This is a genomic window from Kitasatospora sp. NPDC056783, assembly GCF_042789895.1.
Taxonomy (GTDB): domain Bacteria; phylum Actinomycetota; class Actinomycetes; order Streptomycetales; family Streptomycetaceae; genus Kitasatospora.
The window spans coordinates 1-42926 of the sequence record NZ_JBHUAF010000024.1 but is presented as its reverse complement, the minus strand read 5'-3'; the positions used below and the strand labels follow the sequence as shown (position 1 = coordinate 42926).

General features: G+C 73.0%; 37 protein-coding genes, 1 tRNA gene and 1 riboswitch. Of the genes, 20 read left to right on the top strand and 18 right to left on the bottom strand.

From position 1 onward, the window contains the following. Together ACFRMQ_RS06510 and ACFRMQ_RS06505 are read left to right on the top strand one after the other, a co-directional pair. A partial coding sequence (locus tag ACFRMQ_RS06510; protein ID WP_380727595.1) for a precorrin-8X methylmutase occupies positions 1-262 on the top strand: 262 nt, incomplete at its 5' end. Beyond that, positions 259-1776, top strand: a complete 1518-nt coding sequence (locus ACFRMQ_RS06505) for a precorrin-2 C(20)-methyltransferase (protein WP_380727593.1) — start codon at positions 259-261, stop codon at positions 1774-1776. The genes ACFRMQ_RS06510 and ACFRMQ_RS06505, both read left to right, overlap by 4 nt. Before the next feature lie 136 nt (positions 1777-1912). Here ACFRMQ_RS06505 and ACFRMQ_RS06500 read toward each other — a convergent pair whose 3' ends face one another. Then, a complete protein-coding gene (locus tag ACFRMQ_RS06500; protein WP_380727591.1) occupies positions 1913-3652 on the bottom strand; it encodes a TIGR03767 family metallophosphoesterase in 1740 nt (579 codons plus the stop codon). Positions 3653-4036: 384 nt separating this feature from the next. On the opposite strand from ACFRMQ_RS06500, the gene ACFRMQ_RS06495 reads away from it, so the two are divergent. Further along, positions 4037-5266 (top strand): cobalt-precorrin-5B (C(1))-methyltransferase, encoded by a 1230-nt coding sequence (locus ACFRMQ_RS06495; protein ID WP_380727589.1) that lies wholly within the window; start codon positions 4037-4039, stop codon positions 5264-5266. A 146-nt stretch (positions 5267-5412) separates the two neighbouring features. Further along, entirely contained in the window at positions 5413-6942 is a 1530-nt protein-coding gene (locus ACFRMQ_RS06490; RefSeq protein WP_380727587.1) for a UDP-N-acetylglucosamine 1-carboxyvinyltransferase, read from the top strand. A gap of 78 nt (positions 6943-7020) precedes the next feature. On the opposite strand, the gene ACFRMQ_RS06485 is transcribed toward ACFRMQ_RS06490, so the two are convergent. The 6 genes from ACFRMQ_RS06485 to ACFRMQ_RS06460 all read right to left on the bottom strand — a co-directional run bounded on the left by ACFRMQ_RS06485 (position 7021) and on the right by ACFRMQ_RS06460 (position 11592). Further along, positions 7021-7527 (bottom strand): protein phosphatase, encoded by a 507-nt coding sequence (locus ACFRMQ_RS06485; protein WP_380727586.1) that lies wholly within the window; start codon positions 7525-7527, stop codon positions 7021-7023. A gap of 47 nt (positions 7528-7574) precedes the next feature. Then, on the bottom strand, positions 7575-8078 hold the full coding sequence (locus ACFRMQ_RS06480) for a DinB family protein (RefSeq protein ID WP_380727583.1): 504 nt from the start codon (positions 8076-8078) through the stop codon (positions 7575-7577). 125 nt (positions 8079-8203) lie between these two features. Continuing rightward, complete coding sequence (locus ACFRMQ_RS06475) at positions 8204-8944, bottom strand: cobalt-precorrin-6A reductase (RefSeq protein ID WP_380727581.1); 741 nt, start codon at positions 8942-8944, stop codon at positions 8204-8206. Further along, complete coding sequence (gene cobM / locus ACFRMQ_RS06470) at positions 8944-9705, bottom strand: precorrin-4 C(11)-methyltransferase (protein ID WP_380727579.1); 762 nt, start codon at positions 9703-9705, stop codon at positions 8944-8946. Before cobM ends, ACFRMQ_RS06475 begins: the two co-directional genes overlap by 1 nt. Further along, on the bottom strand, positions 9702-10952 hold the full coding sequence (gene cbiE / locus ACFRMQ_RS06465; protein ID WP_380727577.1) for a precorrin-6y C5,15-methyltransferase (decarboxylating) subunit CbiE: 1251 nt from the start codon (positions 10950-10952) through the stop codon (positions 9702-9704). Before cbiE ends, cobM begins: the two co-directional genes overlap by 4 nt. A gap of 214 nt (positions 10953-11166) precedes the next feature. Continuing rightward, entirely contained in the window at positions 11167-11592 is a 426-nt protein-coding gene (locus ACFRMQ_RS06460; RefSeq protein ID WP_380727575.1) for a gamma-glutamylcyclotransferase family protein, read from the bottom strand. A 132-nt stretch (positions 11593-11724) separates the two neighbouring features. On the opposite strand from ACFRMQ_RS06460, the gene ACFRMQ_RS06455 reads away from it, so the two are divergent. Beyond that, on the top strand, positions 11725-12777 hold the full coding sequence (locus ACFRMQ_RS06455) for an EamA family transporter (RefSeq protein ID WP_380727573.1): 1053 nt from the start codon (positions 11725-11727) through the stop codon (positions 12775-12777). A gap of 136 nt (positions 12778-12913) precedes the next feature. On the opposite strand, the gene ACFRMQ_RS06450 is transcribed toward ACFRMQ_RS06455, so the two are convergent. The 6 genes from ACFRMQ_RS06450 to ACFRMQ_RS06425 form a co-directional block, all read right to left on the bottom strand. Next, complete coding sequence (locus ACFRMQ_RS06450; RefSeq protein ID WP_380727571.1) at positions 12914-13477, bottom strand: EF-hand domain-containing protein; 564 nt, start codon at positions 13475-13477, stop codon at positions 12914-12916. 131 nt (positions 13478-13608) lie between these two features. Further along, entirely contained in the window at positions 13609-14019 is a 411-nt protein-coding gene (locus tag ACFRMQ_RS06445; protein ID WP_380727569.1) for a cytidine deaminase family protein, read from the bottom strand. 158 nt (positions 14020-14177) lie between these two features. Further along, positions 14178-15971, bottom strand: a complete 1794-nt coding sequence (locus ACFRMQ_RS06440; RefSeq protein ID WP_380727567.1) for a dipeptide ABC transporter ATP-binding protein — start codon at positions 15969-15971, stop codon at positions 14178-14180. A gap of 13 nt (positions 15972-15984) precedes the next feature. After that, positions 15985-16977, bottom strand: coding sequence for an ABC transporter permease (locus tag ACFRMQ_RS06435; RefSeq protein WP_380727565.1), 993 nt, complete (start codon positions 16975-16977; stop codon positions 15985-15987). Between the two features lie 132 nt (positions 16978-17109). Next, complete coding sequence (locus tag ACFRMQ_RS06430) at positions 17110-18867, bottom strand: ABC transporter substrate-binding protein (protein ID WP_380727563.1); 1758 nt, start codon at positions 18865-18867, stop codon at positions 17110-17112. Between the two features lie 109 nt (positions 18868-18976). Then, entirely contained in the window at positions 18977-19990 is a 1014-nt protein-coding gene (locus tag ACFRMQ_RS06425; RefSeq protein ID WP_380727561.1) for an ABC transporter permease, read from the bottom strand. Positions 19991-20294: 304 nt separating this feature from the next. Then, positions 20295-20391: riboswitch (ZMP/ZTP riboswitch) on the top strand. A gap of 20 nt (positions 20392-20411) precedes the next feature. Between ACFRMQ_RS06425 and ACFRMQ_RS06420 the strand changes: the two genes are divergently transcribed. Further along, positions 20412-21872, top strand: a complete 1461-nt coding sequence (locus tag ACFRMQ_RS06420; protein WP_380727559.1) for a glycine hydroxymethyltransferase — start codon at positions 20412-20414, stop codon at positions 21870-21872. Positions 21873-21995: 123 nt separating this feature from the next. On the opposite strand, the gene ACFRMQ_RS06415 is transcribed toward ACFRMQ_RS06420, so the two are convergent. From ACFRMQ_RS06415 to ACFRMQ_RS06400, 4 genes are all read right to left on the bottom strand, one after another. Continuing rightward, the gene (locus ACFRMQ_RS06415) at positions 21996-23423 is read right to left on the bottom strand and encodes an aldehyde dehydrogenase family protein (RefSeq protein ID WP_380727557.1); all 1428 of its coding nucleotides are present in this window, start codon (positions 23421-23423) and stop codon (positions 21996-21998) included. 113 nt (positions 23424-23536) lie between these two features. After that, positions 23537-24085, bottom strand: coding sequence for a DUF6624 domain-containing protein (locus tag ACFRMQ_RS06410; RefSeq protein ID WP_380727555.1), 549 nt, complete (start codon positions 24083-24085; stop codon positions 23537-23539). Positions 24086-24328: 243 nt separating this feature from the next. Further along, entirely contained in the window at positions 24329-25978 is a 1650-nt protein-coding gene (locus ACFRMQ_RS06405; RefSeq protein WP_380727553.1) for an APC family permease, read from the bottom strand. A 328-nt stretch (positions 25979-26306) separates the two neighbouring features. After that, positions 26307-26391, bottom strand: a tRNA-Leu gene (locus ACFRMQ_RS06400). 433 nt (positions 26392-26824) lie between these two features. Between ACFRMQ_RS06400 and ACFRMQ_RS06395 the strand changes: the two genes are divergently transcribed. Beyond that, on the top strand, positions 26825-27343 hold the full coding sequence (locus ACFRMQ_RS06395; protein ID WP_380727551.1) for an ATP-binding protein: 519 nt from the start codon (positions 26825-26827) through the stop codon (positions 27341-27343). 108 nt (positions 27344-27451) lie between these two features. On the opposite strand, the gene idi is transcribed toward ACFRMQ_RS06395, so the two are convergent. Further along, the gene (idi, locus tag ACFRMQ_RS06390) at positions 27452-28105 is read right to left on the bottom strand and encodes an isopentenyl-diphosphate Delta-isomerase (protein WP_380727549.1); all 654 of its coding nucleotides are present in this window, start codon (positions 28103-28105) and stop codon (positions 27452-27454) included. Between the two features lie 610 nt (positions 28106-28715). Between idi and ACFRMQ_RS06385 the strand changes: the two genes are divergently transcribed. The 13 genes from ACFRMQ_RS06385 to hpnH all read left to right on the top strand — a co-directional run bounded on the left by ACFRMQ_RS06385 (position 28716) and on the right by hpnH (position 42879). Next, positions 28716-29471, top strand: a complete 756-nt coding sequence (locus ACFRMQ_RS06385) for a sugar phosphate nucleotidyltransferase (RefSeq protein WP_380727547.1) — start codon at positions 28716-28718, stop codon at positions 29469-29471. After that, positions 29459-30520: an iron-containing alcohol dehydrogenase family protein gene (locus ACFRMQ_RS06380; RefSeq protein WP_380727545.1), complete on the top strand. Its 1062-nt coding sequence runs from the start codon at positions 29459-29461 to the stop codon at positions 30518-30520. The genes ACFRMQ_RS06385 and ACFRMQ_RS06380 overlap by 13 nt, the downstream gene beginning before the upstream one ends. Positions 30521-30611: 91 nt before the next feature. Then, entirely contained in the window at positions 30612-31349 is a 738-nt protein-coding gene (locus ACFRMQ_RS06375; RefSeq protein ID WP_380727597.1) for a CDP-alcohol phosphatidyltransferase family protein, read from the top strand. Further along, positions 31346-32245, top strand: a complete 900-nt coding sequence (locus ACFRMQ_RS06370; RefSeq protein ID WP_380727543.1) for a glycosyltransferase family 2 protein — start codon at positions 31346-31348, stop codon at positions 32243-32245. Before ACFRMQ_RS06375 ends, ACFRMQ_RS06370 begins: the two co-directional genes overlap by 4 nt. Before the next feature lie 144 nt (positions 32246-32389). Further along, positions 32390-33331 (top strand): ABC transporter permease, encoded by a 942-nt coding sequence (locus ACFRMQ_RS06365; RefSeq protein WP_380727541.1) that lies wholly within the window; start codon positions 32390-32392, stop codon positions 33329-33331. Then, positions 33324-34133 (top strand): ABC transporter ATP-binding protein, encoded by an 810-nt coding sequence (locus ACFRMQ_RS06360; RefSeq protein WP_380727539.1) that lies wholly within the window; start codon positions 33324-33326, stop codon positions 34131-34133. Before ACFRMQ_RS06365 ends, ACFRMQ_RS06360 begins: the two co-directional genes overlap by 8 nt. 257 nt (positions 34134-34390) lie before the next feature. After that, the gene (gene hpnC / locus ACFRMQ_RS06355; RefSeq protein WP_380727537.1) at positions 34391-35353 is read left to right on the top strand and encodes a squalene synthase HpnC; all 963 of its coding nucleotides are present in this window, start codon (positions 34391-34393) and stop codon (positions 35351-35353) included. A 41-nt stretch (positions 35354-35394) separates the two neighbouring features. Then, positions 35395-36252 carry a presqualene diphosphate synthase HpnD gene (gene hpnD / locus ACFRMQ_RS06350; protein WP_380727535.1) on the top strand — a complete coding sequence of 286 codons (858 nt, stop codon included), beginning with the start codon at positions 35395-35397 and terminating at the stop codon, positions 36250-36252. Positions 36253-36379: 127 nt separating this feature from the next. Further along, positions 36380-37813, top strand: a complete 1434-nt coding sequence (hpnE, locus tag ACFRMQ_RS06345; RefSeq protein WP_380727533.1) for a hydroxysqualene dehydroxylase HpnE — start codon at positions 36380-36382, stop codon at positions 37811-37813. Between the two features lie 179 nt (positions 37814-37992). Next, positions 37993-39081, top strand: a complete 1089-nt coding sequence (locus ACFRMQ_RS06340; protein ID WP_380727531.1) for a polyprenyl synthetase family protein — start codon at positions 37993-37995, stop codon at positions 39079-39081. Positions 39082-39088: 7 nt separating this feature from the next. Continuing rightward, on the top strand, positions 39089-41170 hold the full coding sequence (shc, locus tag ACFRMQ_RS06335; protein ID WP_380727529.1) for a squalene--hopene cyclase: 2082 nt from the start codon (positions 39089-39091) through the stop codon (positions 41168-41170). Next, on the top strand, positions 41167-41847 hold the full coding sequence (locus ACFRMQ_RS06330) for a 1-hydroxy-2-methyl-2-butenyl 4-diphosphate reductase (RefSeq protein ID WP_380727527.1): 681 nt from the start codon (positions 41167-41169) through the stop codon (positions 41845-41847). The genes shc and ACFRMQ_RS06330 overlap by 4 nt, the downstream gene beginning before the upstream one ends. Before the next feature lie 3 nt (positions 41848-41850). Next, positions 41851-42879: an adenosyl-hopene transferase HpnH gene (gene hpnH, locus ACFRMQ_RS06325; RefSeq protein ID WP_380727525.1), complete on the top strand. Its 1029-nt coding sequence runs from the start codon at positions 41851-41853 to the stop codon at positions 42877-42879. Positions 42880-42926: the final 47 nt, after the last annotated feature.

Genomic DNA, 42926 nt, shown 5'->3' with positions numbered 1-42926 from the left:
GCTGCCCCGACTGGAGGGCGCGGTGGTCGCCGTCGGCAACGCCCCGACCTCGCTCTTCCGACTGCTGGAGATGATCGAGGCAGGCGCGCCGCGGCCGGCGGCGGTGATCGGCGTCCCGGTCGGCTTCATCGGCGCCGCGGAGTCCAAGCAGGCCCTGGCCGAGCACCCGTCCGGCCTGGAGCACCTGGTGGTGCGCGGCCGCCGCGGCGGCAGCGCGATTGCCGCCGCCGCCATCAACGCGATTGCGAGCGAAGAAGAGTGACGGTCGATCAGAAGCCCACCGGCCGGCTGTACGGTGTCGGGCTCGGCCCGGGTGACCCGTCGCTGGTGACCGTCCGGGCCGCCGAACTCATCGGCAAGGCCGACGTGGTGGCCTACCACAGTGCCCGGCACGGCCGTTCCATCGCGCGCTCGATCGCGGAGCGTTATCTGACGGATGGTCAGATCGAGGAAAAGCTGGTCTACCCGCTCACCGTCGAGACCACCGACCACCCCGGCGGCTACCGCGGGGCGTTGGACGACTTCTACGAGGAGGCCGCCGCCCGGCTGGCCGCCCACCTGGACGCCGGGCGCGACGTGGTGGTCCTCGCCGAGGGCGACCCGCTGTTCTACGGCTCCTACCAGCACATGCACAAGCGGCTCGCGCACCGCTACCCGACCGAGGTGGTACCGGGCGTGACCTCGCTCAGCGCGGCGGCCGCCCGGCTGGGCCGGCCGCTGACCGAGGCCGAGGAGACGCTCACCGTCATCCCCGGCACGCTGCCCGAGGAGGAGCTGACGGCGCGGATCGCGGCCGCCGACTCCGCCGTGATCATGAAGCTGGGGCGCACCTTTCCGACCGTCCGCCGGGCCCTGGAGCGGGCGGGACGGCTGGCGGACGCCCAGTACGTGGAGCGGGCCTTCATGGCGGGGGAGCGGGTGGCGCCGCTCGCGGAGGTCGACGACGAGACGGTGCCGTACTTCTCCGTCGCGGTGCTGCCGAGCAAGGTGGCGCCGCTGGAGCCGGAGGTCCGGTTGTCGGACGGCATGGGCAGCGTGACCGTGGTCGGCACCGGGCCGGCCGGACCGCTCTGGCTGACGGCCGAGGCGCGCGGCGCGCTGTCCGAGGCCACCGATCTGGTCGGCTACACCACCTACCTGGACCGGGTGCCGGAGCGGCCGGGACAGCAGCGGCACGGTTCGGACAACAAGGTGGAGTCGGAGCGCGCCGAGTTCGCCCTGGAGCTCGCCCGGCGCGGGCACCGAGTCGCGGTGGTCTCCTCGGGGGACCCGGGTGTGTTCGCGATGGCCACCGCGGTGCTGGAGGTCGCCTGTGAGGAGGCCTACCGGGACGTCCCGGTGCGGGTGCTCCCCGGGATGACCGCCGCCCACGCGGCCGCCTCCCGGGCCGGCGCGCCGCTCGGACACGACTACGCGACGATCTCCCTCTCGGACCGGCTCAAGCCCTGGGACGTGGTGGCGAAGCGGCTGCGCGCCGCGGCCGAGGCGGACCTGGTGCTCGCGCTGTACAACCCGGGCTCGAAGTCCCGCACCACCCAGGTCGGCCTCGCCCGGGATCTGCTGCTGGAGTACCGGGCGCCGGAGACCCCGGTGGTGATGGCGCGGGACGTCGGCGGCCCGACCGAGCGGGTGCGGATCGTCCGGCTCGGCGAGCTGGACCCGGCGCTGGTCGACATGCGGACCGTCCTGCTGATCGGCTCTTCGCAGACCCGGGCGGTCGAACGGGGCGGCGGCGTCGAGGTCGTCTGGACGCCGCGGCGCTACCCGGAGGGGTGACGGCGGGCAGGTGACGGGAAACAGATGACAGCGAACAGATGATGAAATCTGTTCGCTGTCATCTGTCATCTGTTATCCGTCAGTCGTCGTCCGCCGGCCGCCGCCGGCCGCCGCCGACCACTTCCCCGTCCGGCCGTCAGCGGGTCGGCTTGGTGATCAGCAGCTCGGTGTTGTGGTCCCCGCCCGCACCCAGCAGCGCCGTCGGGCGGCCGTTCGGGTCGTTGTACGACAGCTCGCGGTAGAGCGCCGCGAGATTGGCGTCCGAGGTGCTGCCGAAGTCCGTCCCGTACGGCGCGGAGGACTCGATCAGCGTGGTGAACAGTGACAGCGTGCCGTCCCCGTTGTCCGCGATCTCGATGACCCGCCCGTGCTGCGGGTAGTCGATGTGCGAGGCGGTGTTGATCTCCCAGAAGGCCCGCTCCGGCACCGCGTGGCCGTGCGGCGTGATCTTGTTCATGTGGGTGTGCCCGTTCACCCAGGCGACCACGTTCGGGTAGCGCTGGAGCAGCGCCACCAGCTCGTTGCCGTCGTGCCGCCCCTCGAAGATGTTGCGCGGGTCCGGCAGCAGGTTGCCCATCGTGCCGCTGGTGTGGTGGCTGAAGACGAGGACCAGCTCGTCCGTGCTCCCGCCGGTCACCTTGCGCCCGTCGGCGTCGTACCAGTGCCCGCTGTGCGCCTGCAACTGCTGCTCCAGCCAGCGCAGTTGCGCGGTGCCCAGCGAACCGTCGGCGAACCCCGCCTGGTTGGTGGTGTCCAGGCTGATGCCGACCACCTTCTCCGAGATGCGGAAGGTGTAGTAGAGCTTGCCGCTGTTCGCCATGTCCGAGGTGAAGCCGTGCCCGTACGGGCCGGCTCCGGTGACCGCCGGGTTCAGGTGGGCCTTGGCGAACTCCTTGGGGGTGAACGGCCGGCGGCGCTCGTCCGGGGTGACCTTGCGCACCAGCTCGCCGCTCGCGAGCAGCTTCGCCAGCAGCAGCACGGCGCCGGCCGGGTCCCGGCGCAGTGAGTCCATCAGCTGGGCGGCGGTCGCGTCGTCGCAGCCCTCCAGCTTGTACTGGCCGGTGTACAGGTCGTTCAGCAGGCCGAGGTCGGGCAGCGAGCCCTCGATGCTGTCGTCGTGGTTGCCGACCGTCGTGTACCAGGGCGTGCGCAGGCCCGGCGCGTCGAAGGGGCGGCCGGCGGCGGACAGGAAACCGGGTATCCGCGGGAAGCCCTTCGCCTTGTAGCCGTCGGTGTAGGCGAGTTCGGGGTTCCAGTAGGTGGCGCTGCCGGAGTTCTGCACACCCTCGTAGCGGCTCGGGTCACCGGTGTTCTGGGCCAGTCGGCCGCCGCCCATGACCTTGAGGTACCAGTCGAGTTCGGCGAGTTCGTGGTTGTCGGTGTTGTCGCCGGTGGCCATCACCATGCTGAACGGCATCCCGGTGTAGGGGCCGCCGGCGAGCGAGTTGACCCGCTCGACGAGCGCCGAGACACCACGGGCGTTCAGCGCCTCCTGCGGCCGGTACGCGCTGCCGTTGAACTTGGCCAGGTACTCGAAGCGCACCGGGGACTCGGTGTCCACCAGGTGCAGGTCACTGAACTGGACGAAGCTGGCCAGGCCGGTCCGGCGGTCGTCCCGTCCGGTGCTTCCCGCCGCCAGGTCGCCGCGTACCACCAGTGGCCAGCCCGGTCCGGCCGTCAGCCGCTTGTAGCCGCCGGTGCCGACCGGCGTGGCCACCTGCTCCAGCGTGGTGCCGGTGACCCCGATCGCCCGCGCGGCGGTCGTCGCCAGCGCCTGGTCGCGCGCTGCGGCCGAGGCGAACTGCCCGCCGCCCAGCGACAAGGCCGACCAGGCGGCGGCCACCGACGTACCCGTGAGGAACGTACGCCGACTCATCCCTGCCACAAAAACCCCCACATACTGATGGCCCGGCGGGGCAGTCGACCCTGGCCGGGCCCACGTGTGTCATGAACCCGCTGCTGGCGGACCGCCAGATTACTCACTGGTAGGCACGGTGGGCGAGGCCCGTGCGGCGAACTCTTCGGGAACGCGGGCCACCGTTCCTCCGCAGCTCGTCCACGGGCCCTCGCGGGCCCACCCCGGTCGGTCCCCGCCCGGGCGGCTGGGGGAGGATCGACGGCGGCGGCCGCGTCGGCCGCCCGAATGGAACAGATGGAACAGGACGGCACGGGTGCCGTCGGAAACGGGGCACAGGTGACCGCAGCGGGAGCCGGGGTGGGAGCCGGGGCTGGGACCGGAGCCGGAGGCCGGGCGGGCCAGTTGAAGAGCAGCGGTTTGCGGCCCGGCTGGACGACGGGCGCCTGCGCCACCGCCGCCACGAAGGCCGCCTACACCGCGCTGCTCACCGGCGAGTTCCCGGACCCGGTGGTCATCACCCTGCCCAAGGGTCAGCGGCCCGCCTTCACCCTCGCCGCCGAGGAACTGACCGTCGAGGAGCGGACCACCAAGGAGTCGGCCGTCGAGGAGCGGACCACCGAGGAGCCGGCCGTCGAGGAGCTGACCGCCAGGGAATCGACCCCCGAGGGGCCGGCCGGCGCGGAGGGCCGGATCGGGGCCGGCGGGCGCGGGCGAAGCGTCGCCATGGCGGGGGTGGTCAAGGACGCGGGCGACGACCCCGACGTCACCCACGGCGCCCTGATCCGCTCCACCGTACGACCCGGCGAGCCCGGCACCGGAGTGGTGTTCCGGGCCGGCCCCGGGGTGGGAACGGTCACCAAGGCGGGCCTGCCGCTGCCGGTCGGCGAGCCCGCGATCAACCCGATGCCCCGACAGATGATCCGGGACGCCGTCGCCGAGGTGGCCGCCGCGCACGGCGACGGCGGGGACGTGGTGGTCGAGATCTCGGTCGACCACGGCGAGGAGATCGCCCGTTCCACCTGGAACCCCCGGCTCGGCATCCTCGGCGGCCTGTCCATCCTCGGGACCACCGGGGTCGTCGTCCCCTACTCCTGTTCGGCCTGGATCGACTCCATCCGCCGCGGCGTGGACGTGGCCCGGGCGGCGGGGCGCGCCCACGTGGCCGGCTGCACCGGTTCGACCTCGGAGAAGGTCGCGGTCGCGGAGCACGGACTGCCCGAGGACGCGCTGCTGGACATGGGCGACTTCGCCGGTGCCGTGCTCAAGTACCTCAAGCGCCACCCGGTGCCCCGGCTGACCATCGCGGGCGGTTTCGCCAAGCTGTCCAAGCTCGCGGCCGGCCACCTCGACCTGCACTCGGCGCGCTCCCAGGTGGACAAGGGGTACCTGGCCGACCTGGCCCGCCGCGGCGGGGCGGACGAGGCGTTGGCCGGGGCGGTCGCGGGGGCCAACACGGCGTTGGAGGCGGTGCAGTTGTGCCGCGCGGCCGGGGTGCCGCTCGGGGACCTGGTCGCCGAGGCGGCCCGGGCCACGGCGCTCGGGGTGCTGCGGGGCTCGCCGGTCGCGGTGGACGTCATCTGCATCGATCGGGCGGGCACCGTCGTCGGCCGGGCGGAGCCACTGGGGGCGTGACGATGTCACGAGTGTCACGGACGCGTGACAACATCGCCTGGTGATGTGAAGAACTGACAGTCATACGGGGAGAGAAGCGGACAAATGGAGTACCAGGGCGACCCCTCAGTCTGCCGTCATCTCAACCATGAGATATCGTCTGGCGAGTGACAGGCGACTACCTCACCCGTATCGGCACCCTCATCCGTACCGCGCGCCAGCACCGGGGCTGGTCCCAGGCGCAGCTCGGAGAGGCCCTCGGAACCAGCCAGAGCGCGGTCAACCGCATCGAACAGGGCAAGCAGAACGTCAGCCTTGAGATGATCGCTCGCATCGGCGAAGCCCTCGACAGCGAGATCGTTTCCCTCGGATACTCCGGCCCGATGCACCTGCGCGTCGCCGGCGGCACCCGGCTCTCCGGCGCGATCGACGTCCGCAGCAGCAAGAACGCCTGTGTGGCGATCCTCTGCGCCTCCCTGCTGACCACCGGCCGCACCACGATCCGCAGCGTCGCCCGGATCGAGGAGGTCTACCGCATCCTCGAGGTGCTCACCAGCATCGGCGTCAAGAGCCGCTGGATCAACGAGGGCCGCGACCTCGAACTCACCCCGCCCGCCGAACTGGACCTCGCGGCGATGGACGTCGAGGCGGCCCGCCGCACCCGCAGCGTGCTGATGTTCCTCGGCCCGCTGATGCACCGCGCCGAGCGCTTCGCCATCCCGTACGCGGGCGGCTGCGACCTCGGCACCCGCACCGTGCAGCCGCACCTGACGGCGCTGCGCCGCTTCGGCCTGGAGGTCGCCACCACCGGCGGCGCCTACCACGCCTCGGTCGAGCCCGGTGCCCCGCTGGACCGCCCGATCGTGCTGACCGAGCGCGGGGACACCGTCACCGAGAACGCCCTGCTCGCCGCCGCGCGGCACGACGGCGTCAGCGTCATCCGCAACGCCTCGCCCAACTACATGGTCCAGGACCTCTGCTTCTTCCTGGAGGAGCTGGGCGTCAGGATCGAGGGCATCGGCACCACCACCCTCACCGTGCACGGCGTCCCGGAGATCACCCGCGACGTCGACTACACCCCGGCCGAGGACCCGGTGGAGGCGATGAGCCTGCTGGCCGCCGCCGTCGTCACCTCCTCCGAGCTGACCATTCGCCGGGTGCCGATCGAGTTCCTGGAGATCGAGCTCGCCGTGCTGGAGGGCATGGGCCTCGACTACGACCGCACCCCCGAGTACCCGGCCCACAACGGCCACACCCGGCTGGTCGACCTCACCGTGCGCCCCTCCAAGCTGACCGCGCCGATCGACACCATCCACCCGATGCCGTTCCCCGGCATCAACATCGACAACGTGCCGTTCTTCGCCGCCATCGCCGCGGCCGCGCACGGCACCACGATGATCCACGACTGGGTGTACGACAACCGCGCGATCTACCTGACCGAGCTGACCCGGCTCGGCGCCGACGTCAAGCTCCTCGATCCGCACCGCGTGCTGGTCCAGGGTCCCACCCGCTGGCGTGCCGCCGAGATGATGTGCCCGCCGGCCCTGCGCCCCGCCGTGGTCATCCTGCTCGCCATGCTCGCGGCCCAGGGCACCTCCGTCCTGCGCAACGTCTACGTCATCAACCGCGGCTACGAGGACCTCGCCGAGCGCCTGAACTCCATCGGCGCCCAGATCGAGACCTTCCGCGACATCTGACGGATCGTCACGATCGGGACGTCGAATCATGTCGTCGCGATCGTGACGTCACACCGGTCGTCGGGTCGTCGGCCGGCCTCACCCGTCGAGGCCGGCCAACAGCGCGGAGGCCCCCAGCCCGGTGTTCAGGTAGTCCACGAACACCGGGTTGTTCAGCGCCCACGGCGATCGCCGCTCCCTGATCAGCCGAACCGCCTCGCCGGGCCCGTGCCCGAGGTCGACCAGCGCGTTCGCCACCACCAGGCCCGAGCGGTTGTAGCCCGAGTGGCAGCGCACCAGCGTCGGCCGGCCCCGGCGTACGGCGGCCGCGGTGAGTTCGGCCGCCTCCTGGACGCCGAGCAGCTGACCGGGTGAGAGCGGGCCGTCGGGCACCTCCCGGACGACGTGCTCCACCCCCGGTGCCGGCCCGTGCCCCGGAAGCGTGAAGAGGCTGACCACCAGGTCGAACTCGCGCTGGACGGCCACGAGTTCCAGCTCGCCGCCGGGCGGAGTGCAGTAGTGACCGCCCATCCAGAGCCCCGGGACGATCTCGTTCCAGGGCTCGGACGGCCCGGGGGTGTCGCGTTCCTTCTGGCGGGTCCGCACGTTCTGTCGTTTCCTTCCGCGCGATGCCTGGTCCCGGTCCTGCCCGGCTACTCGCCGGTGGTGCCGTCGAGGTGCTCGCGCAGGAGGTCGGCGTGCCCGTTGTGGCGGGCGTACTCCTCGATCATGTGGGTCAGGATCCAGCGGAGTGAGAAGACCTCGTCGCCGTAGTGGCCCAGGACGTCCAACGACTCCGCGGCGGCGACGAGTTCCCTGGAGTGGTCGCACTCGCGGCGCCAGACGGCAAAGGCCTCGTCCGGGTCGGCGGTCTCGACGTCGAACTCGGCGAAGGAGCCGTCGGGGCGGCCCCAGAAGCCACGCACGTCCTCCTTGTCGAGGATGTTGCGGAACCAGCTGCGCTCCACCTCGGCGCTGTGTCGGATCAGGCCGAGCAGGGTGAGTCCGGAGGGTGCCAGCGCCGGGGTCCGGAGCTGCTCCGCCGTGAGGCCCTCGCACTTCATCGCGAGGGTGGCGCGCTGGTAGTCCAGGAAGCCCGCCAGCGTGGTGCGTTCGTCGGCGGTGCGGGGGGTCCGAGGGCGCTGATCATCGGTCATCGCGCCATCCTGCCCGAACGTCCGACGGGCCCGCCCGCGAATTTCCCGGGTGAGCGTGCGAGGGCGCGAGAGTGCGGCGGAGAGCGGCCGCCCTCGTCGCCGCCCCGCGGCAACCGCGGGGCCCGCTACCGCGGTTGCTCCAGCCAGTGCAGCGCGCCCGGGACGTCCGGGACGACCGGGACGTCCTGCGGAACCGGCGGGCGCTCCACGATGATGACGGGCAGGCGCAGTCCTCGGGCGGCGGTCAGCTTGGCGGCGGTCGCGCTGCCACCGCTGTCCTTGGTGACCAGCACGTCGATGCGGTGCTCGCGCAGCAGCGCCTCCTCGCCCTGGACCGTGAACGGGCCGCGGTCCAGCAGGATTTCGCAGGAGGGCGGCAGCGGGGGCTCGGGCGGGTCCACCGAGCGGGCGAGGACGTGGACCCCGTCGAGGTGGGCGAAGGCGGCGAGGCCCTGCCGGCCGATGGTGAGGAAGACCCGCTCCCCGCGCCGGGGCAGCAGTTCGGCCGCGGCGGCGGCGAGTGAGGGGACGGGTATCCAGCGGTCCCCGTCGACCCGGGTGAAGCCCGGGCGGCGCAGCACCAGCAGGGGGACGCCGGTGGCGGCGGCCGCGAGGGCGGCGTTGCGTGAGATGCCGGCGGCGAACGGGTGGGTGGCGTCCACCACCGCGTCCACCCGCTCGTCGCGGAGCCAGTCGGCCAGGCCCTCCGGCCCGCCGAAGCCGCCGATCCGCACCTCTCCGGCGGGCAGCCGGGGCTGGGCGACCCGACCGGCCAGCGAGCTGGTCACCCGGTGCGCGGTCGGGGCGAGTTCGGCGGCCAGGGTCCGCCCCTCGGTGGTCCCGCCGAGGATCAGGACGTGCCGCATCAGGCGCCGCAGGGCTCGTGCGGGCGCTCGCGGTCCGCCGAGTAGAGGTGGCTGTCGCGGAACTGTCCGGCGGCCAGCGTCCGGCCGACGATGATGACGGCGGTGCGGACCACGCCCGCCTCCTTGACCTGCTCGGCGATGTCGCCGACGGTGCCGCGCAGCACCAGCTCGTCGGGGCGGCTGGCCATCGCGACGACGGCGGCCGGGCAGTCGGCGCCGTAGTGCGGGAGCAGTTGCTCGACCACGTCGTCCACGTAGCCGGCGGCCAGGTGCAGCACCAGCAGGGCGCCGCTGCGGCCCAGGGTGGCGAGGTCCTCGCCCTCGGGCATCGGGGTGGCGCGCTTGGCGATCCGGGTGAGGATGACGGTCTGGCCGACGGTCGGAACGGTCAACTCCCGCTTCAGCGCGGCCGCGGCGGCGGCGAAGGCCGGCACGCCGGGGACCACCTCGTACGGCACGCCGGCCGCGTCCAGGCGGCGCATCTGCTCGGCGACGGCGGAGAAGACGGACGGGTCGCCGGAGTGCAGCCGCGCCACGTCCTGGCCGGCCTCGTGCGCGGCGACCAGTTCGGCGGTGATCTGGTCCAGGTTGAGCTGGGCGGTGTCGATCAGCCGGGCGCCGGGCGGGCACTCGTCCAGCAGTTCGCGCGGGACCAGGCTTCCCGCGTACAGGCAGACCTCGGCGCGGGCCAGGATGCGCTGGCCGCGCAGGGTGATCAGGTCGGCGGCGCCCGGGCCGGCTCCGATGAAGTGGACGGTCACGAGGCGTTCTCCTGGAGGGTGTCGTGCGGGGCGCCGGTCTTGACGGCGGACCACTGGGTGACCGGCATGGCCTGGCGCCACCCGGTGAAGCCGCCCACCGGGACGGCGTGGGCGACGGCGAGCTTGACGAGGTCGCCGCCGTGGCGCCGGTACCACTCGGTGAGCAGTGCCTCGGATTCCAGCGTCACGGTGTTGGCGACGATCCGGCCGCCCGGACGCAGCGCGTCCCAGCAACTGTCCAGCAGGCCGGGGGCGGTGAGGCCGCCGCCGATGAACACGGCGTCGGGGGTGGGGAGTCCGGCGAGCGCGGCGGGGGCGGGGCCGGTCACCACGCGGAGCCGGGGCACGCCGAGCGCGGCCGCGTTGCGGGCGATCCGCTCGGCCCGCACCTGGTCGCGCTCGATGCTGACGGCCCGGCAGTCGCGGTGGGCGCGCAGCCACTCGACGGCGATCGAGCCGGAGCCGCCGCCGACGTCCCAGAGCAGTTCGCCGGGGGAGGGGGCCAGCGTGGCGAGGGTCGCGGCGCGCACGTGGCGCTTGGTGAGCTGGCCGTCGCTCTCGTACGAGGCGTCGGGCAGGCCGGGGACGAGGGTGCCGCGCGGGCCGTCGCCGAGTTCGACGGCGATGACGTTCAGTGGGTCGCCCGGTGGGTGCGGCCAGCCGTCGGCGGGGCCGTCCAGATGGCGTTCGGCGGGGGAGCCGAGCTGTTCGAGCACCCGCAGGCGGGCGGTGCCGTAGCCGCGGGCGGTGAGCAGCTCGGCGACGGCGGCCGGGGTGGTGGCGTCGGCGGCGAGCGCCAGCAGGCGGCGGCCGGGGTGGAGGGCCGCGGAGAGGGTGTCCAGCGGACGGCCGACCAGGCTGACCACCTCGGTGGCCTCCAGCGGCCAGCCGAGCCGGGCGCAGGCGTAGGAGACGGAGGAGGGGTGCGGCAGCACGCGCAGGCGCTCGGGGCCGACGGTCCCGGCGAGGGTGCGGCCGATGCCGAAGAACATCGGGTCGCCGCTGGCCAGGACGGCGACGCGGCGGCCGGTGTGGGCGGCGAGCAGCCCGGGGACGGCGGGGCGCAGGGGGGTCGGCCAGGGGACCTGTTCGGCGGTGACCTCGCCGTGGGGGAGCAGGTCCAGTTGGCGGGGGCCGCCGATGACGACCTCGGCCGCGCGCAGCGCGGCGCGGGAGGTGTCGGCGAGGCCGGGCCAGCCGTCGGCCCCGATCCCGACGACGGTGATCGGGGGTGGCAGCTCGGGCACCGGGTGGCTCCTCGTCGTTCGATCCTGCGTACCAGTGATCCAGCGAAGCTGCTGGCCGAGGCAGCCTACCTGGCGGTATGCGGGCCGGGTGGTGCCGGATCCGGCGGGGTGACAAGTGACAGTCGACAGATTTCAGATGACAGATTTCAAATTCTGTTTTTTGTCATCCGTTCGCCGTCGCCCGCCCCACCACCGCCCCGCCGCCCCTCCTCCGTCACTTCTCCGCCCAGTCCCCCGACTCGATCAGCGCCGGCCGCTCCCGCAGCCGGGCCTCGGCGGCCGGTCCGGCGAAGTAGACCCAGGCCTCGCGCGGCTCGCCCGTCGCCGTCCGCACCGCCATCCGCCGTCGCACGTACAGTCCGGTCCCGTCCGTCCGGCAGTCCTCCAGCCGGTCCAGGGCTTCCAGCGCTCCGGCGTACGCACCCGGGCGTACGGTGGCCAGCTCGCCCGTGATCCGACGCCCGGGTGTGGCGTCCGGCAGCGCGTACGGGAAGCCGGGGCCCTCGTGCAGCGCCGCGCCCTCCAGTACCGCCGGCCGGATGTCGGCGCAGCGCCCGGCCAGGTGGGCGGCGTGGTTGCGGCCGCCACGGCGCAGCGTGCCGTACACGAAGAACGGCAGGGGCGCCTCGGACGTGGACACGGGTTCGACCTCCTCGCGGGGAAGCGTCCACGGTACGTCCTGCGATCCGATCTCCGATACGGACTGGCGCGCGAGGCCGTTCATGCGCTGTCATGTCGGATGTTCGGACAGCACCATCCCAGGGGGACACGCATGACATCGTCCGCTTCCTCACGACCGGCCGCGGCGAACACCGGGACCGACGCCCAGTCCACGCCCGCCCCGCCCCCTCCCGCCGACGCCCGCCCGGCCCCCCGCCTCGGCGGCGCGGTCTGGCTGGCCCTCCTCGTGGTCTACGTCGTCTGGGGCTCGACCTACCTGGCGATCCGGATCGCGGTGGAGACGATGCCCTCCTTCCTCTCCGCCGCCGCCCGCTTCCTCACCGCCGGCCTGCTACTCGTGGGCTACCTCCTGGTGCGCCAGGGACCGGCGGGCCTGAAGGTGACCCGGCGGCAACTGGCCTCCTCCGCCCTGGTGGGCGTGCTGCTGCTGACCGGCGGCAACGGCCTGGTGGTCCTGGGCGAGACCTTCGTCCCCTCCGGCCTGACCGCCCTGCTGGTGGCCGCGGTCCCGCTCTGGATGGTGGTGCTGACGGCCTTCGGCGGCGGCGAGCGCCCGAAGCCCGCCGAACTCGCCGGGGTGCTGCTCGGGCTGGTCGGCCTCGGTGTCCTGTCGGCCCCCGCGATCGGCGGGTCCGTCAAACCGGTCGGCGTGATCCTGATCATCGTCGCCACCCTGCTCTGGGCGGCCGGCTCCTTCGCGAGCAAGAAGATCCCGATGCCGGGCAACGTGCTCGCCGCGAGCGCCTTCCAGATGCTGACCGGCGGCCTCTGCGACCTGCTCATCGGACTGGCCCGCGGTGAGCAGCACGGGCTGGACCTCGGGGCGGTCTCCGGCCGGTCCTGGCTGGCCCTCGCCTACCTGGTGCTGTTCGGCTCACTGCTCGCCTTCACCGCGTACGCCTGGCTGCTGCGCGCCGCCCCGCTGACCCTGGTGGGCACCTACGCGTACGTGAACCCGGTGGTCGCGGTGCTGCTGGGCTGGCTGATCCTGGCCGAGCCGCTGACCGGCCCGACCCTCGCGGGCGGCGCGATCGTGGTGGTGGGCGTCTGCCTGGTGGTGAGCGTCAGCCGGCGCCCCGGGCGCCCGCCGCGCGGGGTGAGCCCGGCCCGTCCGGACGCACCGCGGTCGTCCGCCCGCGGCTGAGTGAACCCGACGGCCGTCCCCCGCAGACCGCGAGCGCGGGGACGGCCATCGGACACGCCGGTCCCACCGGACACGCTGGTCGCACCCGTCGCACCCGTCGCACCCGTCGTACCGGCCCGCGCCTCGGGCCCGCGCCTCAGAAGCTGTGCGGCGGCTTTCCCGTCCACCAGCCGCCGGGCGCGTCCGGGTCGCGGCTGGTCCAGTACTCGATGATCGCGTCGGTGAACTCGCGGGCCGAGAGCACGCCGTCGCCGTCGGTGTCGAGGTGGCGGAAGGCCTCGTCGGCGTCGTCGCGGGAGAGGCCCGCGAAGTGGCCGCGCTGGAATACGAAGAACTCGCCGGCGTCCACCGTCCCGCTGTGGTCGGCGTCGGCGACGGCGAGGAAGGCCTCGGCGAGCGCGCCGAGGACGTCGCGCGCGGCCTCCGGGTCCTCAGCGAGCGACCCCGTCGAGGCGAGGAACTGCTGGCGGGTGATCGCCTCGGTGTCGGCGGGCAGCCAGGCGAGGTGCAGGTCGTGCCAGAGCGTCAGGTACGCGCGGACGATCACGGCCTCCGGCTCCGAGCCCTCCTGGTGGCCGAGCGAGCGGGCCACCGACTGGCCCATCAGGACGTGGTCCCGTTCGGTGAGCAGGCCGTCGCCGTCGGCGTCGAGGTGATCGAAGCCGTGGTTGATCTTTGCGATGAGCAGGTCGTCCGACAATGTGTCCCCTCGGCTGGCAAGGTATGGGTCCCCTACGTCACATCGCCAGCACGCTAACGCCTTGAGCCGCGCTCGCGCAGCCGAACGAAGCGCGAACGGCGGCGTCGGCCGACCGGGTCACCCTCCCCGGCTCACTCGTCCTGGTGATCGGCCCAGACGTACGCCTCCGGCAGCAGGTCCAGCACCGGCACGGTGCGCAGCTCCTTCCCCCTCGCCACGATGATCCGCAGCTCCGGGAAGTAGTCCAGCAACGCCTGCCGGCAGCGGCCGCACGGCGGGATCACTCCGCGCTCCCGGTCGCCGACCGCCACCACGGTGGTGAGGTCGTACGCCCCCTGCCCGGCCGCCGCGCCGATCAGCACCAGCTCCGCGCAGGGCCCGCCGGTGAAGTGGTAGGCGTTCAGCGCGGTGACGATCCGCCCGTCGGCGTTGCGCCCGGCCGCCGCCACGGTGTGGTTGTCCCCCCGTGCGTACCGTCGGGCCACCTCCAGGGCCGCTTCGACGAGTTCCTCGTCCACGGCCGGACGGTCGTTGGTCGCCATGTTCACCGCACCTCTCCGATCGAACCTGTCAGGGTTCGATCATGAGCCGAGGAGCCGTGCTCGCGCCAACTCTTTACACCGCCCGACCCCATCCGCCCGCTCCGCCCCGGCGCCACACCGTCCCGCCCCGGGAACCCGCCCCGCCCTGGTCGCCCGCCTCAGTGCGCCGCCGCCAGCAGCTCCCTCGTGTACTCGGTGTGCGGCGCCTCGAACAGCCGGTCCCGGTCGGTGGACTCGACCAGCCGGCCCCGGTGCATCACCGCGACCCGGTCGCAGAAGTGCCGCACCACCGCGAGGTCGTGCGAGACGAACAGGAAGGCGACGTCGAGCCGTTCGCGCAGCTCCATCAGCAGGTTGAGCACCTGCGCCTGCACCGAGACGTCCAGCGCCGAGACCGGCTCGTCCGCGATGATCAGGCGCGGCTGCGGGGCCAGCGCCCGGGCGATGCCGATCCGCTGGCGCTGCCCGCCGGAGAACTCGTGCGGATAGCGGTCCAGGTGCCCGGCCGTCAGCCCGACCTGTTCCAGCAACTCCACCGAGCGGTCCCGCCGTTCGGCCGGGTTCGCCGGAGTGTGCAGGCGCAGCGGGGTGTCCAGGGTCTGGGCGATGGTGCGGCGCGGGTTGAGCGAGGCGTAGGGGTCCTGGAAGACCAGCTGGATCTCCCGGCTGAGCCGCTTGCGCAGCTCCCGGTCCGGCCGGGTGGCATCCTGCCCGTCGTACAAGACCCGTCCGCCGGTGGGTCGTTGAAGTCCGGCGAGGACCCGCGAGGTGGTGGACTTGCCGGATCCGGACTCGCCGACCAGTCCGAGCGTCTCGCCGGGCGCGATCCGCAGCCCGACGCCCTCGACCGCCCGGACCGGTTCGGCCCGCAGTCCGGGGAAGCGCCGTCGTCCGGGGAAGTGCACGGAGAGGTCGTCCACCTCGACCAGCCACCGCCCGGGCCGTTCGGCTGCCCGCCCGGGCCGTTCGGCATCCGGTTCGGCGGCCCGTTCGACGGTCCGGGGTCGGAAGGTCCGCGAGGGAGAGGGGTCGTCGACCGTCGGCAGGGCGGTGCCCGGTACGGAGTCCAGTCGCAGCGCCGCGCCCACCAGCGCCCGGGTGTACGGCTCGCGTGGCGCGGCCAGCAGCTCGGCGGTCGGGGCGGACTCGACCTCGACCCCGCCGCGCAGCACCAGCGTGCGGTCCGTCGTCCCGGCGACCACCCCCAGGTCATGGCTGACCAGCAGGACCGCCGTGCCGTGCTCGCGCTGCAACTCGCCGAGCAGGTCGAGGACTTGGCGCTGGACGCGGGAGTCCAGAGCGGTGGTCGGCTCGTCCGCGATGAGCACCCGGGGGTCGTTCATCAGCGCCATCGCGATCATCACCCGCTGGCGCATGCCGCCGGAGAACTGGTGCGGGTAGTCGCGGGTCCGGGCCGACGGGATGCCGACCCGGTCGAGCAGTTCGGCCGCCCGTCGGGCCGCCTCCCCGCGGCCCGCGCCAGGGTGGTGCAGCCGGTACATCTCGGAGAGTTGGGCGCCCACGCCGTGGAAGGGGCTGAGCGAGGTGAGCGCGTCCTGGAAGACCAGCGCGGCCTCACCGCCCCGCACGCCGCGCAGCAGGGACTCCTCGGCGCCGGCCAACTCCCGGCCGCCCAGCCGGATCGAGCCGGTGACGGTGGTGGTGCGCGGGTCGTGCAGGCCGAGGACGGCGAGCCCGACGGTCGACTTCCCGGAGCCCGACTCGCCGACCAGGCCCAGGACTTCACCCGGCGCGAGGTCGAAGGAGAGCTCCCGGACGGCGGTCACCGGCGCCCCGCCGCGCGGGTCGGCGAAGGTGACGGTCAGGTCGCGGACACTCAACACCGGCTCGACGGTGCTTCCGCCGACCCCGAACGCGCTCCCTCCGACCCCGGACGTGCTCTCGCCGGCCCCGGACTTGGTGCCGTCGGCACCCGGAACAGTGGACTTCATCGAATCGCTCCCCTCAGCTCAGCCGGACACGCGGGTCGAGCCAGGCCACCGCGAGGTCGGCCAGCGCGACGAACAGCACCACGAAACAGGCGGCCAGCAGCACCGCGCCGACCACGGCGGGCAGGTCCTGCCCGGCGACGGCCTCCGCGGCGAACCGCCCGACCCCGTTCAGCCCGAACACCGTTTCGGTGATCACGGCCCCGCCGAGCAGTACCCCGGCCTCCAGCCCGATCAGCTGCACCAGCGGCCCGGCGGCGCCGCGCGAGGTGTACTTGAGGTGGGCGCGCAACCGTCCCAGCCCCTTGCCGCGGGCCGTGCGGACGTACTCCTCGTTCATCGTCTCCAACAGCTGGGAGCGCGAAAGGCGTGCGAACACCGCCGAGTTGACGAATCCGAGGACGAACCAGGGGAGCAGCATCCCGCCGGCCCAGGCGGCCAGGTCCTCGGCCGGGGAGGTGTAGGAGGGCAGCGGCAGCAGCCCGGTGGAGTACACCAGCAGCCACTGGGCGACGTAGCCGAGGAAGTAGATCTGCACGCTGGCGCCGACCAGGGTGAACGCGGACAGCAGCCGGTCGGTCCGCCGCCCGTGCCGCAGCGCGGAGACGAATCCGGTGCCGAGGCCGAACACCAGCAGGACGGCGAGCGCCCCGGCGGTCAGCGAGAGGGTGACCGGCAGGTGGTCCGCCAGCGCCTCGCTGACCGGCTGGTGCAGCCGGTAGGAGTAGCCGAGGCAGGGCGCGTCGCAGTGGATGGTCGAGCCGTCCACGTCGCCGATGTCCCGCCCGGCGACGACCCCGGCCAGGTAGTCGGTGTACTGGGTGAGCAGCGGCTGGTCCAGACCCATGCTCTGGCGCACCGCCGCGACCTGTCCGCTGTCGCAGCGCGGGCCGCAGGCGGCGCGGGCCGGGTCGGCCGGCGCGGCGTAGAAGAGGGCGAAGGCGGCGGCGGAGACCGCGACCAGGACCGCGAGGGCCTGGGCGATCCGCCGCAGGACGAAGGAGAGCATGGCCGATCCGGGGTCGACGTGACGGGGAGACGGGGAAGGCGAGGGACGGCGGGGGAAGCGGGGGAAGGGGCCCGCCCGCCGGTGAGCGGCGGACGGCGGAGCGGGCCCCGGCGACTCAGGACTTCAGGCGACTCAGGACTTGAGGTACAGCCAGGCCAGCGAGACGGTCCCGTAGATCGGGTGGATGAAAGCCCCGCCGACGTTGCCGCCGCGCAGCTGGTTGATGGTCGGGTAGGCGTACGGCAGTACCGGCACGTCCTTCATCACCGTCTGCTCCAGCGCGTACAGTTCCTTGGCCTTGGCGCGCGGCTCGCCGATCTGGTTGATCCGGTCGATCTCCTTGTCGACGTCGGGGTTGCGGTAGCGCGCGGAGTTGATGTCGCTGCCGGCCCGGCCGTCGAAGGAGAACGGGATCAGGGTGGACGGGGTCGGCCAGTCGACGGAGCTGGTCTCCTCGAACAGGTCGTACTGGGCGTCGGCGCGGTGCACCTCGTCCAGGTAGGCCTTGGGGTCGATCGGCTTGGGGACGACGGTGATCCCGGCCTTGCCGAAGCCCTCCACCAGCACCTGCGCGACGCGCTGCCCGGTGGGGGTGTTCTCGTACCCGTAGGTCAGGCTGGCGGGCGCCTGCTTGGCCTTGGCGAGTTCGGCCTTGGCGGCCTCCGGGTCGCCCTCGGGCTTGGCCGGGTACAGGTCGTACTTCTGCCAGTCGATCAGCGCGGGCGAGCTGAGCGTGGTGGCCAGCTCGCCGGTCCGGGAGCCGCCCTGGACCTGTCGGGCCTGCTGGCGCGGGTACGCCAGGTGCAGCGCCTTGCGGACCTCGACGTCCGGCACCCGCTCGTTGTTGATCATCAGCTGGGTGACGAAGGCGCCCCGGCGGCCGGAGGCCACCAGTTCCCTGGCCTTGGGGTCGGTCTCGGTGGTCGGGTACAGCTCGGCGGAGAGCGGGTCGGAGGCCGTGGTGGCGTTGGCTCCGCCGTCCCGTCCGGAGAGGATCTCCTGGTTGAGGTTGAGCGCCTCCTTGCCGTACGTGAAGACGAACTTGTCCGGGTACTGGCTGCGGATCGGGTCCGTCTCGGCCTTCCAGGCCGGGTTGCGCTCCAGCACCATGCGGGTGTTCTGGACGTGCTCGGCGATCCGGTACGGTCCGGTCGCGAACGGCAGCCGGTCGTACTCCGTGCCGGTGTCCTTGTCGCGGCGCACCGGCGAGGAGGAGGACTGCGCGGCCATGTACGGGACGTCGGCCTGCGGCTGCGGGAAGTGGAAGACGACGGTGCGCTCGTCCGGCGTCTCGATCGCGTCCAGGTCGCCGGCCTGCGGGCCCGCGTACTTGGCGCGCGCGGCCTCGTAGTCGGCCTCGCCGGTGAGCCACTGCGGCCAGTACGGCGGGCCGACCTCGTAGCCCTTGCCGAAGGTGCGCTCGATGCCGTACTTGATGTCCCGGGAGGTGATCGGCTGCCCGTCCTCCCAGGCGACGCCCTGCTTGAGCCGGTACGTCCAGGTGCGCCCGCCGTCGGCCGGGGTGCCGGTGTCGGTGGCCAGGTCGCCGACCAGCTTGGCCTTGCCGTCCACGACCTGGTACTGGGTCAGCTGGCGGCCCCAGAGCAGCGAGGCGTTGTACGCGGCGCCCGCGTAGACCTTCTGCGGGTCGAGGTGGCGGAACTCGACGCTGTTGTACACGTTCACCGTGCCGCCCGCCCGGGCGCCCGGGACGGCCGGGGCCGGGCCGGCGCTCTCCTGCTCGGTGCCGAGCACGGCCGTCAGCGGGGAGGTCTCCTTGGCGGCGGCGCCGGCGCCCCCGGAGCCGGCGGTGGAGCCCGCACCGGCCGAGCAGGAGGTCGCCAGCAGGGCGGTGGCGATGACGGCGAGGGACGGTCTGGTCCAGCGCATGGCGAATCTCTCCTTGTCCCGGCGGACCGTTACGGCGGATCGCGCCGGGACGGGTTCGGGGTGATGGATGTCGGGGTGACGGATGGGGATGGGAGGCGGGGATGAGGATTCAGCGGGCGGTGCCGGCGCGCGGGTCCAGCGCGTCCCGGACTGCGTCGCCGAGCAGGTTGAAGGCGACGACGAACAGCAGCAGAGCCACCCCGGGGAACACCATGTAGGTGGGGTCGGCCTGGAAGACCTCGGAACCGCGCGAGATCATCCGCCCCCAGTCGGGGACGGGCTCGGTGATGCCGACGCCGAGGAAGGACAGCGCGGCCTCGGAGGCGACGAAGGTCGGCACCGCCATGGTGGCGTGCACCAGCAGCTGCGAGCGCACGTTCGGCAGGAGTTCGTGGACGACGACATGGAACCGGCTCGCGCCCTGGGCCCGCGCGGACTGCACGAAATCCCTTTCCCGGAGCGAGCGGACAGTGGCCCGCAGGGAAAGCGCCAGCGGAATCCAGCCGAACGCGGAGAAAACCAGGATCAGCACCAGGAACTGCATCCATTCCGGTTCCGCGGTGCCCGGATCGACCAGCCGGGACTGGATCACCGGGCTGAGCGCGAGCAGCAGGAGCAGGGTCGGAAAGGCCAGCAGTACATTGGCGAGGAATCCGAACAGCCGGTCCGTGATCCCGCCGAGGTAGCCGACCGCGACGCCGGCCAGCACGCCCAGGGTGGTGGTCACCGCGGCGGCCGCGAACGCGATCAGCAGCGAGGTGCGGATGCCGTACAGCAGTTGGGTGAACACGTCCCGGCCGAGGCCGGGCTCCAGGCCGAACCAGAAGTCGCCGGAGATCCCGCCGTTCGGCAGCATCGGCAGGCCGTTGTCGCTGAGCAGGCCCGGGATGTTCTGACCGTAGTGGTCGACCGGGTTCTTCCCGTACAGGGCGGCGACCAGCGGGGCGCCGAGGGCGAGCAGCAGGAACAGCAGCACCACGGTCAGGGCGGTGGCGCCGACCCGGTCGCGCAGGACGCGGCGGAGCGGGTTCGGCGCGGCGGGCGGGGGCCCGGCGGCGGGAGGGGGCCCGGACGTGGGAGAGGGGCCGGTCGCGGGGACTGGGGCGGTGTCGGCCACTGCCATGAGGCGTAACTCCCGAATTCTTCGCCGCCCCATGGGTGAGGGTGCGCTGGTGTGCATTTCCGGTGCGTCCTCCGGGGGTTTCCCGGCGGCCGTTCGAGTGCCATTGGATCGGATGCTTCCGAGGTTCCGCAAATCATCCTCGCCGGGCCTTCCGGGAATTCCCGTCGAACTGTTTCGGGAAATGTGGCGGCTTCATTTCGCCGAAACACCGGCGTTGCAAAAGAACGGACATAAGTGCACATGTCGGACAGGGTGTCCCGCATTCTGAGACCTCCGCCACAGTCCCTCCGGTATTGGTACGATCCGGATGGGCCGCGACTGGCGCGCAGGGATGGAATCAACCATCGGGAAGCGGCCCCGTGAAACCTCACGCGAAGTTGCCGAGCGCCTGGGCCCCCGTCATCCCCACCAGGAGACCGCCTTGGCCCAGCAGCAGCCCCACACCGCCGCCTCCGTCGCGGCCGACACCGCCTTCCGCAGCGCCCTCGACGTGGTCGCCGGCGTCGAACCGCGGATCGCCGACGCCATCGGCCGGGAACTGGCCGACCAGCGCGCCTCGCTCAAGCTGATCGCCAGCGAGAACTACGCGTCCCCGGCCGTCCTGCTCACCATGGGCAACTGGCTCAGCGACAAGTACGCCGAGGGCACCGTCGGGCGCCGCTTCTACGCGGGCTGCCGCAACGTCGACACCGTCGAGGGCATCGCCGCCGAGCACGCCCGCGAACTGTTCGGCGCCGACCACGCCTACGTCCAGCCGCACTCCGGCATCGACGCCAACCTCACCGCGTTCTGGGCCGTCCTCTCCCAGCGGGTCGAGAGCCCGGCCCTGGAGCGAGCCGCCGTGCGCAACGTCAACGACCTCACCGAGCAGGACTGGGCGCGGCTGCGCCAGGAACTCGGCAACCAGCGCATGCTCGGCATGTCCCTGGACACCGGCGGCCACCTCACCCACGGCTTCCGGCCCAACATCTCGGGCAAGATGTTCGACCAGCGCAGCTACGGAACCGACCCGGCCACCGGCCTGATCGACTACGACGCGCTGCGCGAGACCGCCCGGGAGTTCCGCCCGCTGATCATCGTGGCCGGCTACTCCGCCTACCCGCGGCTGGTGGACTTCCGCAGGATGCGCGAGATCGCGGACGAGGTCGGCGCGACCCTCATGGTCGACATGGCGCACTTCGCCGGCCTGGTGGCGGGCAAGGTGCTGACGGGTGACCACGATCCGGTCCCGCACGCCCACATCGTCACCACCACCACCCACAAGTCCCTGCGCGGCCCGCGCGGCGGCATGGTGCTGTGCCAGTCCGAGCTGGCCGAGCACGTCGACCGAGGCTGCCCGCTGGTGCTCGGCGGCCCGCTCTCGCACGTCATGGCCGCCAAGGCGGTCGCCCTCGCGGAGGCCCGCCGCCCCGAGTTCCAGGCCTACGCCCACGCCGTCGTCGCCAACGCCCAGGCGCTCGCCGAGGGCCTGCTGCGCCGCGGCGGCAAGCTGGTGACCGGCGGCACCGACAACCACCTGGTCCTCGCCGACGTCTCCGGCTACGGCCTGACCGGCCGCCAGGCCGAGGCGGCCCTGCTCGACTCGGGCATCGTCACCAACCGCAACTCCGTCCCGCGGGACCCGAACGGTGCCTGGTACACCTCGGGCGTCCGCCTCGGCACCCCGGCCCTCACCACCCGCGGCCTCGGCGCCGCCGAGATGGACGAGATCGCCGACCTGATCCACACCGTCCTGAGCGCCACCACCCCCACCACCAGCGCCGCCGGCACCCCGTCCAAGGCCTCCTACGCCCTGGACGCCTCCCTCCGCGACGCCACCGCCAAACGCGCCGCCGACCTGCTCGCCCCGTACCCGCTCTACCCGGGCGTCGACCTGGCCTGACGGAGGAAGGCGGAGAACGGCGGCGGACGGCTGACAGCTGACAGCTGACAGATTTCGAAATCTGTCAGCTGTCATCTGTCACCTGTTCGCTGCCGTTCGTCCGTCCGCCGCCGTCAGCCCCGCCTAGTACTGCAGCGACTTGGGCTGGAGGAACTCCTCCAGCCCGTGCCGGCCCAGCTCCCGGCCGAGGCCCGAGCTCTTGTAGCCGCCGAAGGGCGCGAGGGGGTTGAAGCGGCCGCCGTTGAGATCGACCTGGCCGGTGTCGAGGCGGCGGGCGAAGGCGGCGGCGGTCTCGGTGTCGCGGGCCCAGACGCCACCGGCCAGGCCGTACGCCGTGCCGTTGGCGAGTTCGGCGGCGTGGTCCTCGTCCCGGTAGCGGAGGATCGCCAGGACGGGGCCGAAGACCTCCTCCTGGGCGACCGTCATCTCCGGGGTCACGTCGGCGAGCACCGTCGGACGGACGTAGTAGCCGGTGGACAGCCCGTCGACCGGCTCCGAGCCGCCGACGACCAGCCGGGCGCCCTCGGCCAGCGCGCCGTCGATGTAGCCGCGCACCCGGGCCAGCTGCCCGGCGTTGACCAGCGGGCCGATCCGGGTCCGCGGGTCGGTCGGGTCGCCCGGGAGGTACTGGGCGGCGGCCTGCTCGGCCCGGGCGACCGCCTCCTCGTACTGGTCCTCGTGCACCAGCAGCCGGGTCAGCGCGCTGCAGGTCTGGCCCGAGTTGGCGAAGACGTTGGCGACGTTCACCTTGACCGCGCGGGCCAGGTCGGCGCCGGGCAGCACCACGTTGGCCGACTTGCCGCCCAGCTCCAGGGAGACCCGCTTCAGCCCCCGGCCGGCCGTCTCGGCGACCTGCCGGCCGACGGCGGTCGAACCGGTGAACGAGACCACGTCCACCTCCCGGTGCCCGACGAGCGCCGCGCCCGCCACCGCGCCGGTGCCGGTCACCAGGTTGAAGGCGCCGGCCGGGAACCCCGCCTCGTGCACCAGCCGGGCGAACAGCCGGGCCACCAGCGGGGTGTCCTCGGCGGGCTTGAGGACGACCGGGCAGCCGGCCGCCAGCGCCGGGACGACCTTGGAGACGATCTGGTGCAGCGGGTAGTTCCACGGCGTGATCGCCGCGACCACCCCGGCGGGCTCGGCGTGCACCACCGAGTTGCCGATCCGCTCCTCGAAGGGGTGGTCGGCGAGCAGCGTCAGGTAGGAGCTCGCGACGGCGAGCGGCAGCCCGGCGTGCACGGCCCCGGTGAAGCCGACCGGCGAGCCCAGCTCGGCGACGACGGTCTCGGTGATCTCGTTCTGCGCGGCGGCGATCCCGTCCCGCAGCCGGGTCAGCGGCGCCAGCCGCTCCTCGCGGGTGGTCGCGCCCCAGCCGCGGGCCGACCGGCGGGCAGCCGTCACCGCCGCGTCGACATCGGCCGTGCCGCCGGCCGGCACCGTGGCGAGCGCCTGCTCGGTCGCCGGGTTCAGCACGGTGATGGAGCCGGTGTCCCCGGAGGGCCGCCACTCGCCGCCGATGTACTGGTCGCTGTAGTCCGCGTACTGCCGCACCGATCGTCCTCTCGTCCACTCAGCCGCCCTGGCCGGCGGTGCCGGCCGGAGGCCAGTCAATGCGGCACGGGTGGCCGCGCGCAAGAGTCAAGCCGGACCGGCGGACCTGGCGGTTACTTCGGGGCGAACCGCGCGGTGTACTCGTCGAACGGCTCGATGCCGACCTCCGCGCGCCGCTCGTCCAGCCGCTCCGGCTCCTGGCACGGCCATGGCACCGGGCGGCCGTCCACCACCGCGCCGATCTGCGTCCCGTAACGCTGTTCCCGGCCCTCGTTGACCGCCGGCCGGTCCTGGAGGAAGGCCAGGTCGCGGGCGCTCGCCTCGCCCCGGGCGACGGCCCCGGCCATCAGTTCCGCCGCCCGCCGCTGTACGTCGAGCCGGCGGTCCGAATGCTGCGCCACCAGCCAGGCGGCCTTGGCGGCCTCGGGTCCGACGGCGCGCTCGGTCGGCCAGCCGTGCTCCGCCATGATCTCCGCGAGCCGGTCCCCGTGCCGGGCGGTCAGCCGCCGCCAGGCCGCCTGCTCGGCGAGGTCCGGGCTGTGCGCCTGCCGCGTGGCCGCACCGTCCGCGGCCATCATCCCGACCAGTTCCCGAGCCAGTTCCCGAGCCAGTTCCCGAGTCGGCTCCTCGGTGGGTGCGTCCTGCGGCCGTTCCCGCGTCATGCCGATCCGCTCCTCGCGTCCGGGCCCTCCCGCCGAGGACCGCTCGCCACCACGCTAGGCCGCGAGTCCGCGACGAAGATCATCCCCGAAGAGGGTGACCCGGGACGGCCGCCCACGGCAGAATGGACCCACACCGGGAACGCGGCACACCACCCGCCCGTCCCCACGGACGCCGAAGGGCCGGTCGGAGGATTCCGACCGGCCCTTCACCATGGGCCCGGCGATCATGGGCCCGTCCCCGCCTCAGACCCGCGAGGCCTCCGCGGCACCGGCACCGGCCGCCACGTCCTCGGCGCCCGCCATCTCCTTGCGGACCGCGTCCAGCGAGGGGTTGGCCCAGGCGCTGGCGACGCCCCAGCGGTAGAACGCGAGCCCGATCACGGCGACGATCAGCAGGTCCCAGCCCTCCGGCAGGTACCCGTGCCCGCCGAAGTCGCCGCTGCCCGCCCAGGAGACGCCGGCCATCACGAACAGGTACGCGACCATCCAGGCGCCTGCCTTCAGGTGCGGCTTCAGCTCGGCGAACGGCTTGCGCAGCTCGTACCAGGCCCAGATCGGCAGACCGGCGGCCATCAGCAGGATCACCTTGCCGGTGAGCGGCCAGCGGGCCCAGTAGAGGACGAGCGAGCCGAAGACCATCGCGATCGGGGCGATCACCGGCATGGCGCGCAGCCGGACCGGCCGCGGCAGTTCGGGGGCCAGGCGGCGCAGCGCCATCACGGCGACCGGGCCGGTGATGTACGAGATCACGGTGGCGACCGAGACGATCTCGGCCAGCGAGCCCCAGCCGCGGAAGACCGCCAGGAACAGGAAGGCGACCACGAGGTTGAGCACCAGCGCCGGGCGCGGGATGCCGGTCTTGGCGTCGACCCGGCCGAAGACCTTCGGCAGGTGGCCGTTCTCCTGCACGCCGTGGATCATGCGCGAGGTGGTGGCGGCGTAGATCATGCCGGTGCCGGACGGCGAGATGAAGGCGTCCGCGTACAGGGTGATCGCCAGCCAGTTCAGGCCCCAGGCGATGGCCAGGTCGGCCAGCGGCGAGGTGTACGAGAGGTTGCTCCAGCCGTTCGCCAGGTCGCCGCCGGGGATGGCGCCGAGGAAGGCGATCTGGAGCGCGACGTAGATCACCAGGGCGATCAGGATCGAGCCGATGACGGCCTTCGGCAGCGACTTGCCGGGGTTGCGGGCCTCACCGGCCAGGTTGAGGGGGGACTGGAAGCCGTTGAAGGCCCAGACGATGCCGGAGACCGCGACGGCGGTGAACACCGAGCTCCAGCCGTTCGGCGCGAATCCGCCGTGGTCGGTGAAGTGCGCCGAGTCGAAGTGCGCGAAGAACAGCGCGCCGGCGGTCAGCGTCGGCACGACGACCTTGAAGACGGTGATCGCGGTGTTGGTCTTGGCGAACAGCGTGATCGCGAACCAGTTCAGCGCGAAGTAGACGAGCAGCAGCACGCTGGCGAGCGCCACGCCGCTGAGGGTCAGCTCCTTGCCGTCGTACAGCCCCTGTGCCCAGCCGAAGTGCCAGGAGCTCATGTACTGCACGGAGGCGGTGGCCTCGCCGGGGATGACCGAGACGATGGCGATCCAGTTGGCCCAGGCGGCCAGGTAGCCGGCCAGCGACCCGTGCGAGTACTGGCCGTACCGGACCATGCCGCCGGCCTTGGGGAACATCGAGCCCAGCTCGCTGTAGGTGAGCGCGATGGTCAGCGCCACCGCGGCACCGATCACCCAGGCGAGGATCGAGGCGGGTCCGGCGAGCTTGGCGGCCCGCTCGGCACCGAACAACCAGCCGGATCCGATGATCGACCCCAGCCCGACCGCGGTCAGGCTGATGGTGCCGAGCGATCGACGGTAGTTCTGGTGTGATGCCGTCGACGATTCGGGCTCACTCAACGTATCGGTCCTCTCGCTCGTGGTTCATCGGGTGGTGTCGGTGCTTTTACGATTTTGGGTCGTTATTTCGGACAAACGGAGAGCAGCCTATGGTCCGAAAACGGGCGTAAACCTCAGAGGGGGCTCAAATCATCCGATTGTTGCCATCTCGTGTCCGGCTTCCGGGCCGGTGGGGCCGGCGAGGAGACCGGCGCCACACCGGCCGGCGGGGGCGCCGGTCAGGGGGTGGCGGCCGGTGACGGCGATCGGGCCCGGCCCGGAAAAAGGGGCGGCCCGCAAAAAGGAAATTCCCCGTGGGTTCCTTTCGGCTCCCACGGGGAATTCTCTGTGTCCGAGGGGGGACTTGAACCCCCACGCCCGATAAAGGGCACTAGCACCTCAAGCTAGCGCGTCTGCCATTCCGCCACCCGGACCGGGTGTGTGCTTCGGGGTTTTTCTCGCCCCCTCGGCGACAGAGAGAACATTACCAGGGTTCTGGAGTGCTTCTCACCTGCGCTTCCTCGGGGTCACGCGACGGGTGGCTCCGATCCGGGTCCCGAGGGTCCCGAGGGCCTGCGGCGCCCCGAGCATCCCGAGCGCCCCGGGGCCCGGGGCCCCCGGTGTTCCGTCCGCACAGGTTGGTACGGCTGGCGAGCGCGCTCGAATCCCCTCCGAACCGGTGGCGTCCGCGAAGGAACCGGTCGACTCCCGGGCCGCCCACGGTCGGTACCGGCCGGAAGCGGTCGGACACGGGCAACTTGTCGACGGTGGCACGGCCGTCCCGGCGGCTCTCCTAGCCTCTGTGGACCGAGGGCGCCATGCAGCGGATCGCCTGATTCCCGGGTCGCGGACGAAGGGCGGCTGGACGTGGAGCAGATCAGCGGAACGGCGAAGGCCGAGCCGAGACCCGGGGGGCGCGGGAAGGGGCCGGGCGACGCCCCGGCCGGCTCGGGCCCGGCCGAGGGGGTGTGGCGCTTCCCGGTGCCCGCCATCGAGGCCTCGGTGCCGCGCACCCGGCACGCGGTGCGCGACCGGCTGCTGGCCGAGGGCCTGACCGGGGTGCGCTACCAGGAGCTGGTGGACGACCTGCTGCTGATCGTCTCCGAGCTGGTGAGCAACGCGGTGACGCACGCCGCCGAGCTGTCGCCCGAGGTGGTCACCGAGCTGTCGGTGGGCCCGGCCTGGGTGCGGGTGTCCGTCGAGGACGGCGACCCGTACCGGCCGAAGGCGCTGGAGAACGACACCGGGCGCACCGGCGGGCGCGGTCTGCTGCTGGTGAAGAGCGTCACGCTGCAGGCGGGCGGGGTGTGTGACGTCGAACGCAGGGGGGAGGGCGGCAAGGTCATCTGGGCCTCGCTGCCCGTCCCGCCCGGGCCGGCCCACTGACCGGCCCGCGCCGGAGCGGCCGGACCGACGGCCCGGTCGCGCCGGACGAGAGCCCGACCGACCGGGCCCGGAGCCCGGCCACCCCGACCGGACGCCGGCCGGCCCCGACTACCAGTCCCGCCCGGCGATCTCCCGGATGCCCGGCAGCGCGGCCTCGAAGACCGTCTCGAACCAGACCGAGAACGGCCGCTCCGCCCGCAGCTCCCGCAGTTCCTGCGCGGTCACGAAGGCGAAGTCGTCCACCTCCTCGGGGTCCGGCTCGACCGGCGCGGTGACCAGTCCCACGAACAGGTGGTTCCACTCCCGCTCGATCAGCCCGGAGGCCTCGTCCGGCAGGTCGTAGCGGACGGTGCCCGCCTCGCACAGCAGCGCCGGTGCGAGGCCCAGCTCCTCGGCGGTGCGCCGGGCGGCGGCGACGAACGGCGGCTCGTCCGGGTACGGGTGGCCGCAGCAGGTGTTCGACCAGACGCCGGGGGAGTGGTACTTGCCGAGCGCCCGGCGCTGGAGCAGCAGCCGGCCCTGGCGGTCGAACAGGAAGACCGAGAAGGCCCGGTGCAGCCGGCCCGGTTGCTGGTGGGCCCAGAGCTTCTCGCCGGTGCCGATCGTGACGCCCTCGTCGTCGACCAGTTCCAGCAGGATCTCGGCCCCGGAGGGTGCGGATCCCGTGGCCCGGGGGTCGACCGTCACATCGGTCTCCACGTCGAGACCGGTGTCGATCTCGGCGGCGAAGTGCGTCGGGTCGGTCGGCAGACTCTGGGGCATGAGACCTCTTTCGGGAGCGGGAGCAACGGAGCATCGGGCGTCTCCGGCGCACCGGGCGGAGTGCGGCGGACACAGCGGGAGCACCTGCGCCGGCGTCGGACCCAGTCTGCCGTATGGGGGGCACTCGGCAGGGGTCCCACGCACAACCGGGCGGATCACGGCCCAGGGGCGTCGGAAACCGGGCAGAGATGGGTCCGGGAAGTCCTTGAAAGGGTCACGAACTCGCAGAACCGTTCGGCGAACGTTCGGATCCCGTTCGACCGGCCCGGTGCCTCCGGCGGGTGGGCCGCCGTTTGGCACCCGCCCGCGGCCCCGGGCCTCCCGCCCGTCGCCCAGCCGCCCTCCGGCCATCACCGGCTCTCCGCCCGCCGCCCCCAGGGGCCCCGCCCCCGCCCCGCACCGGCCCCGCACCGGCCCCGCCCCCGCCCCGGGCCCGTGGGCGCGTTCGGGCCGGTCACGTCGGTCGCCTACCATCACTTACGACACGGTGCCCGGATCTGTGCCGGCACCGGCGCGCCGCCGCCCGGCCGGTCGAACACCGGCCCGGGTGACCCGGTGGCGCCGCCCCGGCACGGCCCGCGCGCACAGCACGACGGATCAGGAGACCCGCATGATCGGCCTCGTTCTGGCAGCCGGCGCCGGCCGCCGGCTGCGCCCGTACACCGACACCCTGCCCAAGGCACTGGTGCCGGTCGACGGGGAACGGACCGTCCTGGACCTCACCCTGGGCAACTTCGCCGAGGTCGGACTGCGCGAGGCCGCGATCGTCGTCGGCTACCGCAAGGAGGCGGTGTACGACCGCAAGGACGCCCTGGAGAGCAAGTACGGCGTCAAGCTCCACCTGGTCGAGAACGACAAGGCCGAGGAGTGGAACAACGCCTACTCGCTGTGGTGCGCCCGCGACCTGTTCGCCGAGGGCCTGCTGCTCGCCAACGGCGACACCGTCCACCCGGCCTCGGTGCAGCGCACCATGCTGGAGGGCAACCAGCGCCTGGTGGACGGCGGCGCCGCCCCCGGCATCCTGCTCGCCCTCGACACGGTGAAGAAGCTCGCCGACGAGGAGATGAAGGTCGTCGTCGACCCGGCCGCCGGCATGCGTCGCATCACCAAGCTGATGGACCCCTCCGAGGCCAGCGGCGAGTACATCGGCGTGACCGTGATCAACCCGTCCGCCGCCGCCGACCTGACCGACGCGCTGCGCGCCACCTACGAGCGCGACCCCCAGCTGTACTACGAGGACGGCTACCAGGAGATGGTGAACCGCGGGCTGCGGATCGACGTGCAGCCGATCGGCGAGGTCTCCTGGGTCGAGGTCGACAACCACGACGACCTGGCGAAGGCGCGGGAGATCGCGTGCCGGTACTGACCCGACTGGTCCCGTCGCCGCTGTTCGTCGAGATCCGCCCGGGCGCCCTGGAGACGCTCGGCGGCATCCTCGCGGACCAGCGGCTGTCGGCCTCGGGCCGGATCGCGGTGGCGATCAGCAACGGCTCCGGCGCGGCCATGCGCCGCCGCCTGGAGCCGGCCCTGCCCGGAGCCGACTGGTACAACGTGGACGACGGCAGCCTGGACAGCGCGGTGCGGCTGGCCGAGTCGATGCGCGGCGGGCACTACGACGCGATGGTGGGACTCGGCGGTGGCAAGATCATCGACGCCGCCAAGTACGCCGCGGCCCGGGTCGGCCTGCCGCTGGTCGCGGTGGCCACCAACCTGGCCCACGACGGCATCTGCTCGCCGGTCTCCACCCTGGACAACGACGCCGGCCGCGGCTCCTACGGGGTGCCCAGCCCGATCGGCATCGTGGTCGACCTGGACGTGATCCGGCAGGCCCCGCCGCGCTTCGTGGCGGCCGGCGTGGGCGACGTCGTCTCCAACATCTCCGCGTGCGCGGACTGGGAGCTGTCGCACGCGGTGACCGGCGAGCCGGTGGACGGCCTGGCCGTGGCGATGGCCCGCTCGGCGGGCGAGAACCTGCTGCGGCACCCGGGGAGCACCCGGGACCAGGACCTCCTGACGGCGCTCGCGGAGGCCCTGGTACTGTCCGGCATCGCGATGAACATCGCGGGCAGCACCCGGCCCTCGTCGGGCGCCTGCCACGAGATCTCGCATGCCCTGGACGTGCTGTATCCCAAGCGGTCCGCCCAGCACGGCGAACAGGTCGGCCTCGGCGCCGCCTTCGCCAGCTTCCTGCGGGGCGAGCGTGAGCTGACCGGTCAGATCGTGGAGCGCCTGGCGAGCCACGGACTGCCGGTGACCGCCGCTCAGATCGGCTTCACCGAGGCGGAGTTCACCGAAGCGGTGCACTACGCTCCGAACACCCGACCGGGGCGCTTCACCATCCTCGAACACCTCGACCTCTCCCCTTCCGCAATCAGGGACGCGTACGCCGACTATGTCCAAGCCGTCAACAGCTGACCCCTCCACCGCGGGCGCCGGGCGTCCTCCGGTGGACCTGACCCGCCGGCCCTCGATCGAGGAACTGCGGGCGGTGATCCACCCGGAGGGCATGCTCCAGCGCCGCAGCGCCGAGCACTGGGCCGGGCGCCTGTACATGCGGAAGATCTCGCTGCGGATCACCCGCGTGCTCTCCACCGTGACGGCGATCACGCCCAACGGCCTGACGTACCTGATGATGTTCACCGGCGTCCTGGCCGGTGCCGCGCTGGTCGTGCCGGGCATCGCGGGCGCCGTCCTGGGCGCCCTGCTGATCCAGGTCTACCTGCTGCTGGACTGCGTGGACGGCGAGGTGGCCCGCTGGCGCCGGCAGACCTCGCTCACCGGCGTCTACCTGGACCGGGTCGGCCACTACATGTCCGAGGCGGCCCTGCTGACCGGCCTCGGCCTGCGCGCCACCGACCTGCCGCACCGCGAGGGCGGCGGCTCGCACTGGGAGTGGGCCTTCCTCGGCACCCTGGCCGCGCTCGGCGCGATCCTGATCAAGTCCGAGACCGACCTGGTGGACGTGGCCCGGGCCCGCAGCGGTCTGACCGCCGTCGAGGACAGCGCCTCGGTGCCGCGCTCGGCCACCGTCGCCAAGGCCCGCCGGGCGGCCTCCCTGCTGAAGTTCCACCGCCTGGTCGGCGCGGTCGAGGCCTCGTTGTTCATCCTGGCCGCGGGGATCGCCGACACCGTGCACGGCGGGCTCCTGTTCACCCGGCTCGCGGTGGTCGTCCTGGCGGCGATCGCGATGCTCCAGACCGTGCTGCACCTGCTGAGCATCGTCCTGTCGAGCAGGCTGCGATGAGTACGGCGAGGAACGCGGACGACTTCCGCCTCGGCGCCGTGATCATCACGATGGGCAACCGGCCCGCCGAGCTCAACACCCTGATCGAGGCCGTCCGCGCCCAGGAGGGCCCCGCGGTCGAGCTGGCCGTGGTCGGCCAGGGCGCGCCGCTGCCCCCGCTGCCGGCGGGCGTGCGCAGCGTCGAGCTGCCGGAGAACCTCGGCATCCCGGGCGGCCGCAACGTCGGCATCGAGCTGTTCGGCCCGGACGGCGCGGAGGTCGACGCCGTCCTCTTCCTGGACGACGACGGGAACCTGCCGCGCACCGACTCGGCCCGTCTGCTGCGGGAGGCCTTCACCGCCGACCCGGAGCTGGGCATCGTCTCCTTCCGGATCGCCGACCCGCGGACCGGGGCCACCCAGCGCCGGCACGTCCCCCGGCTGCGCGCCAGCGACCCGCTGCGCTCGTCCCGGGTGACCACCTTCCTGGGCGGCGCGAGCGCGGTGCGCTGCAAGGTGTTCGAGCAGGCCGGCCAGCTGCCCGGCGAGTTCTTCTACGCCCACGAGGAGACCGACCTCGCGTGGCGCGCGCTGGACGCCGGCTGGGCCATCGACTACCGGGCGGACGTGGTGCTGCACCACCCCACGACCTCGCCCGCCCGCCACGCGACGTACTTCCACAACGTGGCCCGCAACAGGGTCTGGCTCGCGAGGCGGAACCTTCCGGCCCTGTTGGTGCCTCTCTACCTGGGAACCTGGTTCCTGCTGACCCTGGCCCGCCGCCCCTCCCCGGAGGCGCTGAAGGCCTGGTGGGGCGGATTCCGGGCGGGCTGGCGCGAACCCTGCGGTCCGCGGCGGCCCATGCGGTGGCGTACCGTCTGGCGACTGACCAGGCTGGGCCGACCACCGGTCATCTGATCGCATTTGATCGAATGATCGATCGCTTCGGCCGGTGCCCACACACCGGCCGGCTCCCCCGAGATCCCAGTGGATCCCCATCGGCGCACGACCGGCGGACCCCGCCGACCGGCCGCCCCGACCGATCCCGCGTGAAGGACGAATGTGTCGACAGTGAGTGAACCCGTCAGCCTCTCGGCCCCCAGGGGGGCGGACGCGGGCCTGACCCCCAAGCAGCTTGCGGACAAGTACGGTCTGGCGGTGAGCGGCGCCCGTCCCGGCCTGTTCGCCTACTCCAAGCAGCTCTGGGCCCGGCGCCACTTCATCTGGGCCTTCGCCACCGCCCGCCTGGTGGCCCAGTACACCAACGCCAAGCTCGGCCAGCTGTGGCAGGTGGTGACCCCGCTGCTCAACTGCGCGGTGTTCTACCTGGTCTTCGGCGTGATCCTGTCGAGCAAGCAGGGCTTCCCGGACAACACCTACATCGCCTGGCTCTGCATCGGCGTCTTCGTCTTCCAGTTCACCCAGAACGCGGTGCAGGCCGGCACCCGGGCGATCTCCGACAACCTCGGACTGATCCGGGCGCTGCACTTCCCCCGGGCCAGCCTCCCGATCGCCTTCACCGTGATCCAGCTCCAGCAGCTGCTGATCTCCATGGTGGTCCTGGTCGTCACCGTGCTCGCCGCCGGCATCACCCCGGGCCGGACCTGGCTGCTGATCGTCCCGGCGCTGCTGCTGCAGACGCTCTTCAACACCGGCGTCTCGCTGGTCCTGGCCCGGATCGGCGCCCGGACCAGCGACATCTCCCAGCTGATCCCGTTCGTGATGCGCGCCTGGATGTTCCTGTCCGGTGTGATGTTCAGCATCCAGGACAAGATCACGCACTGGCCGCCCCTCGTCCGGACGCTGATGGAGCTCAACCCGGCGTCGGTCTACATGGACCTGCTCCGGCACGCCTTCGCGCCGGTCATCTACAACCCGCACCAGCCGGTGCACCAGACCCTGCCGCCGCACCAGTGGCTGGCCGGCATCGCCTGGGGCATCGGCATGTTCGTCGTCGGATACGTCTTCTTCTGGAAGGCCGAGGAGGAGTACGGCCGTGGCTGACATCGACCTGAGCGCGAGCGACACCGTCCGGGACGCGGACGTGGCCCGCGAGCCCACCGTCGTCGTCGACGACGTGCACATCGTCTACAAGGTGCACGGCGCCGGCTCCGGCAAGGGCAGCGCCACCTCGGCGCTGAGCCGCATCATCAGCCGCAAGCGCGCCGCCGGCGTGCGCGAGGTCCACGCGGTCAAGGGCATCAGCTTCACCGCGTACAAGGGTGAGGCGGTCGGCCTGATCGGCTCCAACGGCTCCGGCAAGTCGACCATGCTGGCGGCCATCGCGGGCCTGCTGCCCACCGAGAAGGGCGGCATCTACACCAACGGCCAGCCCTCCCTGCTGGGCGTCAACGCCGCCCTGATGAACGAGCTCACCGGCGAGCGCAACGTCATCCTCGGCTGCCTGGCGATGGGCATGACCCCGGCCCAGGTGCGGGCGCGCTACCAGGAGATCGTCGACTTCTCCGGCATCAACGACAAGGGCGACTTCATCTCCCTGCCGATGCGCACCTACTCCTCCGGCATGGGCGCCCGGCTGCGATTCTCGATCGCGGCCGCCAAGACCCACGACGTGCTGCTGATCGACGAGGCCCTCGCCACCGGCGACCAGGCCTTCCAGCAGCGCAGCAAGCGGCGGATCGACGAGCTGCGCAAGTCCGCCGGTACGGTCTTCCTGGTCAGCCACGACAACAACTCGATCCGCGAGGTCTGCGAGCGGACGATCTGGATCGAGGCCGGCGAGCTGGTCATGGACGGTCCCACCGACGAGGTCGTCCGCCGCTACGAGCGCGGCGAGCGTCCGTAGGCGTCCCGTCCCACCAGGGCCGGTCCCGGATCCTCCGGGACCGGCCCCGCGCGTTGCCGCGGCCCCGTCGCTCAAGGCCTGGTAGGGCCCTCTTCTCACCCGGCGCCCGGGCGTGAAAGCCTGGTGTCCGCGGGGGCGGTGGGCCGTGCGTGACGCCCGCGCTCGGACGCGTGTCCGAGTCCGGCCGGTCCTGCCAAGCGGTGTAGAACGGGGGAGTGACAGCAGTGTCGGCTTCGGCCCAGCCCAGAGATACGCCGGTGAACGGTTCCGCAGGACAGACCCTGGAGAAGGCGGGCGCGGAGAACTTCCCCGTCGCCCCGTTCTTCCTGCCCGCGGCCTGGCGCGGCGACCTGATGGCGGTGTACGGCTTCGCCCGCCTGGTCGACGACGCCGGCGACGGCGACCTGGCCGACCCGGCCGCCACCGCCCGCCTGCTCGGGCTCGGCCGGACGCCCCCGGTCACCCCTTCGGCCCAGTCCGGCCCTCCGACCGCCGAGGAGACCGCCTTCCGGCTCGCCCTGCTCGACGGGCTGGAGCGGGACCTCGACCGGGTCTTCGAGACCGCGCTGCGCACCGCCGGCGGCTCCGCGGCCGGGACCGACCGCCCCCGCCACCCGCTGATGAGCGCGCTCGTCCCGCTGGTCGACCGCCACGGCCTGACCCCCGAGCCGTTCCGCCGTCTGATCGAGGCCAACCGGGTGGACCAGACCACCGCCCGCTACGCGACCTACGACGACCTGATCGGCTACTGCACCCTCTCCGCCGACCCGGTCGGCCGCCTGGTGCTGTCCATCGCCGGAGTCTCCACCCCCGAGCGGATCGCGCTCTCCGACGCCGTCTGCAGCGCCCTCCAGGTGGTCGAACACCTCCAGGACGTGGCCGAGGACCTGGCCTGCGGCCGGATCTACCTGCCCACCGAGGACCTCGAACGCTTCGGCGTCACCGAGGACGACCTCGCCGCACCGTCCGCGAACGGCGCGGTGCGCGAGCTGATCGCCTTCGAGGTCGAGCGTGCCCGCACCCTGCTGGACCGCGGCGCACCATTGGTGGGTACGGTTCGGGGGAGGCTTCGACTGCTCCTGGCGGGATTCACCGCAGGCGGCTACGCGGCCCTGGCGGCCGTCGAGGACGCCGGGTACGACGTGCTCGCACGGCAGGCGAAGCCGGACAAGCGCCGCCTCGCAGCGAAGGCGGCGTCCATCTTCGCGAAGGGAAGGTGAACGCCCGAGTGGCGGCATCACCACTGGCGTCGGCCCAGGTCATGGCAGCGTACCGGTACTGCGAGGCAGTCACCGGGCTGCAGGCACGCAACTTCAGCTACGGCATCCGGTTGCTGCCCGAGCCCAAGCGGCTGGCCATGTCGGCCCTGTACGCGCTGGCCCGCCGGGTGGACGATATCGGCGACGGCGACCTTCCGGACGACCGCAAGGCCGAGGCGCTGCTGCGCACCCGGGAACTGGTGGACGAGGTCCGCTCCGGGACGGTCGCCGAGGACGACACCGATCCGATCAAGGTCGCCCTGGCCGACGCGGCCCGGCGCTTCCCGATCCCGCTCGGCGGCTTCGACGAGCTGATCGACGGCGTCGAGATGGACCTCAAGGGCGCCGAGTACCAGACCTACGAGGAGCTGAAGGTCTACTGCCGGTGCGTCGCCGGCGCGATCGGCCGGCTCTCACTGGGCGTCTACGGCTGCGACGACCCCGAGCGCGGGGCGCGGTACGCGGACACCCTCGGCCTGGCGCTGCAGCTCACCAACATCCTGCGCGACCTGCGCGAGGACGCCCTGAACGGCCGTACCTACCTGCCCGGCGAGGATCTGGTCCGGTTCGGCTGCGAGCAGGGCTTCGCGCTGCCCAAGCCGCCGCTCGGCGCGGACTTCACCGGACTGGTGGCCTTCGAGGCCGCCCGTGCCCAGGCGGCCTTCGAGGAGGGCCTGCGGCTGCTGCCGATGCTCGACCGCCGCAGCCGCGCCTGCACCGCCGCGATGGCCGGGATCTACCACCGGCTGCTGGGCCGGATCGCCGCCGATCCGGAGTCGGTGCTGCGCGGCCGGGTCTCGCTGCCGGGCTGGGAGAAGGCGTACGTCGCGCTTTCCGGGCTCGCCGGGGGGCGTTCTTGATTCTCGCGACAGTTCTGTCACGCTGTGTCAGCGTCGAATCACGCGCGGGCGGTCCCGTGCCGACCGGGCGGGGGCCGGCCACCGCGACCGCCCGTGAGTGGTCCACCGAGTGCGAGGGGGATGGCCGATGACCGGGCGAGCCGGTGCCGCGCGCCCGGCCGCGGTCGTGGTCGGCGGCGGACTGGCCGGCATCACCGCCGCGCTGCGCCTCGCCGAGGCGGGCCACCGGGTCACCCTCGCGGAGGGCCGGCCCCGGCTCGGCGGCCTGGCCTTCTCCTTCCGGCGCGGCGAGCTGACCGTCGACAACGGCCAGCACGTCTACCTGCGCTGCTGCACCGCCTACCGCGGCCTGCTGGACCGCCTCGGAGCCACCCGGCTGTCCCACCTCCAGGACCGCCTCGACATCCCGGTGCTCTCCGTCACCGGCCCCGAGGCCGCGCCGACCCGCACCCTCGGACGGCTGCGCCGGGCCGGCCTGCCCGTGCCCCTGCACCTGGCCGGCAGCCTGGCCCGCTACCCGCACCTGAGCCCGGCCGACCGCGCCCGGGTGGTGCGCGGCGCCCTGGCCCTGCGGGCCCTGGACCTCGCCGACCCGGCGCTGGACCGGATCTCCTTCGGCGACTGGCTGCGCCGCAACGGGCAGAACGCCGCCACCCGGGCGGCGCTGTGGGACCTGGTCGGCGTCGCGACCCTGAACGCCCGGGCCGACCAGGTGTCGCTGGCGCTCGCCGGGATGGTCCTCAAGACCGGCCTGCTCTCCGACCCGGGCGCCTCGGACATCGGCGTCGCCGCCGTCCCGCTCGGCGCGATCCACCACGACCGGGCGCTCGCCGAGCTGGAGCGGGCCGGCGTCAGGGTGCTGCTGCGGGCCAAGGCCGCCGAGCTGAAGCCGGCCGAGCCGCAGCACGCCGTCCGGCTGGAGGGCGGGGAACTGCTCACCGCCGACACCGTCGTGCTGGCCGGCGCCCAGGACAGCGCGGCCGCGCTGCTGCCCCCGAACGCGATCCCCGGGCAGGAGCGGCTGGCCGGCTTCGGCACCGCGCCGATCCTCAACGTGCACGTGATCTACGACCGCGAGGTGCTGCGCCGGCCGTTCTTCGCCGCGCTCGGCTCCCCGGTCCAGTGGGTCTTCGACCGCACCGCGCACTCCGGCCTGGCCGCCACCGCGCTGGGCCGGGCCCACCCGGGCGCCCAGTACCTGGCGCTGTCGCAGTCCGCCGCGCAGGACGAGATCGACCTGCCGGTCGCCGAGCTGCGCGACCGCTACCTGCCCGAGCTGGGCCGGCTGCTGCCGGCCGCGGCCCGGGCCGAGGTGCTGGACTTCTTCGTCACCCGGGAGCGCGCCGCGACCTTCGACCCGGCTCCGGGCAACGGGGCACTGCGTCCCTCGGCCCGCACCGACGTCCCCGGCCTGCTGCTGGCCGGTTCGTGGACGGCCACCGGCTGGCCCGCGACCATGGAGGGGGCCGTGCGCAGCGGCCACGCGGCGGCCGACGCCGTGCTCGCCGCGGCCGGCGCCCGGGCGCCGGTGGACCGCGGCGACGGGAGGTGGCCCAGGTGACGGCGGGCCCCGCCGTCGGAGAGCCCGCCAGAGCCGACGGGCGTACCGTCGCAACCACCGGGAGCGGCCCGACCGGTCGCACCGGCACCATTGGCACAGGCACACGATCCGGCACCAGCCGCACCGACAGCACCCGGCCGCCCCGCGCGGTCCGGCACCACGAGGGAGAGGGAACGCACGTGGAGTCACGCACCGGCTTCGCCGTCGGAGGCACGGCGCACGCCGAACCGGTCTCGGTGCCGGAGCTGCTCGCCCGTAGCCGGACGCTCTGCACCCCGCCGCTACGGGCCACCGTCGCCCGTCTGGCCGCACCCATGGACACCGTCGCCGCCTACCACTTCGGCTGGATCGACCGGGACGGCACCCCGGTGACGGGTGACGGCGGCAAGGCCGTGCGCCCGGCGCTGGCGCTGCTGTCGGCCCGGGCGGCCGGGGCGGCGGAGGACGTGGGAGTGCCCGGCGGGGTCGCGGTCGAACTGGTGCACAACTTCTCCCTCCTCCATGATGATCTGATGGACGGTGACGAGACCCGGCGGCACCGGGCCACCGCCTGGACGGTCTTCGGGCCGGCCCAGGCGATCCTGGTCGGCGACGCCCTGGCGACGCTCGGCACGGAGGTGCTGCTCGACACCGCGGTGACCGGCGGCACCAGCGCCACCGACGCCGCGCGGGCCGTGCGACTTCTCACCACGGCGACCCGCCGGCTGATCGACGGCCAGGCCATGGACGTCGCCTTCGAGCAGCGCGACAGCGTCACGGTCGCCGAGTGCCTGGAGATGGAGGGCGGCAAGACGGCGGCGCTGCTGGCCGCCGCCTCGGCGATCGGTGCCGTCCTGGCCGGCGCCGACGACAAGGTCTCCGACGCGCTCCAGCGCTACGGTCACCACCTGGGCCTGGCCTTCCAGGCGGTGGACGACCTGCTCGGCATCTGGGGCGCCACCGAGGTCACCGGCAAGCCGCACTGGGGGGACCTGCGCCAGCGCAAGAAGTCCCTGCCGGTGGCCGCCGCACTGGCCGAGGGCGGAGCCGCCTCCCGCCGGCTCGCCGAGGAACTGGCCGACCCGAAGGGACGCGGCGAGGAGAGCGAGCCCGAGCTCGCCGCCCGGGCCGCGCTGATCGAGGAGGCCGGCGGCCGGGCCTGGACCCAGGAGGAGGCCCGCCGCCAGCACACGACTGCCCTCGCCGCCCTGGACGAGGTGCCCATGAGCGACGAAGTGCGCGAACACTTCGTCGCACTCGCCGAATTCGTGGTGGTACGAGAGAGGTGACGTTACGTTGACAGCAACCGCGGACGGCCGGCTCGACCCTGAGTACGATTCCGAGCCGGTCGCGGTGGGCGACCGCCCCCCGACCCTGCTGGGACCGGGTCGGCGGCAGCCCGAGGACACCGACCGGCTCCGGCGGGCCGGTGAGGCGGTCCCGAGGCCCGCCGACGCGCGGGAGGCCCTGGCCCGCGCCACCACCCACCTGCTCTCGCTGCAGTCCTCCGAGGGCTGGTGGAAGGGCGACCTGGAGACCAACGTCACCATGGACGCCGAGGACTTACTGCTCCGCCAGTTCCTGGGGATCCGCACCGAGGAGCAGACCCGCGCCACCGCCGAGTGGATCCGCTCGCAGCAGCGCGAGGACGGCACCTGGTCCACCTTCCACGGCGGGCCGCCGGAGCTGTCCACCACCGTGGAGGCGTACGTCGCCCTCAAACTGGCCGGCGACGACCCGGGCGCCCCGCACATGCTGGCCGCCGCGCGCTACGTCCGCTCCGCCGGGGGCATCGCGGCCGCCCGGGTGTTCACCAGGATCTGGCTCGCGCTGTTCGGCTGGTGGCCCTGGGAACGACTGCCCGAGATGCCGCCCGAGATCATCTTCCTGCCCAAGTGGCTGCCGCTGAACATCTACGCGTTCGGCTGCTGGGCCCGCCAGACCATCGTCCCGCTGACCGTCGTCTCGGCGCACCGCCCGGTCCGTCCGGCCCCCTTCGCGCTCACCGAGCTGCACACCGACCCGGACGACCCGTACCCGCACCGTCCGCTCGCCCGCGCCGCCTCCTGGGACGGCCTCTTCGAACGCCTCGACAAGGTGCTGCACGCCTACCACCGCCGGGCCGTGGGCCCGCTGCGCCGGCTGGCCCTGTCGCAGGCCTGCCGCTGGATCGTCGAACGGCAGGAGGCCGACGGCTGCTGGGGCGGCATCCAGCCCCCCGCCGTCTACTCGCTGATCGCCCTGCACCTGGAGGGCTACGAGCTGGACCACCCGGTGATGAAGGCCGGGCTCGCCTCCTTCGACCGCTTCACCGTGCACACCGAGGACGGCATGCGCTGGCTGGAGGCCTGCCAGTCCCCGGTCTGGGACACCTGCCTGGCCACCATCGCGCTGGCCGACGCCGGGGTGCCGGCCGACCACCCGGCGCTGGTCTCCGCGGTCGACTGGATGCTCGGCGAGGAGATCCGCAAGGGCGGCGACTGGTCCGTCCAGCGGCCGGGGCTCGCCCCCGGCGGCTGGGCCTTCGAGTTCGAGAACGACACCTACCCCGACATCGACGACACCGCCGAGGTGGTGCTCGCGCTGCGCAGGGTGGCCCACCCCGAGCCGGCCAAGGTCGACGAGGCGGTGGACCGGGGCGTGCGGTGGAACCTCGGCATGCAGTCCAAGAACGGCGCCTGGGGCGCCTTCGACGTCGACAACACCAGCACGCTGCCCAACAAGCTGCCGTTCTGCGACTTCGGCGAGGTGGTCGACCCGCCGTCCGCCGACGTCACCGCCCACGTGGTGGAGATGCTCGCCGAGACCGGACGCTCCCGCGACCCCCGGACCCGGCGCGGCGTCGAATGGCTGCTGCGCGACCAGGAGGCCGACGGCTCCTGGTTCGGCCGCTGGGGCACCAACTACATCTACGGCACCGGCTCGGTGCTGCCCGCCCTGGTGGCGGCCGGCGTCCCGGACGAGCACCCGGCGATCCGCCGGGCGGTGCGCTGGCTGGAGGACCGGCAGAACACCGACGGAGGCTGGGGCGAGGACATGCGCTCCTACGAGGACCCGGCGCGCTGGGCCGGGCGCGGCGACTCCACCGCCTCGCAGACCGCGTGGGCGCTGATGGCGCTGCTCGCGGCCGGCGAGGGGCCGCAGGGCCGGGCGAACCCGGCGGTAGAACGCGGGGTGGAGTGGCTGGTGCGCACCCAGCTGCCGGAGGGCACCTGGGACGAGCCGCAGTTCACCGGCACCGGCTTCCCGTGGGACTTCTCCATCAACTACCACCTGTACCGGCTGGTCTTCCCGGTCACCGCGCTCGGCCGCTACCTCCACGGCGCCCCCGGCACGAGCCGGACCGACGGGGCTCCGGCGATCGGGGCGGCTCGGTGACCACCCGCCCGCTCCTGGTGTTCTGCGCCCTGGGCCCCGAGGTCTGGGCGCTGCGCGGCGGCGACTGGCGCGGCACGGCCGGCGGGTCCCCGGTGCTGGTACGCACCGGGGTCGGCCGGCGGCGTGCCGGGCTCGCCGTGCGACGGCTGCTCGGCTCCGCCCCCGGCGGCTACGGCGCCGTGGTGGTGGCGGGCTTCGGCGCCGCGGTCGGTCCCGGCGTCCTGCCCGGCGACGTGGTCGTCGCCGACGGTGTGCGCGACTCGGAGGGCCAGCTGTACCCGCTCGACTCCGGGGCGGAGCTCACCGCGGCGCTGAAGGAGCGCGGCCTGACCGTGCACACCGGAGTGCACCACACCGCCGACCACGTGGTGCGCGGCATCGAACGGCGGGCGCTGCACCTCCAGGGCGCGCTCGCCGTCGACATGGAGGCCGCCGCCGTGCTGGCCGCGCTGCGCGAGGTGCGGCCCGTCCTGCCGGCGGCCGTCCTGCGGGTGGTGGTGGACACCCCCGAGCACGAGCTGCTGCGGTTCGGCACCCTCCCGGCCGGGGTGCGCGCCTGGCGGACCCTGCGGGCGACGGTACCCGCCCTGGTCGACTGGTACCGGCAGGAGCGCGCGCCCGGCTCCGCAGACCTGAACCACCCCACATCCTCGACGCTCCCCCAGGAGGCGAGCTAATCCATGGCCATGCCGTTGCGCCAGACCATGCGGGTCGGCACCTACCTCATGCAGCAGAAGCTGCTCAAGCGGCGGGACAAGTTCCCGCTGATCGTGGAGCTGGAGCCGCTGTTCGCCTGCAACCTCGCGTGCGAGGGCTGCGGCAAGATCCAGCACCCGGCGGGCGTCCTGAAGCAGCGGATGCCCGTCGCCCAGGCGGTCGGCGCGGTCCTGGAGTCCGGCGCCCCGATGGTCTCGATCGCCGGCGGCGAACCGCTGATGCACCCGCAGATCGACGAGATCGTCCGACAGCTGGTCGCCCGCCGCAAGTACGTGTTCCTCTGCACCAACGCGCTGCTGATGCGCAAGAAGATGGACAAGTTCAAGCCCTCGCCGTACTTCACCTTCGCGGTGCACATCGACGGGATGCGCGAGCGGCACGACGAGTCGGTGGCCAAGGAGGGCACCTTCGACGAGGCGGTGGCCGCGATCAAGGAGGCCAAGCGGCGCGGCTTCCGGGTCACCACCAACAGCACCTTCTTCAACACCGACACCCCGCAGACCGTCGTCGAGGTGCTGGACTTCCTCAACGACGAGCTCAAGGTCGACGAGATGATGATCTCGCCCGCCTACGCCTACGAGAAGGCCCCCGACCAGGAGCACTTCCTCGGCGTCGAGCAGACCCGGGAGCTCTTCCGCAAGGCCTTCTCCGGCGGCAACCGCAGCCGCTGGCGGCTCAACCACAGCCCGCTCTTCCTGGACTTCCTGGAGGGCAAGGCCGACTTCGAGTGCACCCCCTGGGGCATCCCCAACTACTCGCTGTTCGGCTGGCAGCGGCCCTGCTACCTGATGGCCGACGGATACGTGCCCACCTACCGCGAGCTGGTCGAGAAGACCGACTGGAGCAAGTACGGGCGCGGCAAGGACCCGCGCTGCGCCAACTGCATGGCCCACTGCGGCTACGAGCCGACCGCCGTCCTCGCGACGATGGGCTCGCTCCAGCAGTCGCTGCGCGCCATCACCGAGACCGTCAGCGGCAACCGGAGCCACTGAGCGGGGAGCCGACCCCCGCCGGCACCGGCCGGCACCCCGGCCCGGGC

Coding starts and splice junctions, on each gene's coding strand:
- ACFRMQ_RS06500 (WP_380727591.1), bottom strand. CDS start 3,652: ATGAGTCGGCGTACGTTCCTCACGGGTACGTCGGTGGCCGCCGCCTGG.
- ACFRMQ_RS06480 (WP_380727583.1), bottom strand. CDS start 8,078: ATGACCGATGATCAGCGCCCTCGGACCCCCCGCACCGCCGACGAACGC.
- ACFRMQ_RS06475 (WP_380727581.1), bottom strand. CDS start 8,944: ATGCGGCACGTCCTGATCCTCGGCGGGACCACCGAGGGGCGGACCCTG.
- ACFRMQ_RS06455 (WP_380727573.1), top strand. CDS start 11,725: ATGACATCGTCCGCTTCCTCACGACCGGCCGCGGCGAACACCGGGACC.
- ACFRMQ_RS06445 (WP_380727569.1), bottom strand. CDS start 14,019: ATGGCGACCAACGACCGTCCGGCCGTGGACGAGGAACTCGTCGAAGCG.
- ACFRMQ_RS06440 (WP_380727567.1), bottom strand. CDS start 15,971: ATGAAGTCCACTGTTCCGGGTGCCGACGGCACCAAGTCCGGGGCCGGC.
- ACFRMQ_RS06435 (WP_380727565.1), bottom strand. CDS start 16,977: ATGCTCTCCTTCGTCCTGCGGCGGATCGCCCAGGCCCTCGCGGTCCTG.
- ACFRMQ_RS06430 (WP_380727563.1), bottom strand. CDS start 18,867: ATGCGCTGGACCAGACCGTCCCTCGCCGTCATCGCCACCGCCCTGCTG.
- ACFRMQ_RS06425 (WP_380727561.1), bottom strand. CDS start 19,990: ATGGCAGTGGCCGACACCGCCCCAGTCCCCGCGACCGGCCCCTCTCCC.
- ACFRMQ_RS06410 (WP_380727555.1), bottom strand. CDS start 24,085: ATGACGCGGGAACGGCCGCAGGACGCACCCACCGAGGAGCCGACTCGG.
- idi (WP_380727549.1), bottom strand. CDS start 28,105: ATGCCCCAGAGTCTGCCGACCGACCCGACGCACTTCGCCGCCGAGATC.
- ACFRMQ_RS06385 (WP_380727547.1), top strand. CDS start 28,716: ATGATCGGCCTCGTTCTGGCAGCCGGCGCCGGCCGCCGGCTGCGCCCG.
- ACFRMQ_RS06375 (WP_380727597.1), top strand. CDS start 30,612: ATGCTCCAGCGCCGCAGCGCCGAGCACTGGGCCGGGCGCCTGTACATG.
- ACFRMQ_RS06370 (WP_380727543.1), top strand. CDS start 31,346: ATGAGTACGGCGAGGAACGCGGACGACTTCCGCCTCGGCGCCGTGATC.
- hpnD (WP_380727535.1), top strand. CDS start 35,395: ATGGCAGCGTACCGGTACTGCGAGGCAGTCACCGGGCTGCAGGCACGC.
- hpnE (WP_380727533.1), top strand. CDS start 36,380: ATGACCGGGCGAGCCGGTGCCGCGCGCCCGGCCGCGGTCGTGGTCGGC.
- hpnH (WP_380727525.1), top strand. CDS start 41,851: ATGGCCATGCCGTTGCGCCAGACCATGCGGGTCGGCACCTACCTCATG.